This is a genomic window from Arthrobacter sp. R3-55 (genome assembly GCF_054161505.1).
In genome coordinates this window covers 1,421,201-1,478,871 of sequence record NZ_CP096423.1, presented here as the reverse complement: position 1 = coordinate 1,478,871, position 57,671 = coordinate 1,421,201, and the positions used below count along the sequence as shown (strand labels likewise).

The following is a 57,671-nucleotide window of genomic DNA, read 5'->3' as shown; positions in this document are numbered from 1 at the left end:
CACCTTGGAAGGCATGGCCTTGGGCGGAATCCCCGCCATTGCCATCGCCTACCTCAACGAGGAAGTGACCAAAGTCCACACAGCCTTGGCGGCCGGCACTTACGTTGCAGGAACCACCTTGGGCGGGCTGGCCGGGCGTCTGGTGGCCGGACCTGTTGGAGAACTCTGGGGCTGGCGCGCCGCAACGCTGGCTGTCTCCCTGCTGGCCACCGTCGCTGCAGTCTTGTTCCTGGTGCTCGTGCCCAGGCAGCGGCGCTTCAGTCCTGCCCCGACCCCCGGATTCCGCGGCGCACTCCGGACCCTGACGGGGCATACGGGCAACCCCAAGTTGTTGTCGCTGTACTTGCAGGCTTTCCTGCTGATGGGCGGCTTCGTTGCGGTCTACAACTACCTGGGCTTTCGCTTGCACGCGGAACCGTTCGGGCTTCCCGCTACTGCGGTGAGCCTGATCTTCCTCGCCTACCTGTCCGGCACCGTCAGTTCACGCTGGGCCGCGGGGCTCACCACCCGGTTCGGCCGACGAAACGTCCTGGTGGCCGGCATCGCCGTCATGTCAGCAGGTTTGGCGCTGACGTTGGTGGAGAACCTCGCAGCCACCTTGGCCGGGCTGGTCATTTTTACCGGCGGCTTCTTCGCTGCCCACAGCGTTGGTTCAGGATGGACCGGCGCCATAGCAACTACGGGCCGGGCGCAGGCAGCGTCCCTGTACAACCTCTCCTATTACCTCGGTTCCAGCGTCATCGGATGGGCCGGCGGTTTGGCTTTCCAGGCCTTTGGCTGGCCGGCCCTGGCGTTGAGCGTGATCGCACTTTCATGCACGACGGCGGCAGTCACCTTGGTGGTCCACCGCAGCCAAGGGCACAGCCGCTGATTTCCGCGCCGCTGAATTCGGCATCGCTGCCCCTACAATCGGAGGCATGACACAGGTCTCCAAAAGCCGGGAGTTGTCGTCGCCGGAGCGGTTGCAAGCGTTTACGGATGCCGTGGTGGCGATTGCTTTGACGCTGCTGATCCTGCCCCTCATGGAGAGCGTGGGCGAACTTTCCGACCACCATGGCACAACTGCTGAGTGGTTGGCGGAGGAACAGTATGCCCTGCTCGGCTTCGTCCTGAGCTTTGCCCTTATCGCGGTTTTCTGGGCACACCACCATAAACTTTTCCGGAGCGTCAAGCATGTTGACCCGGGCTTGTTGTGGTTGACGGTGGCCTGGATGTTCACCATCGTGGTGATGCCGGTGGCTACCTCATTGTCCACACAGCTGCAGTCCGACTGGGCGCAGCCGCTTGTCTACATTGGAACCCTGTTCGCCACCAGCCTCCTGCTTCTTTTGGCCCGCGTCTATTTGCGGTCCCACCCCTACCTCCACACCATGGACGAGACCGATGCCCTGGCAGGAATTCGAGCGAGCGGCATCGTTTCCGGCCTCTTCCTCGTCTCGCTTCTCCTGTCCCTAGCCATTCCCGGTGCCGGAAATTGGCCGCTGATGCTGATGCTGCTCAGCGAACCCCTCCAACGACTGGATCGGCGGCGCGCCCGACGAGCCCCTGCTCGACGATAGTCACCTGAACATTTCACCGCTTAGGATGAATGCAAGGCAATTTCAGGAGGATCCGTGAGCAACCCCACGAAGAATGTTCGGTCAAGCACGGGCAACGCTGAGCCGCTGGACGCGATCGATGAACGAATCCTCGCAGCGTTGGTTGATGACGCCCGGATCTCCAACAAGCAACTGGCTGAGCTGGTGGGGATCGCACCATCCACTGCCCTCATGCGCACAAGGGCGCTGTCCGAACGCGGGATCATTGAGGGTTTTGAAGCCGTTTTGAGCCTGCCTGCCATTGGGCGTTCGGTACAGGCCCTGATTGCTGTCCGCCTCCGCGCCCACGATCGCGACCAGATTGATCGCTTCACTGCGCGGGTTCCCAAGCTTCCGGCGGTCATCTCCACGTTCCACACCACCGGTTCCGTGGACTATCTGCTGCACATCGCCGTCGCCAACACGGACGATCTCCGCAACTGGCTTTTGGACAACCTGGCCACGGATCCCGTGGTGGGCCACACGGAAACCACCATGGTCTTCCAGCACATTCCGGGTAACCGCGGACCGCTGCCGGAGTAATACCCCCACCGCAGGTCAGGAAGCAACGGGTACCTCAGGACCGCAAAACGCTTCGAAGGGACACGATCGCCAGCGCCAGGGCAGCTACGCCGCACAGAACGGTGAAACCTGCGACGGCGGCCTGCAGGCCGATCGCCGAGACAGCGATTCCCAGCCCAATCACCGGAACGGCACTGCCCAAATACGTGATGACGTAGACGGTGCTGATGACCTGTGCGTGGCGGGCAGCCTCCACTTTTCCGGCAACCTCATTGAAGACCTGGCGGAAGGCAAGGCCCTGGCCCACGCCTGCACCGATGCTGGCAGCCACCAGAAGCCAAGGACTGGACCATGCTGCCGCGGCTCCCACCAAAACCACCGAGACGCCCAGCACGGTCAGTGCCACAGGAACAACAAAGCGTCCGCGGGCACCCAGCAACTGGCTCAAGGCGGAAGCGCCCAAAGTCACACCGGCAAGAAGGCCTATCAAGGGCCTGGAATCGGCGTGGACCACGCTGGCGAAATAACCGGGCGCCAGGGAAAGGCAGAAGCCGAACACAGCAAAGCTCAGGAACCCTGTGGCCGCAGCCATCCAGAATGCTCCGCGGGCGTCATGGGAAATCGAAGGCTTCCGTGGAGCAAGGACCTTCAGCGGCCTTGGCCCTTCTGCCGGGGCGATAGCGGGCCTGGCTTTCACCAGCCAGAGGGGAACGAGGGCAGCCAGCAGCACCGCCGAGTGCACATAGTACGGAGTCCGTGTGGGGTCCGGCAAAAGTGACAGGAGGCCGCCGATTGCAGGACCAGCGGCCACGCCTCCAGCTGAGGAAAGCAGGGTGAAGCGGGACGCCCAATCAGGCCGCTGGGGAAGCAGTTCGCGCAATGCAGCCGAACTGGCTCCCGTGGCAAGTCCAACGGCCACGCCTTGGAGCGCCCGGCCGAGGGACAACGTGAGGAGACTGTCAGCATTGGCAAAAATGACCCCTCCCACCAAACCGACGAGGACGGCGAGCACCAATGATGCCCTCCGCCCAATGTGATCGGACCAGTGGCCTGCCACCATAAGGACCGCTACCAACGCCAGGACGTAGCTTGAGAAGGCAACCGTTACTCCCAGCGAAGACATGCCAATCCGGGCCTGCAGCAAGGGGTACAACGGTGTGGCGAGGTTGGCGCCAACCAGGAGTGTAAAGATAACAACCCCGGCCAGGACCAGCCTGGCCGTGGTGGAGGCATCCCATCCCGAGCGTTCGGCGGTGGCCGGACGCATGCGGAGTTCGCTCAAGACAGTCATTTCCATGCCTTCGGACTCGGTGGCCGGATGGTGGTATTCCTTGTGGGAATCACAGTCCGGCTAAGTATTGATGGCAATAGAATGCAATACTGATGAGCTTTGAGAGATATAAGGATGCGAAGATTGAGCAAAATACTCAAAGTAGTACTGCCCAAGTGAGCTGGAGTGACCATTTGAACACCCTTGACCCCATGGACTTGAAGATCCTCTTGGAACTGATCAAGGATCCCCGTATCCAGATCGCCGAACTCAGCGACGAACTGGGCATAGCCCGCAACACGGCCCAGAGCAGGGTCAAGCGCCTTCTCCGCTCCGGCGTACTGCAAGCCGCGGGCCGGGAAGTGGACCTCGAAAAGGTGGGCTACGACGTCGTCGCGTTCGTCACCATTGAAGTCACCCACCGGGAACTCGACGGAGTGATTGGCGCCCTGCGCCTCATCCCCCAGGTGCTGGAGGTCCATGAAATCTCCGGCCGCGGCGATCTGTGGTGCCGGGTAGTGGCAACGGATACCCATAACCTGCAGTCAGCGCTGCGCTCGGTACTCCGCACCAAGGGAGTCATCAGGACCGAGACGGTCCTTGCCCTGCACACCCATATCCCGTACCGCACCGAGCCACTTATCGGGAGGATGGCGGCAACACCAACACGGTCCCGGCACGAGGGCCGCAGCGCCGGGGCGGAGTCCTGAACGCACTAGGCTTTTAGGCATGGATTGGCTCTCTCACATCTCGCAGATCAACTGGCTCGCCGTACTTCTGGCCTTCGTTTCAAGCATGGTGATCGGCTTCGTCTGGTACATGCCGGCAGTCCTTGGCCGCAGGTGGATGCAGGCAATCGGCAAAACCGAAGACGACCTCAAGAACATTGAGGGTGGCGCCGGTATCTGGGTTCCCATGATGGTTGCAGCTGCCGTGACCAGCCTTCTCCTCGCTGTCCTCATCAGCGCCCTGGATCTCAACACCTTCCTGGGCGGCGGCTTCCTGGCACTGCTCATTGCCGTGGTTTTCCGTGCCGGCGGCCACGTCATCCACAACGGCTTCGCGGGACGTCCGTTTGCAGTGACCCTGATCGACTCGGGCCACGACATTGTGGCCATGACCCTTGCCGGCGCCATCATCGGAGCCATGCAGTAGCGTTCAACCAGTGACCATCATCGATAACGCCGTATATGTAGACGGCGTACGCACAGCCACCCCGCATAGCCTCGAGCAGACGTTTGAGACCCTCGCGGAACATGGCGGCATGGCCTGGATCGGCTTGTACCGCCCCACCAAAGAAGAAATGGCAGCCGTCGCCGAAGAGTTCGGACTTCACGAACTCGCTGTGGAGGACGCCGTTTCGGCACACCAGCGGCCAAAGCTTGAGCGCTACGACCACAACTTGTTCACGGTCCTCCGACCCGCCCGGTACCTGGACGACACCGAAACGGTGGAATTCGGCGAGCTCCACGTCTTCACGGGACCGAACTTTGTGGTGACCATCCGGCATGCCGAAACCGGTGGCGTGGCCCGGGTGCGCAAGCGGCTTGAGGAGCGTCCGGACCTCCTGCGCCACGGCCCGGAGGCGGTGCTCTACGCCCTCCTGGACCAGGTGGTGGACGATTACGCTCCGGTGGTTGCAGGCCTGGAGAACGACATCGATGAGATCGAAGACCAACTCTTCAGCGGTGACAGCGCCGTTTCACGTCGTATTTATGAGCTGGCCCGCGAGGTCATCCAGTTCCAGCGCGCCATCCATCCCCTGCCGGACATGATGGTGCTCCTGGAAAAGGGCTTCGAAAAGTACGGTGTGGACATTGAACTCCAGCGTTCCCTTCGCGACGTCGAGGACCACGTCCAGCGGGTAATCTCCCGGGCCAACTCGTTCCGGGACCTCCTCCAGAACGCGCTCACGCTCGATGGCACACTTACGGCCAACCGCCAGAACGAAGCGAGCGCCGCGCAGAACGAGCAAGTCAAGAAGATCTCCTCCTGGGCCGCCATTCTCTTTGCACCGTCCTTTGTGGCAGGTGTGTATGGAATGAACTTCGACCATATGCCTGAGCTGCATTGGGACTTCGGCTATCCCCTGGCGGTGGGCCTCATGTTTGGCGCCGCTTTGCTCATGTACGTCATTTTCAAGCGCAAAGGCTGGCTGTGACGCCTCTGTTGAGGCCAGTTCCGGGTTCGACCCGGGACACCGTGCGCACCTTGCTTGAGGGCATGGAGCACGACGCCGGACGGGCAGGTTTCGTGCTTGAGCCCAGTCAGCGGCAGGCAGCAGCGCGGCTGGCGGCCTTCGGCGCCCAACTGACGGGCCGTCGTCGGGCCCTATCCCGTAAGGTGCCGCGCAGCCTCTACTTCCACGGACCGGTGGGCCGCGGCAAGACCTGGCTGATGGACAGCTTCTACGGAAGGCTGGATGCGCGGAAACGGCGTGTCCACTTCCACGACTTCTTCCGCATGCTGCACGCTGGAACGCGCGGCTTTGAGGCCGGCAATGGAACAGCGATCCAGCAATCCGTTGATGCGCTCCTTGACGGGATCGAGGTGCTGTTCTTCGATGAATTCCACGTCCAGGATGTTGGCGACGGAATGTTCATCGCCCGGTTGTTGCGGTCAGCTGCGCAACGCCGCATCCCCCTGGTAGTGACCTCGAACTACGCTCCGGAGAACCTACTGCCCAATCCCCTGTGGCACGACCATTTCCTGCCCACCATCGAGGCCATCAAAGAGATGATGGACATCGTGGAGATCAGCGGGGCCTCGGATTTCCGGCGCTTCCCGGCTGAAGGAACCGTCCCGGCCGCCGGGCCGGACGCCTTCCGCTCAGGCCACATCATCTCCCCCGGCACGCCCAGGCAACTGGGGCGCCTGGGCCTCTTCAGGCCCACACCAGCTCAGAGCCGCGTGCTGAGCCCCACCACCCAACCCCTTGTGGTGAGGAATTCAGATCCAGACCTCCTGTGGATCGGCTTTGCGGAGCTGTGCGCCGGGCTGACCTCGACATCGGACTTCCTGGTGTTGGCGGAAACCTATAAAACGTGGGTGATCGACGACGTCCCTTCACCGGCAGACAGCGATTCGACGTTGGCTCCTGCCTGGCAACGGTTCGGCAACGTGGTGGACGTTCTGCACGATCAGGACATCACGCTGTTTTTGATCGGCGAGGGACCCTTGGACTGGGACATCGAGGCATCCGGTGCTGATTCACGTGTTTTGCCAGTGGACCTCGCCCGCATTGCCAGCCGCTTATCCCTGCTGAACCGCTCCCAACCCGACGATGCGCGGGAAAACGAAGAGGCCGCCGGAAGCTAAGCATCCAGCGGCCCCTTGGAGTATTCTCCCGAGGTGGGAGTTAGATGACGCCTCCGGCGGCGGAGGGGGCACTGGTATCGTTTCCGCCATCGCCGACGGTTTCGCGGGCAACATAGTTCTCGATGTCGAAAAGGTTCTCGGCGCGTTCGGTGATGTTCAGCAGCGTGGTCATGGAAGCAACTTCCTCAACCTGCTCCTTGAGGAACCACAGCATGAACTGCTCACCCAGGGCATCACCCTCTGCACGGGCAACACGGAACATCTCCTCAATGTTGCGGGTGACTTCCTTTTCCTGTTCCAAGGCGAGCGCAATGGGCTCCTTGGCGTTGGTGAAGTTGTTGCGCACCGGGGCAATGCCCGGGATTTCCACGTGCACGTTGCGGTCCAGCATGTACTGGACCATCATCATGGCGTGGTTGCGCTCTTCCAGGGACTGGCGATAGAAGTGACGGGCCAGCTGCGGCAAGTCTTCGCCGTCAAAATACACGGCTACTGCGATGTATTGCTGGGAGGCTGCAAACTCATTGGCAACCTGGGCGGACAACAGCTCATTGAAAGTCTTCTTAGCCATGGCTCGATCCTACAGGCGGACAATGACACTTTCGGTGGTGAGGTTCACCACTCCTCAGGGCAGCATCAAGCTGACCCACACGCCCGCGGCGGCGGCCATGACGCTCACTGCCATGGTCCCCAGCCCGTTGATGACAGCCAAGGTTGTACGACCACTTTGCACCAGCCGTATCGTCTCCAGGCTGGCGGTGCTGAAAGTGGTGTAGCCGCCCAAAAATCCGGTGCCTAGGATCAGGAGAAGCGACTCCGACGCCTGGCCGCGCATGAGGAGTCCCGCCAAAAAGCCCAACAGCAGCGAGCCCGAAACATTGATGGCCACAGTCCCCCAAGGGAAGGCAGTCTTGAGGCGTGACCGGACAAGTCCATCGACGACGAACCGCGCCGCTGCGCCCACACCACCGGCCAGGGCAAGAAGGATGACGGTCACGTTCGATGCCCCCTTGCGCGCCTGTGGTGCCACGCTCCTAACCAGATTCCTGCCGTGGTGGCGGCTGCCCCACCCAGCAAACTCGCTGCCAGGTATCCCGCGGCGGCGGTAGCCGCCCCAGCGCTGAAGAGGTGTACCGCGTCCAGGGCAAAGGTGCTGTAGGTGGTGTAGGCGCCCAGGAAGCCAGTGCCCAAGGCGAGCCGCAGGACCCGGCGATTGCCGACGTCGGGTCCTCTGCGTGAAAGGCCCTCCAACAATGCGCCTAACGCGAGGGCGCCCGAGAGATTGATCACCAAGGTGGGAAGCGGCCACGCTCCGGGTGCAGGAATGGCCAGCCCCAGCCCATACCTGGCCAGGGCTCCGAACACTCCGCCTGCCGCAACCAAGGCGATGAATTTTCCCTGGAGATGGAGGGGGTTATGTTCCTTAATCGTCGTCATCGCCGGTGGGGACCCGGGGGTTGACGGGAACAACAAGCACCGGCCGGCCCTGGCGGTGGAAAAGGTGGCGGGCCACCGATCCTGCCGTCAGTTCCTTCAATGCGGCCGTCAGCTTATGCTCCCGGGTGCCCACCACGATCATGGAGGCACCTATGTCCTCCGCTTCACGGGCCAAGGCCCGGGCAGGCTCACCCGCCAGATGGACCAGGGACCATTCCACGCCCTTGCCATCCAACTGGTCACGGAGGGTTTGCATCAGTGATTCCGGAATCCGATGAAGGTCCTCTTCCATGGCGTCCGGGTCGATAGGCGCAGCCGGACCTCCAGTAGTGCCGTCCACCGGATACATAGTGACGTCCGCATACGCGCACACCAGGGGTAGTCCGGCACCGGCAGCCACGGCTGCCGCGTGGTGGAGAACCACCGGATGCTGTCCCGGCATGACGCCTGCCAGGATGGGGCCGGCCGCATGGGTAACGGCCTCGGAACGCGGAGCGGGAGTCTCTGTCACAGGGAAAGTCTACGGCGCAGATGCGGCGGAGCTACTGAGGTGAAGGCAGCATGCCGGAGCCTCAAAGCTGGCGGCGGCCTGACCACAGGCCAAATACCAAGGGGATCACGGAGCCGATCATCAGCACATTGCCCAGTCCAGGATCACCGGCTCGCAGGACAGCTCCGGCGATCAGGAGTGCGCCGAAAATCAACGCCGCGACTGCCCGCCGTGCCGTCAGGAGCAGCCGTGCCATTTGCTGCTCCAAGCGCCGGTTGCCCACTTGAAGGGAACCTTCTTCGACCCGCGTCACCAGCCCGTCCAGCCGCTTGGGCAGGCGCAGGGCGATGGCGGCGGCTTCGACGGTCTGGGACGCGACATCGTTGATCAGGTTGCCACGCTCATCCCGCAGGAGCTGCGCCGCGTACGGCTCCACCGAGTCCCACAGGTTGAAGCGCGCATCCAGGGAGCTGCACACCCCGGACGTCAAGGACATGGCCCGGACGATCAGCAGGAAGTTCTCCGGCAGCTGGAAGGGCAGTGACCGAATCACGCTGCCGAACTCGGTACCGAATTCACGGAACTCCCGTGGGTCAACATCGCGAAGCTCGGCGAAACCCATTCCGCCAAAACGGGCGAAAAGCTGTGTCATAGCCCGCTCAAGCTCAGCGGTATCGGCCGACTGCATCAGCACTCCCACATCACTAATGGCGGTCACCAACCCCCTGCCGTCCCTTGACGCGGCTGCGATCAGGAGCTTCCTCAGACCGCTGCGTGTGGTGAGGGGAACCTCTCCCATCATGCCGAAATCAATAAACGTCAGCTTCCACGGATGTTCACCGGTGGGATCCTGGGATGGTGTCACAAAAATATTGCCGGGATGCGGATCCGCGTGGAAGAAACCATTGGTGAACAACTGATCAAACATCACCGAGGCAAACACCGGCGCAACCTCGGCCGGGTCTATCCCGGCCATCCGAAGCGACTCCGCGTCCGTGATTTTGATGGCAGTGACATCTTCAAGGGTCAGCACGCGGCGGGTGGTTCGTTCCCAAACCACCGCCGGGACAGTCACCCGGGCGTCCTCGGCAAAGTCAGCCGCAAAGCGCTCCGAGTTGGCAGCTTCATTCAGGTAGTCGATTTCCTCGAGGCTGGTCTGTGCGAATTCCTTGATCAGGGCGGGCACATCTGCACGACGTGAGACAAGGCGGATACGGCTAAGCCAGCCTCCCACTTTGCGTAAAGCAGCTAGGTCGACGTCCACAATCCCGGCTATGCCAGGCCGCTGCACCTTGAACACCACGCTGCTCAGCCCGGTGTCCTCCGCATTGCCGGCGAGCAGCTTGGCCCGGTGTGCCTGCCCCAGTGAAGCTGCCGCTATGGGCGTCTCTTCCACCGAGGCAAACACCGATTCCAAGGGCGCGCCGAGTTCGGCTTCCGCCAAGGCCCGTATGGCTGGAAACGGCACAGGCGGAACTTCGTCCTGCAGCCCCTCCAACTCCGCCGTGATTTCCGGTGGGAGCACATCAAGCCTGGAGGACATGAATTGGCCAACTTTGATCATCAGCCCGCCAAGCTCCACCGCGAGGCCGTGAAAACGCCGGGCGAAACGCCGCATTCTGGTGGGTCGGCTCCGTTCCGTCAGCCCCCGCAGGCCCACCCTGGGCAGGAAAAGCTCAAACCACCAAGTCACCGCCAAGTGCCAAGCGGCGAATCGAAGGATTCGACGATAGCGGGCACGGGGGTCCCCGACTCCCCTGCTGGAACCAGCCCGTTCGCGCCGAACCGACGTCACCCCGTCAGTCCTGGGCGAGGATCGAGTACAGGCGGCGGCGAGCCTCCTCCAGCACCGTCACAGCCTCCTGCACTTGCTTTGGTGTCCCAGTACGGCCAACCTGCGCTGCGGCTTGCGCCAGGTCCACACCTGCCTTGGGCAGTGCGGCGAAGCCCGGGCTGGACTGGGTTCCCAGGGAGTCCCAAGGGGCGGAGGTCTCTGAACCCGCCACATCTTCCCGGCCTGCTTCGGTCAGCGAGTAGATTTTGCGTCCGCTGGATTCCTCTGCGCTGACGAAACCCTCGTCTGCCAACAGTTGCAGGGTGGGATAGACCGAGCCCGCGCTTGGCTTCCAGCTGCCGCCGCTGCGCTCCTCGATTTCATGGATGATCTGGTAGCCGTGCATGGGACGCTCCGCGAGCAGGGCAAGAATCGCCGTTCGCAGTTCGCCCCTGCCCGCGCGGGTGCCGGAACGCTTTTCGAACCGGGAGCGGAACTCCTCCACGGCCTGCCACATGCCGTCCAGGTTGTTGCCCATAAATCCGTTTGCAGGGAATGAATTGTGCATCAAGCTCACCTCAGTCAGTCGCGAACGATACTAAACGATAGTTAACGATATACCCCATTGAGGCTGCGAAACAACGAAAACGGCAACGCATGGGCATCGCCGTTGGAGCCGGCGCACAAGGGGCACAGGAGGAACCCGCGAATGATGTTGTTTAGGCGCAGGGCCGGACAGCACTTCTGGGCGATGCCGTCCGGCCCTCGCTGCGGAACCTTGGGGCAGCTCCGGCGAACGAGGGGGATCATTGGCCGTTGCATGGGATCCGCTGGGTTCAGTAAAGACGATCCCTGGTTCGGGCACACGAGTAATTGGTACTCGTCTTTCACCTGTGTAAGAGGGGGCCGCTACTTGCCGTGTGGTGGCAGCGGCGCCAAATGTGGAGCTAAGGAGATTCGAACTCCTGACCTCTTCGATGCGAACGAAGCGCTCTACCAACTGAGCTATAGCCCCTGGACCAGTCAATAACCGTCCGGCCGGTGTCCCTAGGCTACAAACTTTCCCGACGCTTTTCCAACCAGGACACGAACGTCTCCACGCCATCGTTCTGCCCGGGGATCAGGTTGTTGCCAGCCCTCAGGAAATCACCCATGCCTCCTGGCAGGGGAACCTCCACGATCCTGCCCCGGGCACCGGTAACAGCCTTCCAGGACACGGCCATCTGCCGCATGGTGAGCACTTGCGGGCCCACCACCGTGCGCAGGCGGTGACGCTCAGCGGCGGGTTCTTCCAGGGCAGCGTCGAGCAAGGCCTTGGCAACGTCCACGGGCGAGATTGTCTGGAAGCTCGCGCCCTTGAACACGGGAATAAGACGCACCTTGGAACCGGAGGCGAAAATCATCGCCACCAGGCCGTGGAATTGAGTTGCCCGGACCACCACGGTCTCCAGCGGCGACTCGGAGTACCTGCGCTCTTTACGGGCTTTCGAGACGTAATACGGGTACGTGCTCAGATCGCAGTTGATGATGGACAACGCCACCGCCCTGCCGACCCCCGCTCGGTGAGCCAAGGCAAGTAGCCGGGCACCGCCGTCGGCGAATTTTCGCTGCGCCTTGCCGAACTGACCTTCAAGGCAGTCAATGACGACGTCGGCACCTGCCAAGGCGGTCGCCAGGCCTTCTCCGGTGGTGACGTCTCCCGCAACGTAAGTGACGTCGTCGTGACGCTTTTCTGAGCCAAGAGGGGGCACACGTCGGGATAAAGAGGTCACCTTATGCCCCTCAGCTACTGCCCTACGGGCAACTTCGCGCCCCACCTGGCCTGTACCGCCCGCGACGCAGATGCTGGCCATGGGTGACTACGCGCGGCGGCGCTGCAGGACGTCGTCCAGGTTACTGAGCGCACTCTGTCCCTTGGCAGACGACGCGGCAGTTACCTCCGCTTGTTCAGCACCTTGCTTCAGGACGGGCTTACCCACCGGCTTGGGAGCCTCCGGGAGATCCAAGGGTTCAGGAGCGGGCCTCGGGGCCTTGGCGGCTTCAACATACGTGGGCTTGGGAACTGCCACAGGCTCCCAGCTGGAGCCCCTGGCCTCGGTTGCCTGCGCCGAGGTGTCCCCGGCGGCAACGGCGACAGCCAGCGCAGCCTGGCGAAGCTCAAGAGCGGACAAGCGTGCAGCTTCACGACTGGTGGCTTCGGCGTCGAAAACCGAGGTTTCCTTCGCTTCCACGGCCGGCTCCTTGGGCAAGTAGCGGGCAGGCGTCGGGATGGGCGCCGCCTGGGCCGCACGGCGTGCCCGGCGTTCGCGAAGATCCCTGAGAGCGAGCTTCCGCAGCGTTACGACGGCAAGCACGGCACCAATCAAGGACACCAGCGGCAACCAGAATGACGCGGCGCCAAAGACCAGGAGTATGCCTGAAACGATCGCCGTCACCAGCAAGGCCAAGCCCGCCAAGGCCAACGTGAGCCGGGCGTAGCGGATGGTGAAGGGAGTGGTGGGCGCTTTCCGCAGCGACGGCTCGGCCACGCGGGAATCCTGGGGCGACGCCGGTGCTTTGCTGTGCATGGTCTCCATCGGTTTCTCCTGCTGAGGTGCCAAAGTCAGTACCACCCCTGCCTGCGGTTCGTCTGGTTCGTCGATTGGCTCTGCTGAAACAGTGGCCGTTTGGACTTGTTGCCGCCTGTTCCGGAGAACATAAGGCGCCACCCAGACCATCCACAGCGCAACAGTGACCACGAGTATCACTGAGCTGCTGAGAGGGAAGTCCACATTCAAAACCGTAGAAGCAAATCACCGGGGGCGGCGGCATTGCGGCCGGTGTGTCGTCGGCGAGTCCGCAAATGACTGGATATACGGCCAAAATGCCCCGTGACCTGCCCGTTTATTGTCTAAGCCACCGGCGGAGCAGACCTTCAGGAACTTCATCCGCGGTCAGGGCAAAGGATCGGTGGTCAGCCCATTCGCCATTGATATGCAGGTACCGTTCCCGATACCCCTCATCCCGGAATCCGAGCTTCTCCACCACCCTAAGGCTGGGAGTGTTCTCCGGTCTGATATTGATCTCCATGCGGTGCAGGCCCAACACCTTGAAACAATGATCGGTAGCCATGGCAACCGCCGTGGGAGCAATACCGTGTCCTGCCCGCTCCTTATCCACCCAGTAACCCAGCGTGGCCATCATCGCCGATCCCCAAATGATGGAAGAAACAGTCAGCTGTCCCACGATGAGCGGCTCCCGGTATCCCGGGGTCCTCTCAACGATGAGGAAAGGCAATGCTGTGGACTGGCGCGCCTGATAGTTCAGGGAGGCCACCATCTGCCGATAGCTGGGCAGGCGCCCACCCGGAGCCGGGTTGGACGCCTCCCAGGGAGCGAGCCATTCACTGTTCCGCGAACGGACTTCAGACCACTCCCGCTTATCGCGGTATCGGATAGGGCGAAGAAGCAGGTCTCCGCTTTCCAGCGTCACCGGCCAGATCGCAGAGCCGTGCACCATGCGTTTGTTTACTTGGGGAGCGCGGCAGTGAAGGCCGGCAGCCACTCACGAAGTTCAGGACCGAGGTCTTCACGTTCGCAGGCAAGCTCAATGCAGGCCTTGAGGTAGCTGAGTTTGTCGCCGGTGTCGTAGCGGCGGCCGCGGAATACAACGCCGTACACGCCGTAGCCTTCGCCTTCGCCTGCCGCCAGAACCTCCAGGGCATCGGTCAGCTGGATCTCGCCACCACGGCCCGGTTCGGTCTTTTCAAGGACATCGAACACGGCCGGGTGCAGCACGTAGCGCCCGATCACGGCGAGATTGGACGGGGCCTCTTCCGGAGAAGGCTTTTCCACGAGCTGCTTGATACGGACGTAGCCGTCCTCGCCGATCTCTTCGACGTCGGCGCAGCCGTAGGCGCTGATCTTGGAGGGTTCCACCTCGATCAGGGCAACCACGGAACCGCCGGTCTTCTGCTGGACGGCGATCATGTCGCTCAGGAGGTTATCGCGAGCATCAATCAGGTCATCACCGAGGAGTACGGCGAAAGGCTCGTGGCCAACGTGCTGCTTTGCACGAAGCACCGCGTGGCCCAGGCCGTTGGGATCACCTTGGCGGACGTAGTGGATGTCACCGAGGTTGGTGGCGGATTGGATGGCCTCAAGCTTGGCGGTATCGCCCTTCTCGGCCAGCGTCGCTTCCAGCGCCGGCACGCGGTCGAAATGATCTTCCAGGGCGCGTTTGCTGCGCCCGGTGATCATCAGGACGTCGTGCAGGCCAACTTTGACCGCTTCTTCGACGACGTACTGGATGGCTGGCTTGTCAACCACGGGCAGCATTTCCTTCGGCATCGCCTTTGTTGCAGGCAGGAACCGGGTACCAAGACCCGCTGCGGGGATGACGGCCTTACGGACAGCATTGTTATCGAGAGTCACCGGACTAATGTAACGGAAGGAATACATCATCGGCTAAACCCTCGCCGCGCCGGGACAACATTTCTGCCGACCGGATGGCAGCTTTGTTGCCGCACTTGCATCAGGCGAACCTCACGATCGGACACCCATGGCATCAAAGGAAGACCTCCGCAGCAGCCATCGCCTCCAAAGGCGGACCCTTTCCCCCGAGCAGATCGCAGCCGCCGGCAGGTCGATCGCGCAGCATGGAACGGCGTGGGCGGCTGCAGCCTCCTCCTCCACGGAGGCCACTTTTGCCGTCTACCTCGGCGTCGCCTTTGAACCCCCCACCATGCCGCTTATCCAGGCACTGCATGAGGCCGGGCACAGGGTCCTCCTTCCCGTTTGCGAGCCCGGCAGGCAGTTGAGCTGGGTCTACTGGACCCCGTCAACAGTTTTTGTGCGCTCGTCCTATGCTCCTATCGACGAACCGGAGGGCGAACGGCTTGAAAGCCAAGTGGTGGCCGGGGCTGCCGGAATCTTCATGCCTGCCACAGCAGTGGACAGGGACGGCAACCGGATCGGCCAAGGCGGCGGTTATTACGATCGGCTCCTCCAAGGACTCGACGCTTCCGGCGGGCGGCCACCCACCATTGCGGTAATTTACGACGACGACCTGTTGCCTTCGGGTTCGATTGCCGCCGAACCATTTGACCGCCCCGTTGAGGAAGTGCTGACTCCCTCCGGCGTAATCCGGCTCCACGACCCGGCAGATCCCGACGGCCCGGCGGGTAAAGCCTGAGGCGTACAGCGCGGCCGCATTGGATGCCCGTGAGGTCCGGCACATGCGCTGGCGCATGCGCGGTGGACGGATGATAGAATTGGCACTCAGGCCCTGCGACTGCTAATGGGAAGAGAAATCTTCACCATCGCCGCACAGGACCTGACCTTTGTCCTGAAGGAGGAACTCAGTGCCCACATACGCATACGCCTGCAAAGACTGTGACCATGCCTTTGACATCGTCCAGTCCTTCTCTGACAGCTCCCTGACGGAGTGCCCCGAATGCAAGGGCGCCCTTCGCAAGAAGTTCAACAGCGTCGGCGTCGTCTTCAAGGGCTCGGGTTTCTACCGGACTGATTCCCGCGATGCCAAGGGCAGTACTGTTTCAGCTGCGCCGGCTGCACCTGCCTCCGCGTCGACTGCTCCTGCTGCCGCCCCGGCGCCGGCGGCTGCAGCCAGCTGACTCCTGCGGCGCGGTTTTCCACATAGCCCTCCGGGCCGCTGTTTGAGGTGCCGATCGGCTGGCTAACGTGGCGGCATGCCACAACAGTCTCGAAGCGCCCTCCTTGCCCGTGCCCGGCGTTCAGCGTCCACTAATGGTCCCCGACGCCCGGCTACCTCCGCCGCTACCGGGCGGGCATCTCTCCGCTCTGGTGCTTCAACGTTCCCCCGGTCTCTGAATCGTTCGTCCCCCCAGCGCGGAAGGCGAAGGATTGGCTCGTGGATTGCCCGGAACCGCCGGCTCACCGTTGCCCTCCTGCTGTGCTTGGCCGCCGGCATTGCCGTCCAGCAACTGACCCCGGTATCTGAGCAGCGGGTCACCGTCCTGGTGGCCGCGCGTGACCTTCCAACGGGAACCACTCTGACAGAAGCGGACTTCGCGAGGGTGGAAGTGCCCCCGGACCTCGCCATTTCCGGAGTGCCCTCAGACGCTGGAGCCCTCGTCGGACGCCAACTGGCTGCAGCTCTAAGCCGGGGGCAGATCCCCACGGAGTCCAGCCTCCTGGGGCCTGGGCTTCTCACCGGATCACCCGTGGGTACGGCCGCCGTACCCGTGCGAATGGCCGATCCGTCCTCCATCCAGCTCCTCTCCCCCGGCCAGTTGGTCACTGTGGTCCTCACCGCAGCTGGATCCTATGACGAGTCGAGGCAAACCCAGGTACTCGCCGGTCCCGTCCCTGTTCTCTGGACCTCAGCCCATGGAGGAAAAGGGGGCGAATGGCTGGGCACCAGCGATACCGAAGGATTAGTGGTGGTTGCCGCGGATCCACAACAAGCAGAAAAGCTTGCCGGCGCGTCAACGCAAGGCAAGCTTTTCTTTGTTTTGGTCAGCCCATGACGGGCGGTTCCGGCGCTGGCCTTCGGTCAGCCCCAGTGCGGCGGCTTTTGTTCCTTCAGCCACTGCTCATGATCGTAACCGGACTCATCGCCCCAGCGCCGGGGGTCGTCTTCGGCGGCCTTCGTGGGAAGAATGCCACTGACGCCGGGTTTGACTGTAGCGGCCTGGGCGTCGGAAGCCTCTTCAGCGGTATCGTCGCCGGACGCTGCAGATTCCGCCTCTGTCCCGTCTTCCGGAGAGGTTGTTTGTTCCATCAGTGGTACTTCTTTCCCGGTTTCTGTTTCGCTGTCTGCGCCACCTGTAGCTTCATCGAGCCGGGCGGATGTCTTTTGCACCGGACTCGGAGCAAACGTTGGCTGCCCCTTATCCACACTCAATTGTTCAACGTCCATGTCAAGGAAGCCATGTTGCGACGAGGACCGCGGAATATGATTCTCCAGCCCCAGGTAGGAACCGATGCGATCAGCGCACGACGAAGGATCGGTGAAGACCTCAATGGTCCACAGGGACATGTAACGCCATCCCATGCGCTCCAGCAGTTGAGGCCGCAGCCTGCTGCGCTCCCGGACACTCATCCGGCGGTAACGCTCGGTGCCATCTGACTCAATGGCAACCGGGGTGGGAATTTCTGCTCCCTCCCGGCCAATCGTGTGAACGGGATCAGCGGCAGCAGCAATATCCAGCACGCCATCATAGAGATGCCAGACACGGGCTCCGCGTGCCCGCAGGCGTTCTCCGAGATCAGCAACCAAGGGATCCTCACCGAGGGCCTGTTCACTGGCAACAGCACGGGACGCGGGCGTACCCAGATTGCTGTTTCCGGAGAGTTCCCGGTCCAGCAGTTCGTAGAAGTCCACCGCGCCGTGAGCCAGCCGATCAAGGTCAAGGTCCTCGGGACGGAAGCAGCTCAGGACATGCATGGAACGCCTCGCTCGGGTCATGGCCAAAGCGAACCGGTTCCGGCCACCCTCAGCGGACAGCGGACCGAACGTGTGCAGTGCGCGGCCATGCGGCGTGCGACCGTAGCCGAGCGAGAAAATCACGTGGTCACGCACCAAGCCCTGCGCGCGCTCCAAATCCACTACACGGAAGGACTCCGGGCCGGCTCCGAAGAAGGTGGACAGCAAAGGGTGGTTGGGCAGTTGAAGCCTGATGGCCTCGCCGATGCGGGCGGCGTGGCGAAGGCTGGCCGTCACTACAGCCAAAGAGGTGCGGGGCCGGAGCCTGGCGTGTTCGAACACCAGGTCAACGACGCGGTTGACCTCGGCGGTCACGGATTCAACGCCCTCATGGTCCGCGCCGGGAAGCCCGGTGCCATCGGGAATGTACTCCACCAGGATGGAACGGTCCAAGCCCGTGACCGAGTTGCCGTCAGGCAAGCGGCGCAGGCCGCCGTCGTAGTAATTTTTGCTCAGCTGAAGGATCAGGTCCTCGTCCACTGCCCGGTAGACCCAGTTCAGTTGCCACGTGGGAAGGACCCTTGCCAGTGCTTTGAAGGCGCTGTCGACATTTTCGTGGCTGGCGACACCGGCTACCGGCGGCTCCACGGCAACGCTGAAGGTACGTGCATGGGCGATCTTCGCGTCGCCGAAGGCCACCACCTGCTTCGCCCGCGCGATGGCAGGAAGGACGGCCTGCAGGGAGGTGGACTCGGCGTCTATCACCACCACGGCGTCGAACTTTTGCTCGGCCGGGAGAACTCCCGTCAGGAGATAAGGGCTGACCGACCACACGGGCACCAACAGCGGGACAAGATCCGGCGCTTGGGCACTCAGGGCGGGCAAGGTGACCCTGCCATCCTTCAGGAGGGCGCGCAGCAATTCCGCCTGCCTGGGGTGGTCAAGCAGCCCCTGGCGCCACTTCTGCGCCAACTGCCAGCGGAGACGGGCTGCGCCACTGGCGATGTGCGCCTGATCTGCAAGCCTGTATTCAGCTTCAAGGCGGCGCAGCGAATCGCCGTCGGACATGGCCAGGTAGTCGTCACCGCTGATCATGGCTTCCAAAGCGGACTGCCACCACGCCAGATCCAATTCAGCGGCCACGGAGGCGGCGGGAACTTCCCGGGCAGCGAGGTCGGATAGAAGCTCACCCAGGCCGTGCTCACGCATTTCTTCAATCAGGAGGGTGCGCTCAGGGAGGGTCTCCAACGTGGCGGTGTCGGCAACGAGCCGTTCCAACCGCTCCATCAGCTCCAAGTAGGGGGTTCCGTGCAGGGAGCCACCGTCCCTGGTGTGCTTGAGGGCTGCACCGAGACGGTGCAGTTCTCCATCCAGTTCCCGGTAGAGCGAACCAAGATCGGCAAGTCCCGACGGCACTGCCGGGTGACGCTGGGTAGTGGCGTAACCGGCCCACAGGGCCCGCTGCTCCTGAACCAGGACCAGGGAACTGTGGAGGTCGGCAATGTGCACTCCGGGCCGAACGTATTCCTTGGCTACCCGGCGCAGGCGGGAACGCTGCATGGAGGGCATCTCCAAGTTGCGCTCACGACGCCAGGCCGAGCTGGCGGTGGCGGAAATGAGGTCGTGCACCGGCCGGTCGAAAATGTCCGGAGTGAACTTGTCCAGGCTCTCCCGGACAGCAATGAGCAGCTCGAGCTGCGCACCCCATTCGGTGAAGGTATCCCCCAGCCGGATTTCAGCGTGATCGGACACCTGCTTCATCCGATCCCGCAGGATGGGGAGCTTCTCCTCCGCCAAGCGGGCGAGCTGCTGGGCTTCCTCGGTTTCTTTGCGGGTGACCAACCGCGCCCCGTACCAGGGACTGGAGGTGGATGCCCGGCTGAAGCTGCCAAGCTCAGCTGCCCGGCGCAGGCGCCCGGCCAGTTCCTCCCGGTCCTTGATATTGTCCAGCACGCTGCGCTTCAGGCGGACCGTGGTGGAAGGTGCGGGATGGATGGATGTCAGTTCTGCAAGGGATTGCATGGCCTGGTACGGCGAGCAACCCCAGCGATCACGGACATTATGCAGCGAGGCTACGTGGTCCATCAGGGCGTGCCGGTGTCCGGTCAGCGTCTGGTGCAAGTTACCCAGTTGAGGTTCAAGGGCTTTTTCATTGCGCATGATCGCGCGAACCAGCTGGCCCTTGAGTTGCTGAGGCGTAGTCCCGTTACCGGGGCGGAACAGCATGGAATCAAGGCCCAGCGATTCAAGGTGCGCGGAAAGTCCCGCCAGGCTGGACTGCCTGTCACCTACCACCAGGACGGATTTTCCTTCGCTGACCAGCGCGCCGATCGCGTTGATGGCCGTCTGGGTCTGTCCACTTCCGGGCGGGGTGCTGACAACCAGGGAATCCCCTGCACGGACGGCATCCACCACGTACTGCTGGTCTGTGTCGGCATCGAGCAGGAGGAGCTCATCTGCCGGGTCACGCAAGTCAAGGCTCGGGAACCGGCCCGCCTTGATGGGCTCAGGCTCAATATCACCACCGTTTGCCGCAACAGCAAGGGCCGCTACGGTGGGGTTGTTCATGTTGATCCAAGGATCATCGAGGTTACCGGAAAGGTCAGCCAGGGTGGTGACCAGCAAGTTGAACTCAACCTCGGCCCCATGAATGGGCTGGACCAGTGTGGCCAGGCGGTCCAGCACTGGCTGGGGATCGAACCGGGCAGTGTTGTAGGCCATTCGGGCTACGGCATTGACGTCAAAGACGATGCCGTGCACTGATTTGAGGTGGCGCACCAGGGCAGGATTCATGCGCGCCTGCTCGGTGAGCTGGAGCTCAAAGTCATCTTCGCCCGGCCGAATGGTCAGGATGATGGAAGCGAGCATCACCGGCGCCGAGACCCGCTGCGGCTTTCCGCCCACGGCGGAGGTCCACACAACGGTGCCTGCGGACAAATAACCGGCTTCAATGCCGCGGTCATTGCTCAGCTCAAAGATCTTTGACCTGATGTTGCGGGCGGCGCGGGCCGCTACGAGGTACTGCTGCCTGTCCCGGATCAGTGTGGACAGGCGTGTTCTGCGACCTGCCAGCAACTGCGCCAACCCCGACGGGTGCGCGTTGCTCAGATCGATGGCGCCTTCGGGCGTCTTGACGAAACGCAGCATCGTGTCCGCCCCGGTGACGGGTTTAAGACCAGACAGCCATTTGCGGAGCTCTTCGGAGCCCTCTTCCTGGCCTTGACCTAATGACACAACTTCTGCCTTCTTTTCTGTACTAGCTTTAGACGCCTTGGACCATACCGGCATACCTTCGAGGGTAGCGGGAATACCTTGGCACTCCGCTCCGCAACGCTGTTCAGACGCGAAATTCGCCGTCATTTCACAGGTGCCTGCCGAATTGGCAGAGACACCGTGAGGGTTAAGCACAGTGGCCGGCCTCCCAGAGGAAGCCGGCCACTTTAGAATGCTATTCCCACTCGATGGTTCCCGGTGGCTTGCTGGTGACATCCAGCACCACACGGTTCACACCATCAACCTCATTGGTAATGCGGTTGGAGATGCGGGCCAGGAGGTCGTAGGGCAACCGCGACCAGTCAGCCGTCATTGCGTCCTCGGAGGACACCGGACGCAGCACGATCGGGTGGCCGTAAGTTCGGCCGTCACCCTGAACGCCAACGCTGCGGACGTCGGCCAAAAGGACTACCGGCATCTGCCAGACATCGTTATCCAGCCCTGCGGCCGTAAGCTCCGCACGGGCAATGGCGTCAGCCTTGCGCAGGAGGTCCAACCGTTCTTTGGTCACTTCGCCAACAATGCGGATTCCCAGGCCGGGGCCCGGGAAGGGCTGGCGGCCCACGATTTCCTGCGGCAAGCCAAGCTGGGCACCCACGGCACGGACTTCGTCCTTGAACAAGGCCCGCAGTGGCTCAACGAGCTCGAACTGCAGGTCCTCGGGAAGCCCACCCACGTTGTGGTGGCTCTTGATGTTCGCAGCACCTTCGCCGCCGCCTGATTCGACGACGTCCGGGTACAGGGTTCCCTGAACCAGGAACTTGATCTTCTCGCCTTCGGCAGCAGCCTGGGCGATAATCGCCCGCTCCGCTTCTTCAAAGGCGCGAATGAATTCGCGGCCAATGATCTTGCGCTTGGTTTCGGGATCGCTGACGCCGGCCAAAGCCGACTGGAAACGCTCCTGCTCATTGGCGACGTAGAGGTTGACTCCCGTGGCCGCCACGAAGTCGCGCTCAACTTGCTCGGCTTCGCCTTCACGCAGGAGTCCGTGGTCAACGAAGACACAGGTCAGCTGGTCGCCAACGGCGCGCTGGACCAAAGCCGCAGCTACAGCGGAGTCCACGCCACCGGAGAGGCCACAGATTACTTTGGAGTCCCCGATCTGCTCGCGGATCCGGTCCACCTGCTCTTCGAGAATGTTGCCTGTGGTCCAGTTGGGGCTCAGGCCCGCACCCTTGAACAGGAAGTTCTCCAGGACGTGCTGTCCAAGGACGGAGTGCTTCACTTCCGGGTGCCACTGCACACCGTAAAGGCGCTTCTCATCATTGGCGAAGGCAGCTACCGGAGCTCCGGCCGTGGTGGCCAGGACCTCGAAGCCCTCAGGGGCTTCGTGGACAGAGTCGCCGTGGCTCATCCAGGTGTTCTGGGACGCCGGGACGCCATCGAGGATGGAGCGCGCGTCACCTACCAGGAGGGCTTCGGTGGCACCGTACTCCCGCAAACCGGTCTGGGCTACCTTGCCACCCAGGGCATTGGCCATGGCCTGGAATCCGTAGCAGATGCCGAACACGGGAACACCGGCCTCGAAGAGGTCAGCACCCACGAACGGGGCACCCTCTGCGTACACGCTGGAGGGCCCTCCGGAAAGGATGATGGCTGCCGGGTTCTTGGCCAGAAGCTGCTCGGTGGTGAAGGTATGCGGAACAATTTCCGAATACACATTCGCTTCGCGGACGCGGCGGGCAATCAGCTGCGCGTACTGGGCACCGTAGTCAACAACCAGCACCGGCTTCTGGGAAGTTTGGGGTGCGGTGGGAGTAGTCACCAGACAAGACTACTTTGCCGAGCCGTCCCGGTGCACCTTGGCGGAGGCGGCCAGGGGCCAAAAAGCCCCTGCCGTAAGGCATCTCACAATGCACCCCTCCGCACATCCCGCAATGGGATGCCGTGCGCTCCTAGTATCGCTTGGAGGCCCGCGGGTTGGCGGCAAGCTCGGCTTCGACCTGCGCGTGGAACTTCTTCTCCACGATGAAGGACAGCAAGGGGATGACGCCGCCCAAAGCCAACAGGATCATCTTTGAGAACGGCCAGCGCATGAGCGACCACAGCCGGAAGTTGGACACCAGGTACACCACATACATCCAGCCGTGCACGATCAGTACCGACGTGGAGATGTTGAACCCGCCGATCACGCCTTTGGGCTCGGATTCCGCGAAACCGAAGCCGAAAGGCTGGCCCGTGACGGCGTTCGTGCCGCCGGCGAAGAGTGAGACTCCAAATCCGTAGCGGGCGATCAATTCCGCACACAGCAGGAGCAGCATGGCACCGGTCAGGTACGCCATGACTTTGTAGAACTTCAAGGCCGAACGGATCTGGGCTTCCGTTCCGCCAAACCGCCGCTTCTTGGGCTTGGGTCCGGATTGCTCGGGCTGGATGGCCGGTTTTGGCTCAATCATTGCTGCACCTTTTGTTCTGGCTCTGGGCTTGTAGGTTCTGTGGTGGTCCCGGAAGGAGCGGACGGGTAGGCGTCGTCCTCAACGTCGTCGTCGTAGTCTTCGTCTTCTTCGAGGTCGCGACGGTAGTCGTCCTTGACCAGGCGCCACCAGATGAAGAGTGAGAACCCGGCGAAGACAACCCATTCCACGGCGTAGAAGAGGTTCAGCCAGTTGACCTGCTCCGCGGGCGGCTGGGGCGGGATGTTCAGTGCTTTGACGTCATCATCAAGGGGAAGGACCGCACCCCCGGACTCTTCAGACGTCGCAGCGATGAACCCCGGGTAGCTGGAGACTTCCCACTTGTTGATGAGTTCCGCGGCTGAAACCGCGGACGCACGGCCTGGACCAGCGTCGACGTTGGGAACGGGCGCTTCAGAGGGAATAAGGCGACCAGTCAACGTGATGGTGCCCGACGGCGGAGGGCCGGCTTGGGCGGCATCGGCCACCCAGCCGCGCGCCACAGGGATCCAGGTTTGGGCAGAGGCAGCAACACCGCTCAGAGTCGGAGCGTTGTTGACGGCAAAGGCCGAGACGATCCAGAAACCCTTTTGGTTGTTGTAAAGGCGGCCCTCTACAAGAACCTGCTTGGCGGGATCGTAGGTTCCGGTGGCGGTGACCATCTGGTCCGAGACGGATCCGGGGAAGAACTGGCCGGGTTTGAGGACGTCCACCAGCGGTTTGACTTCTTCAATGCTGGACGGCGCCGGAGGCTCGTGCTGGGCGGACCGGCTGAGCTGCCACTGGCTGAGCAGCACAAACACCCCGGATAACAGAAGCGCAAAGACCAGTCCTGCGATCCAGCGGGGTTTCAACGCGGTTTTCAACACCCCTTAACCGTACTTCGTCCGGCTGTAGAACAACGAACCGGCTAAGGGCGGGGCTGCTGCCCCAAGAGTGGGGCAGCAGGGTCCCTACGTGGCGACGAAGTCGACACGAAAGGGCCTGCCCCTGGAGTGGGGCAGCAGGGTCCCTGCGTGGCGACGAAGTCGACACGAAAGGGCCTGCCCCTGGAGTGGGGCAGCAGGGTCCCTACGTGGCGACGAAGTCGACACGAAAGGGCCTGCCCCTGGAGTGGGGCAGCAGGGTCCCTGCGTGGCGACGAAGTCGACACGAAAGGGCCTGGCCCAATCTTTAGTGGTCGAAGAACACCAAGCTGGAGTTGATCAGTTCGGAGATGACCTCGGGATCGTGGGCCCGCCGGAGGGACTCACGGAAAGACTCCTTGGACAAGGAACGCGCCAGGGTGGCCAGGACCTCGAGGTGGTCGGAGAAGGAACTGGCAGGGGTGGCGATGAGGAGGATCAAGGTTGCCGGGCCGTCGGTTGCCCCGAAGTCCAGGGCGTGGCCGAACTTGGTCACCCCCACGGCGATCGAGATCCTGTCCACGAACTCGCTGCGGGCATGCGGAAGGCCGATGCCGCCGGGGAGTCCTGTGGCCAGTTGGTGCTCCCGTGAGTGCACCTGCTCCAGGAAGCCTTCAAGGTTGGTGATCCGGCCGGCAGCATGGAGCTTGTGGGCCAGCTGGGCAGCGGCGTCGATCTTGTCCTCGGCGACAAGTTCAAGGATGACGGTGTCCGGGGTGGTCAGTTCTGCGTCATACCGGTCAAGTGGTTCAGCCAAGTGTGTTCCCTCCAGTGTGGCCTTCCGGCCGCATTTTCCTGAGCTGGTCAGCGAAGGGGAACGATGTCATCCACTCCCATGCGCGCGGCATCGGCCGATTCGTCGTCGGGTTGCTGCTGGCTGAGCCGTTCAGCGTCCACGCGTGCCAGGTAGTGCTTGATCTCGCTTTCGCGCTGATTCTCGCTCCAGCCAAGGATTTCTCCCATCAGCTTAGCTACTACCGGGACGGCTGCCACACCCCGGTCCCACGATTCGATCGAGATCCGGGTCCGACGCGTCAAAACATCGTGGACATGGCGGGCTCCCTCGTGCGTTGTTGCGTAGACAACCTCAGCGGCGAGGTAGTCATCGGCACCAGGTAGGGGCTCCCCCAGTTCCGGTCGCCGGGAGATCAATTCCAGGACTTCCTGCGTCATGGAGCCGTAGCGGTTCAACAGATGCTCAACCCTGGCGACGTGGACGCCTGCTTCCTCGGCAGAACGCCCCCGCCGGTTCCAGGCTGCCTTGAAACCCTCCGCTCCCAGCAAGGGGATGGTCTCGGTGCAACTGGAGGGAACCCGCTCGTCCATGGCCCGGGTGGCCTCGTCCACGGCGTCCTTGGCCATGACGCGGTACGTGGTGTATTTGCCGCCGGCTACCACCACCAGCCCTGGAACAGGATGCGCAACCACATGTTCCCGGGAGAGTTTGGCCGTGGAGTCGTTCTCGCCGGCCAGCAAAGGCCGTAAGCCGGCGTAGACCCCTTCCACATCCTCACGGGTCAGTGGACGCTTGAGGACTTTGTTGACGTGTTCCAGGACGTAGTCGATGTCCTTGCTGGATGCAGCGGGATGGGCCTTGTCCAGTTTCCAATCGGTGTCCGTGGTGCCGATGATCCAGTGGCGGCCCCAGGGGATGACAAACAACACCGACTTTTCAGTGCGAAGGATCAATCCCACCGTGGATTGGAAGCGATCGCGCGGCACCACCAGGTGAATGCCCTTGGAGGCGCGGACCTTGAGTTGGCCGCGGTCGGTGACCATGGCTTGTGTTTCGTCCGTCCAGACTCCGGTGGCGTTGACCACCTGCTTTGCCCGGACTTCAAAGGTGCTGCCGTCCTCTTGGTTTTCCAGCTTGGCTCCGACCACGCGTTCGCCCTCGCGGAGGAAGTCCACCACGCGCAGCCTGTTGGCCGCATGGGCACCGTAGTGGGCCGCCGTCCGGACCACGTTGACCACCAGGCGGGCGTCGTCCACCTGTGCGTCGTAGTAGCGGATCGATCCCACGAAGGCATCGTCCTTCAGGCTGGGAGCAGCGCGCAGGGTTCCACGCTTGAAGAGGTGCTTGTGCATGGGAACGCCGCGGCTGTGGCCGGAGGTCAACCCCAACGTGTCGTAGAGCATGATGCCTGCACCGACGTAGGGACGCTCCCAGAGCCTTCGCGTCAGCGGGTACAGGAAGGGCACGGGCCGCACCAGGTGGGGTGCTATCTGCTGGATCAGCAGTCCCCGTTCCTGGAGCGCTTCCTGGACCAGGCCGAAATCAAGCATCTCCAGGTATCGGAGGCCTCCGTGGATGAGCTTTGAGGACCGGGAGGAGGTACCTGAAGCCCAGTCCCGTGCTTCCACGATGCCCACTGTGAGGCCCCGCGTGACGGCATCCAGGGCAGCTCCGGCTCCCACCACGCCGCCACCTACAATCAGGATGTCGAGCTCCTTGCCGGCCTCGGCAGTGGCTTTCAGGACTTCGATTGATGCGGCACGGGATTCCGGGCTTAGCGCTCCCGGGGAACTCACCTGCGGACCGCCTGCGACATTGCTCATCGGACCCCTCCTCAAACGCAACAGCTGGTAATCCCCTACCCTACTTGTTGCCTGCCGCCTTGGGCAGGGCAATGCAGGCCAGCGGTGAAGGCAGAATCCCTGACAACGAGGAAAGCCCCTGTTGGCTCCGATCGGAATCGGCAGTCAGCAGGGGCTTTCAGCGCGTAATTATCAGTTGCCCGCGTAAGGCGAAACCACGACGTCGACGCGCTGGAACTCTTTGAGGTCCGAGTAGCCCGTGGTCGCCATGGAACGGCGCAGCGCACCGATCAGGTTGGACGTGCCGTTGGTGTGGTGGCCGGGTCCGAAGAGGACTTCCTCCAAGGGGCCTACGGTTCCAACGTTAACGCGGTCGCCACGGGGTGATTCGAGGTGGTGCGCTTCCGGACCCCAGTGCCATCCGCGGCCGGGTGCCTCTTCAGCTCGGGCCAATGCGCTGCCAAGCATGACGGCGTCTGCGCCCATGGCGATGGCCTTGACGATGTCACCGGAACTGCCCATGCCGCCGTCGGCAATGACGTGAACGTAGCGGCCGCCGGACTCATCCATGTAATCGCGGCGGGCGGCAGCGACGTCGGAGATGGCGGAGGCCATGGGCGAATGGATACCCAGCGCACGGCGGGTGGTGGTGGTGGCGCCGCCGCCGAAGCCCACCAGGACACCGGCCGCGCCGGTGCGCATGAGGTGCAGGGCGGGCGTGTAGCCGGCAGCACCGCCAACGATCACCGGGACATCAAGTTCGTAGATGAACTGCTTGAGGTTCAGGGGTTCGTGGTTTTTGGAGACGTGTTCAGCCGAAACCGTGGTTCCCCTGATAACAAAGATGTCGACGCCGGCAGCCACCACGGTCTTGTAGTGTTCCTGGGTGCGCTGCGGGGTCAGGGAGCCTGCCACAGTGACGCCTGCTGCGCGGATTTCGGCCAGGCGGGAACTGATGAGTTCCGGCTGGATGGGTGCCTTGTAAAGGTCCTGCATGCGACGGGTAACAGCCGGGCTGTTGGGCTCGTCGGCGAGGCCGGCGATCTCGTCGAGAACCTTCTGAGGGTCCTCGTAGCGGGTCCAGAGACCTTCGAGGTCCAGCACGCCAAGCCCACCGAGACGTCCGAACGCAATTGCTGTGTCCGGGGACATCACGGAGTCCATGGGAGCGGCGATCACCGGGGTCTCGAACTTGTAGGCGTCAATCTGCCAGGAGACAGAGACGTCCTTCGGGTCACGCGTCCGGCGGTTCGGGACGATCGCAATGTCATCCAGGGAGTAGGCACGACGCCCACGCTTGCCTCGGCCAATCTCAATCTCATAAGTCACGGCTCTTACTTTACTGGACCCCTCTCAGAACCCCGATTCGACCAATAGAGTGGAGACTTCACAAAGTGTGCGCAACATTATCGAGGGGGATTCATGGCGCCCGAATTCTACGGAGCCTTCCACGTTGGACAGTTGAGGTTGTTGTCCAGACAGGCCCGTGCAGGCCGGGAGCAATGCCCCGCGTGAGTTATCAGACAGGACCCGCTCCACTTCCCAACGCCCACCCCTTGGACTACTGGTTGTCCACGGAGCTCTCCGCCATTTCTCCCAGCAGTGCCCGATCCCGCCTGCGCGAAATCGCCGACGCGCGGGGTTCCTATATGGGCGCCTGGGCTGCAGGAATCGGGATGGGCGCAGTCCTCGTCCTTTTAGGTGTCCTCCTCGCCGTTCGGTTCGACACACTGGTCCCCCTTCCCTCCCTCAGCCTTCCCGGAGCGGCCCTATCCGTGCTCTGCTGTGTCTTCTACGGACGGGTGCGGGACCGGTTGCCAAATACAGACAGGGTGCTCATCAATCGTGGACCCGGCAGCTTGCGGGGGGCGCTGTCATTCGTGGCGTTCATCCTGATCACCTTTCTGGGACTGATCGCGCTCACGGCTAAACCCTCGACGTGGCAGGATCCTGCGACGCTGCTGATGCTGGGCGCGGTTCTTGCGTTCCTCATCTGCCTCTTGGTGGCCGCCATCATCGTCCCGGCCACCATCATGGGCCGTTCCCGTGAATTATTGCGCAACAAAGCCGCGAACGATCCCCGCTTCCGTTCGCTGCTGGAGCAGGACCTGGCCATCTGGCGCGATCCCCATGGCAACGCCGGATACGGCCCGCTCTAAGTCTCAGGGGGTGTTCTGGCTGCTCTCATCGACCGAGAGCTGGGATTCGAACATCCGGAAGTAGCGCCCCCTCAACGCCACCAACTCCTTGTGCGTCCCTTGCTCCGCAATCCGGCCGTCCTCCAGCATGTAGACGATGTCAGCTTTCTCGATGGTGGCAAGACGGTGGCTGATGGCAATGATGGTGCTGCTCCTGTCAGCGAAGAGCCGGGTGAAAATCCGGTGCTCAGCCAAGGCGTCAATGGCCGAGGTGGGCTCATCCATCACCATGAACGAGGCATCGCGGTAGAAATTGCGTGCCATGGCCAGCCGCTGCCATTGCCCGCCGGACAGGCCGCTGCCCTTCCGGCCGCGGGGGTCCTCCATCCAGTTGCTGACATGGTTTTCCAAGCCGTTGGGCAGCTTATTGATGAACTCCATGGCTTCGGCATCCGATGCCGCCCGCCGGATCCGGTCATCGTCCCGGGGCTGGTCAACATCACCGAGGTAGATGTTCTCCGCGGCGGTGGCGAACTCATATTTGAGGAATTCCTGGCTCAGCACGGCCAGGTGCCGGTGCCAGCTGGTGACATCAATCCCGGCGAGGTCAACGCCGTCGAGCAGGACCTGGCCTGAATCGGGCCGGTACAGCCCTGCCAGGATACGGATCAGCGTTGACTTACCGGCGCCGTTCTCTCCCACGATGGCGATGTGCTGCCCCGCCCTGATGGTCATGGAAATGCCCTTGATGACCTCAATGTCGCTGCCCGTGTAACTGAAGCGGATGTCCCGCAGCTCCACGACGGCGGGCGATGAAGCCAGGGGTTGTTCGCTGCCGCTGGGAACAGGCAGGGCCATGAAAAGCTCGTAATCCTTGAGGTTGGCAAGGTCCTCGTCAATGGAGCTCAAGGAGGATACGAGGTTGTTGGCCGTAGACAGGGCACGGCTGACGATTTGCTGAACGTAGAGGAACTGGCCTACCGGCTGGGCCCTGGCGATGATCTGCCCCACCACCCAGATCAAGGACACTACCTCGGCGCCGTATTGGAGCGAATCCGCAGCCAGCTGCTTGGGAATGTAGCGTTTCTGGAAGTCCAGGCGCCGCCGTTCGTCTGCATCCCGGAGCCGGGACCGGAGATCCATGAGATACCCCACGATTCCGTACAGCCGCATTTCGGCGATGTGCTGGGGCCGCAGCAGGTTCTGCTCAATCATCCGGCGTTGGCGCCGTGAATCCACTTGGGTGTTCCAGTGGGCGATCTGCTCGCGCGACAGTTTGAACTGCAGGTATACGCTGGGCACGATCGCTACCAGGACAATGACGGCGATCCACCAGCTCACCAGGACCAAGGCACCGATGGCAAGGATCACGGACACCAGCTGGGTGAAGATTGCGGCGATCCTGTCCAGCACCCGCGCGTAGGAATCGGAGAACCTCTTGGCGCGGTCGTAAAGATCCACCGTTTCCTTGTCGTCATAGCGCCAGAACTCGAGGGCCAGGAACCGCTGGTACATCATGTCGCCCACGATCGCGCCCACTTTGAAGCTCATGAGCTGCTGGATGTAGCGGTCCACGCTGCTGAAGGCACCCCAGAACAAGCCCAGCGCAGCGGTGATGATGACGTACAGGATGGCCTGCGGACCGGCGTCGGGATCCCCTGCGTAGCCGGCCGCCAGGGCGGTGGTGGTGAGCGCGGCGAAATAGGTGGTGACCAGCGGCAGCGTGGCAGAGATCAGTGAACCGAGTACCTTCATGATCACCGCGACGGGTGAGGCTTTGAAGCTCACCTTCAGGACTTGCCCGACGGCGCGCGCGTACGGACGCAGCGCCAGCTTGCGGGGCGGCGTCTTGCCCGGATTCAGGCGGACCGACTCCGGATGCCGCGGTTGCGCGGGCCTTTCAGACATGTGCCCAGCCTATTCTTAGGGACCGACAAAATATGCCGGTCCGGTTAAACAACGGTTCCCCGCGGAGATGACTCCACGGGGAACAGTCGGGGATAAATCAGCGGGAGCCGTAGTTGGGCGCTTCCACCGTCATCTGGATGTCGTGGGGGTGCGACTCCTTCAGCCCGGCAGGAGTGATACGGACGAACTTGCCGCGTGCTTTCAGCTCCGGGATGGTGGGTGCCCCGGTGTAGAACATGGTCTGGCGGAGGCCGCCCACCAGCTGGTAAGCCACCGAAGCCAGCGGTCCGCGGAAGGCCACACGGCCTTCGATGCCCTCGGGGATGAGCTTGTCATCGCCGGAGACATCGGCCTGGAAGTAACGGTCCTTGGAGTAGGACGTGTTCTTTCCACGGGACTGCATGGCGCCCAGGGAGCCCATGCCGCGGTAGCTCTTGAACTGCTTGCCGTTGACGAAGATGAGTTCGCCCGGGGACTCCTCACAGCCGGCAAGGAGGGATCCAAGCATTACGGTATCTGCGCCGGCAACCAATGCCTTGCCGATGTCGCCCGAGTACTGCAGGCCGCCGTCGGCGATCAGCGGAACGCCGGCCGGGATCGCAGCCTTGGCGGACTCGTAAATTGCGGTGATCTGCGGGACACCGACGCCGGCAACCACGCGGGTGGTGCAGATGGAGCCCGGGCCAACGCCAACCTTGATGCCATCGGCACCGGCGTCGATCAGCGCCTGTGCACCTTCGCGGGTGGCAGCCTGACCGCCGATGATGTCCACGTGCGCGGCAATGGGATCAGACTTCAGCCGGCGGATCATGTCCAGCACACCTTGGGAGTGGCCGTTGGCGGTGTCCACGAACAGCGCGTCAACGCCGGCGTCGATCAGCTTCATGGCACGCTCCCAACCGTCGCCGAAGAAGCCTATGGCGGCACCTACGCGCAGGCGGCCTTCGTCGTCCTTGGTGGCCAGCGGGTACTGCTCTGCCTTGGTGAAGTCCTTGGTGGTGATGAGGCCCTTGAGGCGGCCCTGCTCATCGACCAGCGGGAGCTTCTCGATCTTGTTGGTAGCAAGCTTGTGCGAGGCTTCCTCGCGGCTGATGCCCACGTGCCCGGTGATGAGTGGCATCTTGGTCATGGCATCGCTGACACTGCGCAGCGGGAATTCCGATTCCGGAATGAAGCGGGTGTCGCGGTTGGTGACGATGCCCAGCAAGCGTCCGTCATTGTCCACCACGGGGAGGCCGGATACGCGGTACCGGGAACACAGCTCATCGAGTTCCTGCAGGGTGGCCTGCGGGCCGATGGTCAACGGGTTGGTGATCATTCCCGATTCGCTGCGCTTGACGCGGTCCACGTGTTCGGCCTGGTCATCGATGGACAGGTTACGGTGAACAACGCCCAGACCACCCTGGCGGGCCATGGCGATGGCCATGCGGGACTCTGTCACCGTGTCCATGGCCGCAGACAGCAGCGGGGTCTGGACCGAAATGCGCTTGGAGATGCGGGAGGATGTGTCGGCGTCGGACGGGATGACGTCGGTGTGGCCCGGGAGCAACAGGACGTCGTCGTACGTCAGGCCAACAAAGCCAAAGGGATCGTGTTCGGGCTGGGTCATGAGTGTGCGCCTCTTACCTGGGTTCCGGGGGCTTAACTGGTAGGGGTTGCAACTGATGACCAGCCCGTCATTACGGGACTGGCCTGTGCATAAGGTACCTGTGCAGAAATTACCTGCGCAGAAGGTATTGCATAAATACTAGAACCTCGGCGCCAATCACCATATTCCGCGGAGCCCGAGTGTGAGCAACGGCACTGGACTTAGCTGCCGGACCAGCCGGTAGCAGCCAGGAGCCGCTCCTCGAACATGGGGATCATGCTCTGCACGTAAGTCTTGGTGAGATGGTTGTCGTCCTTGTACACGTACACGTTGCCCACCACCGCCGGACACGTACCCTGTTCGCAGATGAAGTCGCTCATATCCATCAGGTAGAGCCGTTCCACCTTGCCCACGTAGTCGTCCAAAGGCGACGACGCCGCCAGGGACTCCTCAAGCGGGGCATTGCAGTCCGGCGAATCCGGGCCCTTCTTCTGCACACACTCGGGCATGTTGATGCTAAAGCGGGGGTTGTCTCGGACGCCCACAACGTCGATTCCGGCATCGGTGAAGGGCTGGATACCTTCGAGGTAGCCAGGGACTTCAGTCTCGAAAGGTGCTGTGGCATGGGTCAGCGAGGCCACAGTGAACACCGCATCCGGCTGGCGTTCCATGACATAGGCGGCGCTAGCCTTGTTGAACTCGTTGCATTCCTCTGTCCGTTCAGGGGACTCTGCGCCAAAGCGGCAACTACCCTTCAACAGCGTCACCACTTCCCACCCGTGCTGTTTGGCGATGGGGCCCAGCGCAGCCATGTATTGCTGGGCATGCGAATCCCCAAGCACCACAATCTCCTTGGTGACTTGCTCGGGCTCATCGTTCTGCAGGCACCCCTCCAGCAACGGATCCGTGGGCACGTTGTCACCGGTGCACAGCCCGTCAATGTCTGCCCATTCGTCCTTCATTGCGGCCGGCGCCGGAATAATCATCGCTTCCTGGGTGGGTTCTCCAACGAACTCCGGCGAGAGGGCGGCCGCGCCGGGGGTCAGCTCCTTGGGTTGCCCGGCGATCGCTGCGCTTTCGGATGCGATGGCACCCTGCCATACGGTGACGGGCAGCGCCAGCAGCGCACCGCAGGAAGCAATCACGACGGCGGCACGCCAGGACCGGACGTTGGGCCAATGCCAGCGCCGCAGGGGAACTTCCACGTACTTGGTGGTGGCTACAGCCAGCAGCATGGATGCGGCCATGATCGCCAGCCCTTGGAGGAGATTGGGTGTGCTCGCCCCGGAAACCAGCAGGAAGAACACCAGGACCGGCCAGTGCCACAGGTAAAGGGCGTAGGAGTTGTCCCCCACCAGGACCAGCGGACGTGAGCTGAGGATCCGGTCCACACCGAAACGGCTGTGGCTCTGACCGGCGATGATGACGGCCGCGGCGGCCAAGGTTGGCCAGAGCGCAATGAAGCCTGGGAATGAGCGGTCCACTGTGAGGACCAGTCCGCAGGCCAGCATCGCGGTGATGCCTGCCCAGCCCAGGAAAACGCGGAGTCGTCGTCCGGGCTTGAGGTAGGGAAGGGCAAGGGCAAGCATGGAACCCAGGGCGAATTCCCACAGGCGTGCCCGGGTGTCAAAATACGCTACGGCCTGGTTACTGGCGGTCTCTTCAATGGAAAACGCCAGGGATGCCACGAAAACGGCCCCGAACACCATGAAGAGGAGCCTCCGGTGGGCCACAGCCTTCCGGCCAGGGAAGAGCCTGGCCAACTGCGGTTGCAACAACGCGACGGCGGCGAAGACCAGCGGCCACAGGATGAACACCTGGCCCTGCACCGAGAGGGACCAGAAGTGCTGGAGCGGGCTCGCACCCGCATGGTCCTGGGCATAGTAATCAACGGCCGTCTCCGCCAGTTGCCAGTTCTGCCGGTACAGCAGCGACGCCCACGCCTCTGCGAGGACATCGGGCCAGCGGCTCTGCGGAATGAAGGCCCACGTGGCTGTGAGGACGCCCAACAAAACCACGACGACGGCCGGCAACAGCCGCTTGAAGACGTGAAGCCAGTGCTGCAGCAACCTCAGCGGTTTCCCGCTTTCAAGTTTGCGGGTGAAGGACAGTGTCAGCAGGAAAGCCGAGATGAGCAGGAAAACATCCACTCCGCCGGAAACCCTGCCAAGCCAAATATGATAGGCCGCCACCATCACCACAGCCAGGGCACGCAGGCCCTGGACCTCCGGACGGAAGCCGGGTTTCGTCGTCGTGCGCTGCTCCTGGGCAGGTGCCGCCACGGCAGTAGGTGCGTCCATCATCGCTGCCACCCCGTCGCGGCAAACCACCTTTCCTCAAACATCTCAGCCATGCTGGTCACGTACGTCCTGGACAAGTGGTTATCGTCCAAATACACGAACACGTTTCCCACCACACTGGGGCAAGTAATGCCGTCGCAGAGGAGGTCCGTCAGGTCCAGGAAGGCTGCGTTGCCGAACGTTCCCTGGACGGCTGCGAAGGGGCTCTCTGCGGCAAGGACCTCGGGAAGGTCGGACTTGCAGTCGGCGCTGTCCACCCCCTTGGACAACGCACATTCGGTGACGTTGTAGTCATAGCGCGGGTTGTCACGAATGGCCACCACCTCAATGCCGAGGTCATTGAAGTTGGTCACCGTCTGCTCAAAGCCGTACACCAACTGCTCATCCGGTGACGAGGGAGAAGCCATGGTACCCACCATGAAAACGGTGTCCGGAGCCTTCTCCGCGGCGTACCTGAAAGCGGCGGCGTTGAAGTCGTTGCAACCAGGGTCAGCATCCGGGTTCTCCGGCATGAAGTGGCATCCGCCCAGCAAGAGGGCAGTCACTTTCCAGTTCCCAGCCTCGGCCAAGGGGCCAAGGGCGGCAAGCCATTGCTGGGAATGGGAGTCGCCCAACACCAGGATTTCCCGCTCGGCGTCCTCCCCCACGCCATTCTGCTGGCACTTGTCCTGCAGTTGCTTGTCCTCCGGCTTGGCATCGCCCTCGCAGGGGCCGGCCAGCTTTGCCCAGTCTTCCGGAAGTTGCTCAGCAGTGGGCAGCGTCTTGGCGCCGTCGCTGACCAGATCCACGTAGCCAGGGACCAGCGCGTGGGCACCGGGGTTGTCGTTGAACGCCTGGGCCTGCGCTGCTTTGAGGTCCAGGTCCTGCTTGTATTGGAACCCCAACAACGGCGCGCACGCCACGGCAAGGCAGGCTGCGATGGCGATGGCCGAACGGCGGCGCTTGACCTCGGGCCACTTCCATTCCCGGAACGGCTTCTCCACGTACTTGGTGGTCAGGAATGCGAGCACCAGCGACAAAGCGATGATGACCGTTCCAGACAGCCAGCCTGCGTGATCCTTGCCGCTCCATGCCAGGGCGATCACCAGGATGGGCCAGTGCCACAGGTAAAGGGCGTAGGAGTTGTCACCGAGCCGGACCAGGAATTTTGAACTCAGGATCCTGTCCACGCCCAAACGGCTCCCGGTCTGGCCTGCGGCAATCACGGCAACTGCAGCCAAAGTGGGCCACAGGGCAACAAAACCGGGGAAGGCCGTCTGCACCTGCAGCAGAACGCCGCAGCTGAGCATGGCTGCCACGCCGACCCATCCCATGATGATGCGCACAGGCTTGGCGAAGTTCAGCCCCGGAAGAATCAGCGCCAGCAACGTGCCCAAGGCGAACTCCCACAGCCGCGCAAACGTATCGAAGTACGCCACAGCCTGGTTGGTCGCCGTGAAAATGACGGAGTAGGTGAGGGAGAGGACAAAAATTATCGCAAAAACGTAAGCGAGGGTGGCCCGGTACCTCAGGCTGAACCGGCGGCAAAGAACCGCGACGGTAGCGAAAATGACCGGCCACAAGATGAACACCTGGCCCTGGATGGAGAGGGACCAGAAGTGCTGGAGCGGACTGGCGAGGCTGTGGTCGGTTGCGTAGTAGTTCACGGCCAGGCCCTGCAGGAGCCAGTTTTCGAAGTAGAACAGTGAAGCCCACGCCTGGTGGACCACCTCCACCCACCGTGTGGGCGGAAGGAAGGTAAATGTCGCCGCGAGCGTGGCCAGGAGAACCACCACGACGGCGGGCAGCAGCCGCCGGAACAGGTGCAGCCAGTGCCGCACAAGATCCATGGGACGGCCCTGTTTGTAGCGGCCGGTGAACTGCAGCGTCATAAGGAACGCCGAGATCAGGAGGAAGACATCCACGCCACCGGAAACCCTGCCGATCCAGATGTGGTAGCTCACCACCATCAGGACGGCAAGGGACCTCAAGCCTTGGATCTCGGGGCGGAACTTCGACTTTGCAACGGGTCCGGAAGACCGCCTGCCGGCGCGGGCAGGGGCTGGGATCGTTGGCATAGTCACGTTAGGCAGTTCCTCAAAAGCTGTGGCACAAAGCATCCATCATACGCCGGTCAGGGGCTCCAACCCAGTCGGCGCCGTCCCATGGACCGGTCCTTCAGGGTCAATCAGCTCATGTCCGGCTATGAATTTTGCCAGTCCTGCCTGTGCGTGGCCTGTGCCTGAATCATCAAAAAGGGATACACACGGAACTACGCTGGAGCCGGGTCAACGGAAGGAAAGCAATGATCGTACAGCTGCGCATCTGCGTGCCGGCGGAGTTGTCCGAAGCCGTCCTGGAATGCTGCTCCGGACAGACAGGGACTGCCGGGGTGGCCGTCTTCAAGGGTGCTTCCGTGGTCCCTGCCGGCGATCTGATAACTGTCCAGATTGCGCGGGAATCCGCGGAAGAACTGATCGAACGGCTGCATGCCCTCAAAGTTCCAGACCACGGGTCAATCTCGATCTCGACACCGGACCTCGTTCTGTCCGAGCGCGCCGACCAAGCGGAGAAAGAGGCTCCCGGCGAATCGGCCGACTCGGTTATTTGGGACGAGGTTTCCACGCAGACGGGCGAGGACTCCAAACTGACATGGAGCTTCCTGGCGTTCCTGGTGATTGCGACGCAGCTGGCCGCGATCGGGATTGTGACCGATTCAACCATCGCAATTGTTGGCGCCATGGTGGTGGGCCCGGAGTTTGGGCCCCTCGCCGCATTGGCGGGAGCAGCGGGCATGTTGTCCATGATCAGCCACAGGTCCTCGGCCCTGGTGGGCGTCTTCATCTCAGTCACCACTGTGCCCGCCGCAGGGTACGTTGCCGTCGCCTTGGTCTTGGGCGAATACAGCCAAGCGGCCGGATCGGCGCTGCAGCTTGCCCTGAACCTGGTGGGCATCGTCTCAGCAGCCGCGGCTGTGTTGCTGTTTTACCGACTCATTGGCAAGCGGGTTTCCTTGCCACGGCGACCATCCCGCTCCGGACGGCGTTCCATTGCCAGCCTGCGCGCCAGGTAGCGGGCGTCCCGGCACACTCCGGGCAGCGTTGCCGAGGCTGCCGCGAACAGGAACTCCTGGCCAATGAAGTAGACGCCGGGAACGTCGTTGGCCACTCCCCTGGTCTGCAGGGGCTCACCACGCTCGTCGAAGACCGGCAGCTTCACCCATGAGTAGTCCTCGTGATAGCCGGTGCACCAGATGACGTTCTCGGCCTCCATGCGGGTCCCGTCCTCCAAAATCGGGACGCCAAAAGAAATCCCTGCCAGCCTCGGGCGCAATTGAACCCCGGCCGCAGCCAGATCCTTGGTCTTTGTCCGGATCAGCGGGGCAGCCATGGACTTGAACCCCGGGGCAGCCTTTCGCCCGATCGGCGTGTTGAGTGTCAGGACGTGGACGCCAAGGAACCTGACCACAGGCAGGGCAAAACGGGCTGCTGCGCGGCCGTGCTTCATTGGCATTTCGCCGCTGGGCCTGCCGGACAGCACCGTGTGATGAGAAGGGGCAACGTCAAGGGCAATCTCCGCTCCGGAATTTCCGAGCCCCACCACCAGTACAGTTCCGTCCCGCAGTTGCCCGGGGTTCTTGTAGTCCTGTGAATGAAGTTGTAGTACTTCAGGATCAAGCTCTTCTGCAAACGCAGGCCGTTGAGGAAGACGGTGTCCGCCGGTGGCAATCACCACATTGCGCGAGCGCCACGTATGATCGGCCGCCCGGACAACGAAACCCTCGCCCTCGGCCCTGATTTCCTCCACGGGAACGCCGGCCACGAACGGGAGGTCAAAGCGGCGGACATAGTCTTCCAGGTAGTCGGCCAGTTGGTCTTTTGTGGGGAAAGCAAGGCGGTCTCCGGGGAAGGGCCGGCCGGGAAGTCCGTCATATTTGGCGGGTGTGAACAGCTTGAGGGAGTCCCAGCGCTGACGCCAGGCATCCCCTGGCCTTTCGTGCTGATCCAGAATGAGGAAATTGCGGCCTTCCTTGGCCAACCAGTACGCGAGCGCGAGTCCGGCCTGGCCACCGCCCACTATCAAGGTGTCCACGTCGGTGTGCTGCTGGTCTATGTACCTCTGGTCCGGGTACTGCTGCGAATCCATGGCCGGTCTTCCTTCCGTTCTCGGATCTTAGGGGTCCTGATACAGCCAAGCTACGGTCCCGGCCCCTGCCGTCGCTTCGGCAGAATGACGCATTTGCTTTCCTACGGCATGGGTATTTCTGCGCAGTAGGTGATAGAGGGACCGGCCGAAAGGTGCGAGAGGTGATAGCGCGTCAGCGGATGAGGCCGTGCTCGAAAGCGTGGCTGGTTGCAGCTGCCCTGGACGGTACCGCGAGTTTGGAAAGGATGTTGCTGACGTGCCTGGCTACGGTCTTTTCGCTCAGGTACAGCTCTCGGGCGATGATCCGGTTTGAGTGCCCGCCCGCCACCAGCCGAAGGACTTCCATTTCCCTTGCCGTGAGGGAGCAGGAGTCCTTGGGCTTTTCACCGGTGAGCTCCAGTACTTCGGCAACGGCCGGTGTTCCTCCGAGATCGGAAAACTCCGCTTTGGCCGCTTCGAACTCCATGGCAGCAGTATCCGGATCGCCGAGCAGTGCATAAGCGCGGCCCGCAAGCACACGGCAACCGGCCGCATAGTAGGGGGCTTCGAGGCTATACCAGATCCGCCAGGCACTCCTCGCGTCACGGAGGGCGGCGGTGGCATCGCCCTCGGCCAGCGAAACCTGGGCACCTGCTTGCGAAGCGAGCGCCAGTTCAAGGGGCTTGCTTCCGCTGTGCTGTGGTTCCCTTAATTCGTTCAAGGCGGCCCTGGCAGCGGCCACATCTCCCAGGGCAAGTTCGACCTCGACGGCGGCAGGGAGCAGGCGGCGACGATTGGCGATGTCCGCTCCCTCCAGTGCACGGCGCATGGTGGCTTGGGCCTGGATCGCCTTACCCTGCGCAAGCTGCAGGAGCGCGATGCCCGGAACGGGCTCGAAACCCGTTCCGGCCGCTGTGCCATAGGCTTTCGCAGCTTCAGCCAGGAATCCTTGCAGCCGCAGGACTTCGCCTTGCTGGTACCAGGATCCGAATGTTGCGTCGGGGTCGCCCTTACGGACCCGGCCTTCTGCGGCACGTGCCACCGCGAGAGCTTCGTCCCAAGCGCCGTGCAAGATCAGGAGCTCGGCCCGGTAGGCCTGGCATTGTCCGCTGAACATGACCATGTCCGGACGTTCACCACACCAGCGTTCCAAGGCTGAGGTCCACTCGTGGGCACGCCTGACGTCATGCGAGAGGCGGCAGCTTCCCAGGACCGCACAGTAGATGATGCCCGCTGGTATGGGCGAAACCTCCCCCGAGGTGACCGACACCATGACTTCGTCCAGGAGTTGGAGTCCTTCCTCCACGTTTCCCAGCGATACGTGTGAGGTACCTACTCCGAGTTGTCCCAGTGCCTGAAGGTCTTTGTCGTGGAAGGACCGGCCCAGTTCCAAGGCCCGGCCGAACATCTCATGGCCCGTACCAGGGTTGCCGGAGCGAAGCGCGCCCAGGGCAGCGGGAATGAGGAGGTAGCCTTCGGCGGCGCATGGTCCTGCCATGCCCTCCAGCAAGTGCCTGGCGCGGGACAACCAGCCATTGCCCTGGGCATGCTCGCCCATGTCCATCAGGAACATGACCAGCCACGCGGCACAGCGGGCGGCACTGTCTATATCCCCTATGGTCAGGAATTCGTCGTGGGCTCGCGCGAGGTACTCCACGCTCTGGGCGTTCAAGCCAAGCAGCATCGCCACGGAGGCGGCCAACTCAATGTCCTGGGGAGGCAGTCCGCCCTCGGAATCGGCGCGGACGAGGCAATCCAGGGCATCGTTCCAGCGGCGCTCGTGAAATGCTGAGCGTCCCAGGTCCAAGTCTGTGTCCGGGGCTGTCATGGCTCACCTGCGGGTGGGTGGCGGCCCGGTTGATGCCCGAGCCGCAGCTTTTAGCGTCAGGTTACTGCCGTCGTCGAACGCTCACAATAGCTTGGGCAGGCGTACCTGCGGGCGTCCGGAGACGCACGAAGCCCCGGCCACGCGAACGTGACCGGGGCTTCAATGAAACAGGCTGCTAGTGGCTGTGGCCTGCGTGTGCGTCTTCTTCCTCAGCCGGCTTCTCGGCAACCAGGGTCTCGGTGGTGAGAACCAGGGCAGCAATGGAAGCGGCGTTACGGAGAGCGGAGCGGGTGACCTTGACGGGGTCGATCACGCCGGCGGCGATCAGGTCCTCGTACTCGCCGGACTTGGCGTTGAAACCGTGGTTGGCTTCCAGCTCGGAAACCTTGGCAACAACAACGAAGCCGTCGAAGCCGGCGTTCTGGGCGATCCACCGCAGCGGCTGGACCAAGGCACGGCGGACGATGCCCACAGCAGCTGCCGCGTCACCTTCCAGCGCCTGGACGGCCGGGGACTCATCCAGTGCCTTGAGGGCGTGGATGAGTGCGGAACCGCCACCGGAAACGATGCCTTCTTCAAGGGCTGCACGCGTGGAGGAAACAGCGTCCTCGATGCGGTGCTTCTTTTCCTTCAGCTCAACCTCAGTGGCTGCGCCGACCTTGATGACACCGATGCCGCCGGCCAGCTTGGCCAGGCGTTCCTGCAGCTTTTCCTTGTCCCAGTCAGAGTCCGTCCGGGTGAGCTCAGCACGAAGCTGGGCAACACGGTCCGACACGTCCTGGGCCGAGCCGGCGCCGTCAACAATGGTGGTGTTGTCCTTGGTCACCGTGATGCGGCGTGCGGTACCGAGTACCTCGAGGCCAACGGTGTCCAGGGTCAGGCCGAGGTCCGGGGACACAACCTGTGCGCCCGTGAGCGTGGCGATGTCCTGGAGCATGGCCTTGCGGCGGTCGCCGAAGCCCGGAGCCTTGACGGCTACAACGTTGAGCGTGCCGCGGATGCGGTTGACGATCAGCGTGGACAGGGCTTCGCCTTCGATGTCTTCAGCAATGATGAAGAGCGGCTTGTTGGCCTGCAAGGCCTTCTCCAGCAGCGGCAGGAAGTCCTGCAGCGAGGAGATCTTGCCCTGGTTGATCAGGATGAGGGCGTCTTCGAGGACGGCTTCCTGGCGCTCTGCGTCGGTGACGAAGTACGGGGAAAGGTAGCCCTTGTCGAACTGCATGCCCTCAGTGAGGACCAGTTCGGTCTGGGTGGTGGAGGATTCTTCAATGGTGATGACACCATCCTTGCCCACCTTGCCGAACGCTTCAGCGAGCAGTTCGCCAACTTCGTCGCTCTGTGCGGAGATGGCTGCGACGCTGGCAACCTGGGTGCCTTCTACTTCGCGGGCGTTCTCCAGGAGGCGGGCTGCAACGGCTTCAACGGAAACCTCGATGCCGCGCTTGATCTCACCCGGAGCGGCGCCGGCAGCAACGTTGCGCAGGCCTTCCTTGACCAGGGCCTGTGCCAGCACGGTAGCCGTGGTGGTGCCGTCGCCGGCGACGTCGTTGGTCTTGGTGGCTACTTCCTTGGCCAGCTGTGCGCCAAGGTTTTCGTAGGGGTCGTCAAGCTCAACTTCGCGGGCGATGGTCACGCCGTCGTTGGTGATCGTGGGAGCGCCCCACTTCTTGTCCAGCACGACGTTGCGGCCGCGCGGGCCAAGCGTCACCTTGACAGTGTTGGCGAGCTTGTCGATACCGGCCTCAAGAGACCGGCGGGCAGCATCGTTAAAAGCAAGCTGCTTTGCCATGGTTGTGTCCTTTCAAGACAGAAAACCCGCACCGCTGACGGCTGGAATGATTCCAACGCGACGGCGGTGCGGGGCTCCGGGAAGTTACTTTACGACGATCGCAAGGACGTCGCGGGCGGACAGAACGAGGTACTCGTTGCCGCCGGTCTTGACTTCGGTTCCACCGTACTTGGAGTAGATGACGACGTCGCCAACAGCTACGTCAACCGGTACGCGGTTGCCGTTGTCATCGAAGCGGCCGGGGCCGATTGCAACAACTTCGCCTTCCTGCGGCTTCTCCTGTGCGGAGTCCGGAATGACCAGGCCGGAAGCCGTGGTCTGCTCTGCTTCGAGCGGGCGAACAACAATACGATCCTCAAGAGGCTTAATCGAGACCGACACTCGGACTCTCCTTTTCATGAGCTGATTCATGGACTAAGAACTAGGGTGCCGGAGCGTACAACCGTCGTCGCGGTGCCGGAAGACGCTTGGCGTGATTAGCACCCTCCGGGGGAGAGTGCTAACAAGACTCTATGTAAGCGTTAGCACTCGGTCAAGGCGAGTGCCAGCATTTCGTCATGGGTGAACGTCCGTCAGCGGCCCGTCAGGTCCTCCAGGTCGTAGTCCTGGCCATCGTCATCCTCGTCCAGTGGGGCGTTCCCGCGGTTCATGTACAGGAGCACGGCGGCGGCAACAGCAACGACGACGGAAATCACCAGGGTGATAATCCCGCCGGTGCGGGCGCCGCTGTAGAGATCCCGGATGTCACGTGCTTCATCGGTGGCGTCACTGACGCTCTTCCCGGCGACGGAATAGGTAGCGGCATTGAAGGAATCCAAGGCGAAGATAATGATCAGCAGGCCGATGCAGACCACGGCGATCACGGCTCCCGCGATGAGGGCGGGTCGCGCAAACTTTGTGATGGTGGAGGGGTGCTGGGCTGCGGTGTCTTCCATGCAAACAACCCTATCGGGCTGCTTCGCCGGTCATGTTCCCAAGTGCCGCGCCGTTAGGCTTAATCCCATGCCTCACGCACCGCAGGAACAGATCGCACCCTTGCTGACCACCGAAGGATGGGAACTTCTTGCCTCCTTGGGGCCTTACCGCGAAGCGGACTCTTTCAGCCTCAACGCCGACCTCAGGAAGGCCGGTCACTCCCCTGAACTGGTGGCCGCCGTCCTCACGCAATCCAGGTTGCGGACACGTGCGGAGGCAAAGTTCGGTGAGTTTGCCCGGCAGATGCTGTTCACCCAGGCAGGGTTGGAACAGGCCACGCGCCTGAACGTCGCTGCCCGGCATGCCGAACGCTTCATCAAGGCCGGGATTTCCCATGTGGCCGATCTCGGCTGTGGCCTCGGCGCCGACTCCATGGCCATGGCGTCCATGGACATCTCGGTAACTGCCGTTGAAATGGATGAAACCACTGCCGCCTGCGCCACCATCAACCTCATGCCGTTTCCGCATGCCACCGTGGTGCACTCCGATGCCACGTCCGTGGAACTGGACGGGATCGACGGCGTATGGCTGGACCCCGCACGACGCACCACCTCTACGTCGGGAACCAAGCGGATCTGGGACCCGGAGGCTTTCTCTCCTCCGCTGTCCTTCGTGGAGAAACTGGCAGCAACCGGACGTGCCATCGGCGTCAAAATGGGGCCGGGCATCCCCCACGAATCAGTCCCCTCCGGCTGTGAGGCCCAATGGGTTTCGGTAGGCGGTGACGTCACCGAGGTGACCTTGTGGTTCAACGCCGTGGCCCGCCCCGGAGTGCGCCGTGCGGCTTTGGTCATCGGCAGCCAGGGCGCGGCTGAAATCACCAGCGGCGAGGACTTCGACGGCGGCCCGGCAGCCGACGTCGGGCCTGTGGAGGGTTTCCTCTACGAACCCGACGGCGCAGTGATCCGCGCCGGACTGGTGGCTGACATCGCAGAACAATTGGGCGGGCATCTGGTGGACGAACACATCGCCTACATCTGCGCTCCCGGGCTGCACGACACACCTTTTGCCCGCGCTTACAAGGTGCTGGAAGTAATGCCCTACAACGTCAAGGCCCTCAAAGCCTGGGTGAAAAGCAACGGCATCACCGTTCTGGACATTAAGAAGCGTGGCACGGCCGTGACTCCTGAGGAACTGCGCAAGCAACTTCTTCCCGCCAAACCCGTCAAGGGCAAAGACGCGAAAACAGCCACCCTCGTCCTCACCAGGATCGGCGAGGAAAGAGTGGCTGTTGTGGTGGAGCCGGTAACGGGCTAGGGCGTCAGCGGCGGGAGAACTCCGAGGCTTCGCGGACCTGCTCGGCGGTGGGGCGCACGCCCGTGTAGAGGACAAACTGTTCCTCGGCTTGGATGGCAATGACCTCCGCGCCCGTGATTACCTTCTTGCCCGCCTTCCGGGCAGCGCTGATCAACGGGGTCTCGGACGGCAAGGCCACGACGTCAAAGACCACCTGTGCCGCGCCGATTGTGGCGTCATCGAAGGACTGGGCCGCCTCGTCCGCGCCCGCCATCCCCAGCGGGGTGACGTTGATGATGAGGTCCGCTGTTGAGCCATTGACGTCGTCCTGCCAGCTGAATCCGTAAAGGTCCGCGAGGGCCCTGCCGGTGGTTTCATTCCGGGCCACGATAGTGACGGCAGTGAACCCGGCGTCCCGGAGGGCGGCGGCGACTGCCTTGGCCATGCCGCCGGCACCGCGGAGCAGAACGGTGTGGCTGTTGGGGACCTGATGGTCCTTCAGGAGCCGTGCAATGGCGATGTAGTCGGTGTTGTAGGCGGTGAGGACGCCGTCGTTATTGACGATGGTGTTCACCGAATCGATGGCTTTGGCTGAGGGGTCCATCACGTCAACCAACGGGATGACGGCTTCCTTGTAGGGCATGGACACCGCGGCGCCCCGGATGGGGAGGCCGCGGATGCCAGCCACTGCGAGCGTGATGTCCGCCGGGGCGAATGCCTTGTAGACAAAGTTCAGGCCGAGCAGATCGTACAGATAATTGTGGAACCTGGTCCCGATGTTGCTGGGCCGGGCCGCAAGCGAAATGCACAGGGACATGTCTTTGTTCAGGATTGGCATTCCCCCATTAAACAACGCACCCCTGACACTGCCGTTCCAGCGCTGCCGTGCGACTAACCCTGGCGCGCCTTCATCCTCGGGTTGTTCTTGTTGATGACGAAGGTACGCCCGCGCCGGCGCACGATCTGCGCGCCGGGGATCTTCTTGAGGGCACGCAGCGAATTCCTGACCTTCATGGTGTTTCTCCTTCTGTTGGGTGTTGCGGCTTAGAGGGCGTCGCTGAGTTCCAAAGGGTCGTCCCAGACGCCGAAGTCCAGTTCCATTTCGGCTTCCGTCAATTGGCATCCGTCCAAGAGTTCGCGGATTTCGGCGGGATCAATGTCCTCCGAACGTCCGGTAACGGCCAGGACAGTGCCGCGGTCGCCGTGGTGCGGATGCCAGTCAAGAAAGGCATCGACATCGGAGCCGGCCTTTCCTACAGCCCCCTTGCCAAGGCCCGCTTCGGCGGAGTCGGCCACCCAGTTCCCGGTACTTTCGAGCCATACCCTGGGCCCTATGCCCTGGACGGCGATCCTCCGCGTGGGCGCCGACGCGATCCAGAGACGGCCGCGCAGCCAATGGGTCCCGATCGCCAGTTGCGGCAGGGCATCCCGGAACCGTCCGGGGTGGAGCGGACGGCCGGTTCTGTGAAGTACGGTCCGAAAGGGGCCCGGCGCCTGGTTCAGGGGAACACGCACGACGCCGGGCCGGTTGCGTGCCGCTGCTTCGGCATCGTCAAAGCATCCCGGCCGGAATTCGTCAGCCGCTCCGACGGCGTGGGCATGGGGTGCCAACTGGCCCAGCAGTTCCAGGCCAAGGAGCCATGGCTCCGCCCCCTCGCGGGGGTCCCCGGTCAGCACTGCCCCCAGGCCCGGGTGGACCATTACGGTGTCCACCTGGCCGAACTCACCGATCAGGAATTCGCCACTGGTGCGCTCGTCCTGGGGCATTGAGGTGAAGCCGGATTCGTAGAGTGTGTGGCGATCCCAGATGTGGTCATCCAGATCCGCAGGGTCGATGGCGAGCACGGCGTTGTCGATCTCAGCCGGCCGGCTGAGGCCACGGCGAAGCTCTGCCACGGCCATTCCGGCGGCAACGCCCGGCGGCAGGCCAAGCACCACATGGTCAAAGCCGCACGCTGCGAGCCGTTCCGCCGTTGGAACAACGTCGAGCCGGACAGTGCAGCTGAGGCAACCGTGCTCCAGGACCGTGGTCTCGCGTTCGAAGAGCTGCCCGCCGCGGTAGACGCGACGAAGGACCAGTGAACCGTCCAGGAGATCGTGGAGGACCACCACGGAGTTCTCATGGGTGCGGCCGAGCCTCGTGGTGGCGGCCTCCCGGCATTGGCTGTCCAGGGAACTGACGACTGTGAGGTGCATGGGTTGATTCTAATGCGAACAGTTCTCATTAGCAAACAGGGGAAGATTACGGGGCGCCTGACCGCCGATATTACGGGTGTTCCCGCTGCATTAGACTTGATCCGACCGCTGGCGGCCCCACAGCGGGGAACCGTGCCCGGCTGATACCACCACAATGAGGGGACTACGTGCAGATTGATTTTGCGCCATCCAGGCAATCGACACTGGGTGTGGAATGGGAGTTGGCGCTCGTCAATGCACGCACCGGGGAACTTGTATCGGTAGCGAACGATGTCCTGAAGGGCGTCGCCGCCAACCACCCGGACCTCAATGAGGACGACGAACACCCCCATATCAAGCGCGAACTGCTTCTCAATACTGTGGAACTGGTCACCGGCATCTGCGAGACCGTCAAGGACGCCAAAGAGGACCTTGGCCGTTCACTCGCTGCGGTCCGCGAAGTTACGGACCCCATGGGCGTCGAAGTCTTCTGCGCAGGCAGCCACCCCTTCAGCCCTCCCCTGCTCCAACCCGTCACGGACAAAGAGCGCTACGCCAAACTCATCGAGCGGACCCAATGGTGGGGCCGCCAGATGGTCATTTACGGCGTGCACGTCCATGTGGGCATTGACCGCCGCGACAAAGTCCTCCCCATCTTGGACGGCTTGGTCAACTACTTCCCGCACTTCCAGGTACTGTCCGCCTCCAGCCCCTACTGGGCGGGTGAGGAAACAGGGTATGCATCCCAACGCGCCTTGATGTTCCAGCAACTCCCTACCGCCGGGCTGCCCTTCCAGTTCGAAACCTGGGAGGCGTACGAGTCCTACGTCCAGGACATGTTCACCACAGGAGTCATCGACTCCACGTCCGAAATCCGGTGGGACATCCGCCCCGTTTCAAACCTGGGCACCATCGAAATGCGCATCTGCGACGGCTTGGCCACGCTTGAAGAAGTAGGCGCCATTGCTGCACTGACCCAGTGCCTGGTGGACGAATTCTCCTCAACCCTGGACGCCGGCGGCAGCATTCCCACCATGCCGCCATGGCATGTCCAGGAGAACAAATGGCGTGCCGCACGGTACGGCATGGAGGCCATCATCATCCTTGACGCCCAGGGCAATGAGCAGTTGGTCACCGAACACCTCGCCGAGACAGTCGCCCGGCTGGAACCAGTGGCAGCTAAGCTCGGTTGCTCCGAAGAGCTGGCCGACGTCTTGAAGATCATCGAACGCGGAGCAAGCTACCAGCGCCAACGGCGTGTTGCTGCCGAGCACGACGGAGACCTGCAGGCAGTTGTCATGGACCTCGTACAGCAGATGCGCAAGGGTCCGGACGCTTAACTCCCCACGCTAGGCCGGTACTGACACCGTCGTGACCGGCATGGAGGAATCGGGGGCAAAGCCAATTCCGCTCGGCCCAACACCTGCCATGATCAACTGCGCACCGAGGGCCGCCACCATGGCACCGTTGTCAGTGCACAGGTTTAGGGGCGGGACGTGGAGCCTGATCCCTGCCGAAGCACAGCGTTGCCCGGTCAGTTCCCTTAACCGCGAGTTCGCTGCCACTCCTCCACCGAGAAGGACATCGGTAATGCCATGTTCCTTGCAGGCCAGGACTGCCTTGGAACTGATCACGTCCACCACGGCTTCCTGGAAAGCCGCCGCAATGTCTGCCACGGGCACTTCCTCACCCCTGGCCTCAAACTGTTCAACGCACCGGGCCACGGCTGTCTTCAAGCCGCTGAAAGACCAGTCATAACGGTGCGGGCCCTTCTCTTCGGCCGTTCCCATGTACTTCGGCTGGGAGAGGCCCCGGGGGAAACGGATTGACTTGGGATTGCCTTGGCGTGCCAGTTTGTCAATGGCAGGTCCACCCGGGTACCCGAGGCCGAGGATGCGGGCCACCTTGTCGTAGGCTTCGCCTGCGGCGTCATCGATGGTTGAACCCAGCAACTCCACGTCGTCAGTGATGCTCCTGATGCGCAGGATCTCCGTGTGCCCACCCGAGACCAACAGGGCGCCGAGATTTTCCGGCAACGTGCCGGCACCCGGGCCGGCGGCAGCACCGGCGTCGGGCTTGCCATCCTGCGCCGACGTGCGATCAAGGAGCCCCACCCCAACGTGCGCCACCAAATGGTTGATGGCGTAGAGCGGCTTGCCGGTAGCGACGGCCAAGGCCTTGGCAGCACAAACACCTACCATCAGTGCGCCTGCGAGCCCCGGACCCGAAGTGACGGCGATGGCATCAATTTCATCCAACGTGACGCCGGCCTCCTGCAGCGACTCCTGCAAGGTAGGCACAAAAGCGTCCAAGTGGGCGCGGGAAGCGATCTCCGGGATGACCCCGCCAAAACGTACGTGCTCCTCCATGGACGAGGACACCGTGTTGGTGAGCAGCGTGGTGCCACGCACAATTCCTACTCCGGTCTCGTCGCACGAGGACTCGATGCCAAGCACCAAAGGCTGCTTGGGGTGTTCCGGATAAGCGCCGCTCACGCTGTAGCTCCTTCGTGGGGTTTGTTCAGTTCAAGCCGCATGATCAGGGCATCCGTGCCGTCCCGGTAATAGCGGGGACGGACGTGGATCTGTTCGAAGCCGAAGCGCAGGTACAACTGCTGGGCTCGGGGATTGTCCGCCCGCACCTCCAGGAGGACATCGGCCGCGCGGCGGCGCCGTGCTTCATCGATGAGTTCGGTCAGGACGGCGGAGCCGATGCCCTTTCCTTCGAATTCAGGCACGACGGCGATCGTCTGGACATCCGCGATCGGCTCAATGCACATCAACCCGGCATACGCCACGATCTCCCCGGCGACCTCGGCCACTACATAGCGGCGGGTTTCAGGCTGGGCCAGTTCATCGAAGAACATCTGCAAGGGCCACGCATCCACCGGAAACAACCGGCGCTCCAGGGTCTCCACCGCAGGGATGTCGGCCTCGGTCATGTCGCGGAGGCGAACCCCTGCAAGTTCAGGCTTGGGTGGGAATTTCACAGTTTCCGCTCCCTCACAGCGCGCGCTTACGTGGCCCGGGAACCTGGGCGTCGGACTCCCTCAGGTACAGCGGGGTGGAGTCCAACAAGGCCTGCCCCGCAGTGAGTCTGGCCAAAGCGAACTGGCCCAGTGCGGCCGCGTCAGGCTGGGTGGCGGCAAAGTCCTCATTCGCCTTAAGGACACCGGCATACAAGCCTGCGCCTGCACCAAACACCGGCAAGTCCGGAAGTTCGGAGGCGAAACCAACATGGGGGCCGTCCACGAGCTCGGGAAGCTGATCCTGTGCCAGCGTGTAGCGGGCCCAGTAAACCTCTTTGCGCCGCGCATCCGTGGCCACCAGGAATTCAGGAGTGGCAGCAGTGGACTCCGCCACCTCCAAGGCGATGGCATCCAGGCTCATGAGTCCGTACAACGGTTTGTTCCAGACGAAGGCCAGGGTTCGCGCGGTCGCAATGCCGGAGCGCAGGCCCGTAAAAGGGCCCGGTCCAACCCCGGCCACAATCGCATCGATATCCGCACCCGTAACTCCTGCTCCGTCCAGGAGTTTTTCGATCCCGGGCGCCAGGACTTCAGCATGGCTGCGGGTGTCCTCGGTGGCGAAGGAATCCACCACGCCCTCCATGGCGTCATTGGAAATCAGTGCGGCGCTTGCCACGGCCGAGGTGTCTATTGCCAGGATCAGCATTAGTTGCCTTTCTCTGGTGATGGGGCTTCCAGGACCCGCGGAACCTCGGCCCAGCGGGGACCGTAGCCACGGAAAACAAGGGTGCGGGGTTCGTCGTCGTCATCGGTGTCGAAGTCCAGGACGTCGCCGTCAGTTGGGGTTGCCGGGGCTGCCGTGGCCGCTCCGCCGACCGACCGGTGCAGGTCAATCTCCAAACGGCTGTCCGAGAGGTGCTCTACCCGGTCCCGGCCCCACTCCACTACGGTAACGGCAGTGTCCATGGTGTTCTCCAGATCGATGTCATCGATCTCCGCTGACGAATCCAGCCGGTAGGCATCCACATGGACCAGATCCGGGCCTCCGGGTCGCGGGCCATCGGCAAGATTGGGATGGATCCGTACCAACACGAACGTGGGTGAAATGATGCCCGCACGCACCCCAAGGCCTTCGCCCAGGCCTTGGGTGAACGTCGTCTTGCCCGCACCCAGCTCGCCGGTCAGGACCAGGAGATCCCCGGCTTCAAGTACCCCACCCAATGCTGCTGCGAGCGCATGCGTCTGCTCCGCCGTCGTGACCTTGAGCGTCCGCTCCCACTGGGCTTCGCTCATAGCGCTGCCGTCCTTGCTGCGCTGTGGGCATCGGCCGGGGCGGGCAGCTCGTTGACGTAGCTGCGTGGCACCCGGGGGCTGATGCGGGTGACGATTTCGTAGTTGTTGGTGCCCGCGGCCGCGGCCCAGTCGTCAGCCGTAGGGCCTCCGTCTGCACCGTTGCCGAACATGACGGCTTCGGCACCCTTGAGGCCTGCCGCCTTTTCAGGGGACACCGGTCCCAGGTCGATCACCATCTGGTCCATGGCAATTCTGCCTACCACCGGGTAATTGGTTCCGTCCACCCTCACAGGACCTCCGGTGGCAATGCGGGGGACACCGTCCGCGTAACCCAACGGCACCAGGCCCAGTGTGCTTTCCTGGCTGGTCCGGTAGTTGAGTCCGTAGGAAACGCCCTGGCCTTCGGGGACCTTCTTGCAGTTGGACAGCAGGGTCCGGACCGTCATGGCCGGATGCAGCCCAAGTTCCGCGGACGTTGCCCCTTCGAACGGCGACAATCCGTAGATACCAAGGCCTACGCGGACAAGGTCGAAGTGGGAGTCCGGGCGGGACAGCGTGGCCGGGGTGTTGGCGATGTGACGGACTTCAGTGTCCACACCGGCGTCCTCAGCCATGGCAATTGCCTCACGGAAGACTGCCAGCTGTTCATCGGTTTCGGGACGGTGCGGCTCATCTGCCACGGCGAGGTGCGAGAAGATGCCCACCACGCGCAGCAGGCCTTGGTCCTGGTAGTCCATGGCTTGACCCACCAGCTGGTCCCAGTCGGCAATGGTGCAGCCGTTACGACCCAGCCCGGTGTCCACCTTCAAATGAACGCGCGCAGGCCGTTCCTGTTCGCGGGCTGCCGCTACCACGGCGTCCAGCTCCCAGCCGGAAATTCCGACGTCGACACCGGCGGCGACTGCTGCCTGGAAGTTACTCTCACGGGTGTGCAGCCAAGCCAGCAAGGGCGCATCCACACCGGCGGCGCGCAAGGCGAGCGCCTCGGAAATGTGCGCAACACCCAACCAGGCCGCCCCGGCGTCGAGCGCTGCACGGGCCACTTGGACGGCCCCGTGGCCATAAGCGTCAGCCTTGACCACGGCCATGACAGCTGCCGGGGAGGCGATGCCGACGAATTGACGAACGTTGTGCCGCACGGCTTCGAGGTCAATGATGGCGGAGCGTTCCAGCACCGCCGATTTTGCTATGGAGGCTTTCGACCCGATACCGATATCTGCAGCTGCTTCGTAAGTCACCCTAGAGATTCTAGTAGGGCCGGTGAATTCGGGTTAACTGCCGGCCCTTCCTGTGCTTCGCCACTGCGCGTCGCTACTGTGCGTCCGACAAATGCGCGATCGTGGCCCGGGCACGTCGCTGGGCTTCGGCCGGGATGTCCTTGACAATCGGTTCCAGGAACGCGAAGCGCCGCAGCCACTGGCTGGACTGCCGTTCCTTCCGCGCATTGGCCCGCTGCCACCAGTCTGCGATGTCACCCCATCCCGGAGCCGCCAGTGAGCCACCCACTTCCTGGACTGCCAGTGAGGCGCACAGGTTGGCGAACCTGAGCCGGTCCCCCAACCTCCACCCCGCCAGGCAACCCACTATGAAGGCCGCCCCAAAGCAGTCGCCCGCGCCTGTGGGGTCGTAGGCGGAGACCGGGAGGGAGGGCACCCATTCTTCCTCGCCGGTCTCGGAGTCCACTGCAACCGCGCCCTGCGGTCCGAGCGTCACCACGGCCACGGGAACGCGGTCTGCCAGGGAGTACAGCGCAGCCCACGGGTCCGCTTTGCCGGTGAAGGCCATGGCTTCGGGCGCATTGGGCAGGAAGGCATGGAAATTTTCCAGTAAGTCCAGCCGGCGTTCGGACCACTCCCCCGTGGGGTCCCAACCCACCACACCGAAAAGTTTGGTGCCGCTTTCCTTTGCCGCGAGCATCCACGGCTCCAGTTCTTCGCCCAGGTCAGCGACGGCGGCGAGCGCCCTGGGCGGTTTGCCCATGAGCTCCGAAGAACTAATGGGCGCCGGATGTCCGTGGGTGACCATGGACCTGTCCTGGTTCACGCAGAGGGATACGGTCACGGGTGAGTGCCAGCCCGGAACCTTCCTCGAAAGTGAGAGGTCCACGTGTTCCTGGCTTTCGAGGATCTGCCAGTTGTAGTCTCCGTAGCCATCGTCCCCGAAGGTGGCGGCGAGGTTGGTGCGCAGGCCCAGCCGGGCAGCAGCGATGGCTTGGTTGGCCACCCCGCCGGGGCAGCTTCCCATGCCCTCGCTCCAGATCTCCGTGCCGGGTTCGGGCGAGTGGGGCAGGCCCGTGAAGATGATGTCCTGGAAAACCGTTCCTGTCAGGAGGAGGTCGCAGTGTTGCTCCCCGTCGGACCGTATGGAAGCAAGGGGATCAAAGCGTCGCTGGGGCATAGCGTCCATGCACCGCAGACTACGCTGCACCGTACCGGGCTGCATAGATGGGGAGGCGTGCATAGACTCGGGTCATGCGGCTCATGATCGCCGGTGGCGGCGGCTTCCGGGTACCCCTTGTCTACCGGGCTTTGTGCACGGGCCCCTTCGCCGGCCTGGTGGAGGAGTTGGTGCTCTTCGATGTGGACGCCGAGCGGCTGGCAGCTATTGAGGCCGTCATACGGGACATGCCCGCCGCGGACGGTTCCCCGCCCGTCGTCGTGGTGTCCACCGACCTGCCCGAGGCTCTCACCGGGACGGACATGGTGTTTGCGGCCATCCGGCCGGGCGGCACTGCGGGGAGGATCGCCGACGAACGCGTGGCATTGGACCTGGGCTTGCTCGGACAGGAAACCACGGGCGCCGGTGGGATCGCGTACGCGCTCCGTTCGATCCCCCGCATGCTGGAACTCGCCCAAGCGATGCGGCAGCATTGCCCCGAGGCATGGCTCATCAATTTCACCAACCCCGCCGGCATGGTCACGGAGGCGTTGGTACCAGTGTTGGGGCGGAAGGTCATCGGCATCTGCGATTCCGCAGGCGGCCTGGTCCAGCGGGCGGCGCGGGCTGCCGGCACGCCGCTGGCCGAAGGAACGCTCGACGGCGTGGGCTACTTCGGGCTGAACCACCTCGGCTGGCTTTATCGGCTGGCCCCCGGCGGGTGGGATCTGCTGCCCGGGCTGCTGGCGGACCACGCTGCGCTCGAGACCATCGAAGAAGGCAGGTTGTTCGGGCAGCACACCCTGCTGCAGCTTGGCTGCCTGCCCAACGAATACCTGTACTACTACTACCAAACAGCCCGGGCTACCGATGCGATCCGCCGGCAGCAGGAAACCCGGGGTGCATCAATCCACCACCAGCAGAGTTCCCTCTACCCTGCCCTGGTCCAGGACCCGCACGCCTTCGAGTTGTGGGACAGCGCCCGCAGGTCCCGTGAGGAAGGCTACCTGGCAGAGGCCCGCGCCCAAGGCGAGCAGCGGGACGAGGCCGATCTCGCAGGCGGGGGCTATGAGCGGGTGGCGTTGTCCGTAATGCGGGCGTTGTCCGGCGGTGGTCCTGCCCGGCTGATTCTGAACGTGCCCAACGCCCCGGTGTCGCTTGCCGGGCCTGTTGCCGAGGTGGCGGTGCCCGGGTTGCCGGCGGACGCCGTCGTCGAGGTTCCCTGCGAGGTGACGGACGACGGCGCGTGGCCGCTTGCACAAGAACGGCCCGGCGGGCAGTTCCTCACGCTGATGCAGCACGTCAAGGAGGTGGAGCGACTGACGATCAGAGCAGTGGTGCACGGCGAGCGCAGTGCGGCCGTCGGGGCGTTCGCGGCGCATCCGCTGATTGGGTCGGAGGCGCTGGGAGAGCAGCTGCTGGCCGGATACGAGGCCGCATTTCCCGAACTGCAAAGGTTGTGGGGAGCTACAGCTTCCGGTACATGACGTGCAGGCCGACGTACCCGATTTCCGGGTGATCGAACGCTTCAGGAACCGTGGCCAATATCCGGAAGCCCATGGACTGCCACAGCCACACCGCCCGGACGTTGCTTTCCACCACGGCGTTGTACTGCATGGCGTAGAAGCCTGCTGCCTTGGCTTCGCTCAATGAATAGGCACAAAGTGCGCGGGCAATTCCCTGCCCCGAGTTGTTGGCTCCCACCATGTACCCGGCGTTGGCCACGTGGCTGCCGCCTCCGGCCTGGTTGGCATGGAACTCCCCCGTTCCCAGGATGTCGCCTGAGTCCTTTCCCACAGCTACGAACGTTTGGCCGGGGGCTTCCTTGGTCCATTTGCTCCGGGCTGCCTCCTCTGAGGTGTCGCGGTCCCAGGTGAAGGTCTCACCGGCGCGGATCACCGGTTCCAGGATGGCCCAGATCCCGGGCCAGTCTTCAGGAGTGGCTTTGCGGATGTCGAAAGTCTGTTCTTGGCTCACACGCGCCACGGTAGCAGCCTTGTCCACATAGCCGGGTTGCCGTGGGATGGCTTGGATCAGCAGGAGTAGTGTTTTCTGCAGGGCAAAGGCGTGTTTGCTGTTTGCTGTTTGCTGGGAAGTGTCAGGAGGAATGCGGTGCCGTTGATCCGTCGGGTGGCGTTCCTGTCCTTGCACACCTCCCCCATGGAACAGCCAGGAGCCGGAGACGCCGGTGGGATGAACGTCTACGTGCGGGCATTGGCCATGGCACTCGCGGAATCCGGCGTGGAAGTCGAAATCTTCACCCGGTCCACCAAAGCCGGCCAGGCCGCCGTCGAACATCCCGGGCCGGGCGTCTGCGTCCATAACGTCATGGCGGGACCGCGCCATAAAGTGCCCAAGGAAGAGCTGCCCGCCCTCCTGCACCAGATGGTGGAACAAATCGACCGGATCCGTGGAAGCCAACTGCACGGCCGCTACGACGCCATCCATTCCCACTATTGGGTTTCCGGTGTGGCGGGACTTGAACTGTCCCAGCTCTGGGGTGTTCCCCTGGTGCACACCATGCACACCATGGCCAAGGTCAAAAACCTTGTCCTGGAATCCGGTGAGCGGCCCGAGCCCCGTCGGCGTGAAGAGGGTGAGCAGCGGATCGTCGATGGCGCGGCCCGGCTGGTGGCTAACACTCCTGCCGAAGCCGAAGAGTTGGTTTCCCATTACGGGGCCGATCTCGACAGGATCGACGTCGCCCCGCCCGGCGTGGACCTCAAAGTCTTTACGCCATCCTTCCGGCGGAAGTCACGTTCCCTGCGGGGTGTCAGGCCGGACAGCTTCCATATCCTCTTCGCCGGCAGGATCCAACGGCTCAAAGGACCGCAGGTTTTTGTCAAGGCCGCGGGAATCCTCCGCAAGCGCCGGCCGGACATCGATCTTGAAATGACAATTTTGGGTTCGCTCAGCGGGGCCAAGGACTTCAACCTCCAGCACATCATCGAAGACGCCGGGCTGGCCGACGTCGTCACGCACCGGCCGCCGGTTGTGGCTCCGGAGCTGGCCAGCTGGTTCCGCTCCGCAGACGTGGTGGTAATGCCCTCCTTCAGCGAATCATTCGGTTTGGTGGCCTTGGAAGCACAGGCGTGCGGTACACCCGTAGTGGCCACTAACGTCGGCGGCCTCTCCCGCGCCATTTCCGACGGCCGCACCGGCATGCTGGTGGACGGGCACGATCCCTCTGATTGGGCAGACGCGCTGGAGGACCTCTACGACGACGTCCAGACACGGGAAGACATGGGTCGGTTGGCTGCCACCCATGCCGAGTCCTTCGGATGGCAGCGGACGGCAGCCATCACCCTGGAAAGCTACCGCGAAGCAGTAGGCGGCCTGTTGGTCCCCCGGCGCTGAGTCTTCGCCGGATCACCAGCAGGGACTGGTAGATTGACGCGCACAGCGAACCAACGCCTGCAGCACCAAGCCCGCTGCGGGGACACCCAGCCGAAGGACAATGATGTCTGAAGACAAGGTCATGTCGGATCTTGAGATTGCCCGCAACGCCACCATCCTGCCCATTGTGGACATCGCCCAACAGGCGGGCATACCCGTGGACGCCCTTGAGTTGTACGGGCCCTACAAGGCCAAGATCAATCCGGCCAAGCTGGTCTTTCCTGCGGGCAAGTCCTCCGGCAAAGTGGTGCTGGTCTCGGCAATGTCCCCCACCCCGGCAGGTGAAGGCAAGTCAACCACCACCGTAGGCCTTGCGGACTCCCTGGCCCGGGCAGGACACAAGGTGATGATTGCCCTTCGCGAGCCCTCCCTCGGTCCCATCCTGGGCATGAAGGGAGGAGCCACCGGCGGCGGATACTCCCAAGTGCTGCCGATGGATGACATCAACCTGCATTTCACCGGCGACTTCCACGCGATCACGTCCGCCAACAACGCCCTCATGGCGCTGGTGGACAACCACATTTTCCAAGGCAACGAACTCGGCATCGATCCCCGGCGCATGACCTTCAAACGGGTGCTGGACATGAACGACCGCGCGCTGCGGGAAGTGGTCATCGGTCTCGGCGGACCTGTGCAGGGCGTGCCCAGACAGGACGGCTTTGACATCACTGTCGCGTCCGAAATCATGGCGGTGTTCTGCCTGGCCAAGGA

The 57,671-nt window shown here is 63.0% G+C and carries 54 protein-coding genes and 1 tRNA gene (2 of these 55 running past the window's edge); 17 read left to right on the top strand and 38 right to left on the bottom strand.

The genetic code is table 11. The annotated features are described in order from the left end of the window. The 3 genes in view from M1D51_RS06955 to M1D51_RS06945 are tightly spaced (at most 54 nt apart) and all read left to right on the top strand, a layout consistent with a single transcriptional unit that may run on beyond the window. Positions 1-871, top strand: the 3' portion of a protein-coding gene (locus M1D51_RS06955) for an MFS transporter (RefSeq protein WP_458109025.1). Its footprint begins 359 nt before the window's first position; 871 of the gene's 1,230 nt are visible here — the last part of the coding sequence; the start codon falls outside the window, past its left edge; the stop codon is at positions 869-871. 46 nt (positions 872-917) lie between these two features. Then, the gene (locus M1D51_RS06950; protein WP_458109024.1) at positions 918-1,559 is read left to right on the top strand and encodes a TMEM175 family protein; all 642 of its coding nucleotides are present in this window, start codon (positions 918-920) and stop codon (positions 1,557-1,559) included. 54 nt (positions 1,560-1,613) lie between these two features. Then, positions 1,614-2,120, top strand: a complete 507-nt coding sequence (locus M1D51_RS06945; protein ID WP_458109023.1) for an Lrp/AsnC family transcriptional regulator — start codon at positions 1,614-1,616, stop codon at positions 2,118-2,120. 34 nt (positions 2,121-2,154) lie between these two features. Here the strand turns inward: M1D51_RS06945 and M1D51_RS06940 are convergent, their stop codons facing one another. Further along, entirely contained in the window at positions 2,155-3,390 is a 1,236-nt protein-coding gene (locus tag M1D51_RS06940) for an MFS transporter (RefSeq protein WP_458109022.1), read from the bottom strand. Positions 3,391-3,563: 173 nt separating this feature from the next. Here M1D51_RS06940 and M1D51_RS06935 point away from each other — a divergent pair, with 173 nt between their 5' ends. Genes M1D51_RS06935 through zapE form a run of 4 tightly spaced genes read left to right on the top strand, consistent with a single transcriptional unit; the run spans position 3,564 to position 6,687 of the window. After that, positions 3,564-4,079 (top strand): Lrp/AsnC family transcriptional regulator, encoded by a 516-nt coding sequence (locus M1D51_RS06935; RefSeq protein WP_458109021.1) that lies wholly within the window; start codon positions 3,564-3,566, stop codon positions 4,077-4,079. 19 nt (positions 4,080-4,098) lie between these two features. Beyond that, a complete protein-coding gene (locus M1D51_RS06930) occupies positions 4,099-4,524 on the top strand; it encodes a DUF1761 domain-containing protein (protein WP_458109020.1) in 426 nt (141 codons plus the stop codon). A 10-nt stretch (positions 4,525-4,534) separates the two neighbouring features. Further along, a complete protein-coding gene (gene corA, locus M1D51_RS06925) occupies positions 4,535-5,530 on the top strand; it encodes a magnesium/cobalt transporter CorA (RefSeq protein ID WP_172325453.1) in 996 nt (331 codons plus the stop codon). Next, positions 5,527-6,687 carry a cell division protein ZapE gene (gene zapE, locus M1D51_RS06920; protein WP_458109019.1) on the top strand — a complete coding sequence of 387 codons (1,161 nt, stop codon included), beginning with the start codon at positions 5,527-5,529 and terminating at the stop codon, positions 6,685-6,687. The genes corA and zapE overlap by 4 nt, the downstream gene beginning before the upstream one ends. Positions 6,688-6,727: 40 nt before the next feature. On the opposite strand, the gene M1D51_RS06915 is transcribed toward zapE, so the two are convergent. The 11 genes from M1D51_RS06915 to galU form a co-directional block, all read right to left on the bottom strand. Further along, positions 6,728-7,258 (bottom strand): ferritin, encoded by a 531-nt coding sequence (locus M1D51_RS06915; RefSeq protein WP_141285964.1) that lies wholly within the window; start codon positions 7,256-7,258, stop codon positions 6,728-6,730. A 54-nt stretch (positions 7,259-7,312) separates the two neighbouring features. After that, the gene (gene crcB, locus M1D51_RS06910; RefSeq protein ID WP_458109018.1) at positions 7,313-7,684 is read right to left on the bottom strand and encodes a fluoride efflux transporter CrcB; all 372 of its coding nucleotides are present in this window, start codon (positions 7,682-7,684) and stop codon (positions 7,313-7,315) included. Next, on the bottom strand, positions 7,681-8,124 hold the full coding sequence (locus M1D51_RS06905) for a fluoride efflux transporter FluC (protein ID WP_458109017.1): 444 nt from the start codon (positions 8,122-8,124) through the stop codon (positions 7,681-7,683). The genes crcB and M1D51_RS06905 overlap by 4 nt, the downstream gene beginning before the upstream one ends. Further along, a complete protein-coding gene (locus M1D51_RS06900) occupies positions 8,111-8,635 on the bottom strand; it encodes a universal stress protein (protein ID WP_458109016.1) in 525 nt (174 codons plus the stop codon). The genes M1D51_RS06905 and M1D51_RS06900 overlap by 14 nt, the downstream gene beginning before the upstream one ends. A 61-nt stretch (positions 8,636-8,696) precedes the next feature. After that, positions 8,697-10,409 (bottom strand): ABC1 kinase family protein, encoded by a 1,713-nt coding sequence (locus tag M1D51_RS06895; protein ID WP_458109015.1) that lies wholly within the window; start codon positions 10,407-10,409, stop codon positions 8,697-8,699. A gap of 4 nt (positions 10,410-10,413) precedes the next feature. After that, positions 10,414-10,956 carry a PadR family transcriptional regulator gene (locus M1D51_RS06890; RefSeq protein ID WP_458109014.1) on the bottom strand — a complete coding sequence of 181 codons (543 nt, stop codon included), beginning with the start codon at positions 10,954-10,956 and terminating at the stop codon, positions 10,414-10,416. A 374-nt stretch (positions 10,957-11,330) separates the two neighbouring features. Then, positions 11,331-11,403 (bottom strand) — tRNA-Ala (locus M1D51_RS06885). Positions 11,404-11,440: 37 nt separating this feature from the next. Next, complete coding sequence (locus M1D51_RS06880; RefSeq protein ID WP_458109013.1) at positions 11,441-12,241, bottom strand: SDR family oxidoreductase; 801 nt, start codon at positions 12,239-12,241, stop codon at positions 11,441-11,443. A gap of 6 nt (positions 12,242-12,247) precedes the next feature. Next, a complete protein-coding gene (locus tag M1D51_RS06875) occupies positions 12,248-13,126 on the bottom strand; it encodes a hypothetical protein (protein WP_458109557.1) in 879 nt (292 codons plus the stop codon). Positions 13,127-13,271: 145 nt separating this feature from the next. After that, positions 13,272-13,886 carry a GNAT family N-acetyltransferase gene (locus M1D51_RS06870; protein WP_172325339.1) on the bottom strand — a complete coding sequence of 205 codons (615 nt, stop codon included), beginning with the start codon at positions 13,884-13,886 and terminating at the stop codon, positions 13,272-13,274. A gap of 8 nt (positions 13,887-13,894) precedes the next feature. Further along, complete coding sequence (galU, locus tag M1D51_RS06865) at positions 13,895-14,830, bottom strand: UTP--glucose-1-phosphate uridylyltransferase GalU (RefSeq protein WP_458109012.1); 936 nt, start codon at positions 14,828-14,830, stop codon at positions 13,895-13,897. A 97-nt stretch (positions 14,831-14,927) separates the two neighbouring features. On the opposite strand from galU, the gene M1D51_RS06860 reads away from it, so the two are divergent. From M1D51_RS06860 to cpaB, 3 genes are all read left to right on the top strand, one after another. Beyond that, entirely contained in the window at positions 14,928-15,560 is a 633-nt protein-coding gene (locus tag M1D51_RS06860; RefSeq protein WP_458109011.1) for a 5-formyltetrahydrofolate cyclo-ligase, read from the top strand. A 169-nt stretch (positions 15,561-15,729) separates the two neighbouring features. Further along, entirely contained in the window at positions 15,730-16,002 is a 273-nt protein-coding gene (locus M1D51_RS06855) for an FmdB family zinc ribbon protein (RefSeq protein ID WP_458109010.1), read from the top strand. Positions 16,003-16,077: 75 nt separating this feature from the next. Beyond that, positions 16,078-16,878 (top strand): Flp pilus assembly protein CpaB, encoded by an 801-nt coding sequence (cpaB, locus tag M1D51_RS06850; RefSeq protein WP_458109009.1) that lies wholly within the window; start codon positions 16,078-16,080, stop codon positions 16,876-16,878. 26 nt (positions 16,879-16,904) lie between these two features. Here cpaB and M1D51_RS06845 read toward each other — a convergent pair whose 3' ends face one another. From M1D51_RS06845 to M1D51_RS06815, 7 genes are all read right to left on the bottom strand, one after another. After that, positions 16,905-21,065, bottom strand: coding sequence for an AAA family ATPase (locus tag M1D51_RS06845; RefSeq protein ID WP_458109008.1), 4,161 nt, complete (start codon positions 21,063-21,065; stop codon positions 16,905-16,907). A 160-nt stretch (positions 21,066-21,225) separates the two neighbouring features. After that, the gene (gene guaA / locus M1D51_RS06840; RefSeq protein WP_026539875.1) at positions 21,226-22,815 is read right to left on the bottom strand and encodes a glutamine-hydrolyzing GMP synthase; all 1,590 of its coding nucleotides are present in this window, start codon (positions 22,813-22,815) and stop codon (positions 21,226-21,228) included. A 130-nt stretch (positions 22,816-22,945) separates the two neighbouring features. Then, on the bottom strand, positions 22,946-23,446 hold the full coding sequence (locus M1D51_RS06835; protein ID WP_458109007.1) for a DUF3817 domain-containing protein: 501 nt from the start codon (positions 23,444-23,446) through the stop codon (positions 22,946-22,948). Then, positions 23,443-24,312, bottom strand: a complete 870-nt coding sequence (locus tag M1D51_RS06830; protein ID WP_172324750.1) for an SURF1 family protein — start codon at positions 24,310-24,312, stop codon at positions 23,443-23,445. Before M1D51_RS06830 ends, M1D51_RS06835 begins: the two co-directional genes overlap by 4 nt. A gap of 304 nt (positions 24,313-24,616) precedes the next feature. Continuing rightward, positions 24,617-25,105 (bottom strand): PTS sugar transporter subunit IIA, encoded by a 489-nt coding sequence (locus M1D51_RS06825; RefSeq protein ID WP_026539873.1) that lies wholly within the window; start codon positions 25,103-25,105, stop codon positions 24,617-24,619. Positions 25,106-25,152: 47 nt separating this feature from the next. After that, positions 25,153-26,907 (bottom strand): glycerol-3-phosphate dehydrogenase/oxidase, encoded by a 1,755-nt coding sequence (locus tag M1D51_RS06820; RefSeq protein ID WP_172324752.1) that lies wholly within the window; start codon positions 26,905-26,907, stop codon positions 25,153-25,155. Positions 26,908-27,078: 171 nt separating this feature from the next. Then, positions 27,079-28,215, bottom strand: coding sequence for a GuaB3 family IMP dehydrogenase-related protein (locus M1D51_RS06815; RefSeq protein WP_172324754.1), 1,137 nt, complete (start codon positions 28,213-28,215; stop codon positions 27,079-27,081). A 182-nt stretch (positions 28,216-28,397) separates the two neighbouring features. On the opposite strand from M1D51_RS06815, the gene M1D51_RS06810 reads away from it, so the two are divergent. Continuing rightward, positions 28,398-29,045, top strand: coding sequence for a hypothetical protein (locus M1D51_RS06810; RefSeq protein ID WP_458109006.1), 648 nt, complete (start codon positions 28,398-28,400; stop codon positions 29,043-29,045). 3 nt (positions 29,046-29,048) lie between these two features. On the opposite strand, the gene M1D51_RS06805 is transcribed toward M1D51_RS06810, so the two are convergent. The 4 genes from M1D51_RS06805 to M1D51_RS06790 all read right to left on the bottom strand — a co-directional run bounded on the left by M1D51_RS06805 (position 29,049) and on the right by M1D51_RS06790 (position 36,877). Then, positions 29,049-30,932, bottom strand: a complete 1,884-nt coding sequence (locus M1D51_RS06805; RefSeq protein ID WP_458109005.1) for an ABC transporter ATP-binding protein — start codon at positions 30,930-30,932, stop codon at positions 29,049-29,051. A 97-nt stretch (positions 30,933-31,029) separates the two neighbouring features. Then, positions 31,030-32,541 (bottom strand): IMP dehydrogenase, encoded by a 1,512-nt coding sequence (gene guaB / locus M1D51_RS06800; RefSeq protein WP_458109004.1) that lies wholly within the window; start codon positions 32,539-32,541, stop codon positions 31,030-31,032. Positions 32,542-32,741: 200 nt separating this feature from the next. Continuing rightward, on the bottom strand, positions 32,742-34,820 hold the full coding sequence (locus tag M1D51_RS06795; protein WP_458109556.1) for an acyltransferase family protein: 2,079 nt from the start codon (positions 34,818-34,820) through the stop codon (positions 32,742-32,744). After that, on the bottom strand, positions 34,820-36,877 hold the full coding sequence (locus M1D51_RS06790) for an acyltransferase family protein (protein WP_458109555.1): 2,058 nt from the start codon (positions 36,875-36,877) through the stop codon (positions 34,820-34,822). The genes M1D51_RS06795 and M1D51_RS06790 overlap by 1 nt, the downstream gene beginning before the upstream one ends. Positions 36,878-37,104: 227 nt before the next feature. On the opposite strand from M1D51_RS06790, the gene M1D51_RS06785 reads away from it, so the two are divergent. Continuing rightward, positions 37,105-37,872, top strand: a complete 768-nt coding sequence (locus tag M1D51_RS06785; protein ID WP_458109003.1) for a DUF389 domain-containing protein — start codon at positions 37,105-37,107, stop codon at positions 37,870-37,872. Here the strand turns inward: M1D51_RS06785 and M1D51_RS06780 are convergent. The 5 genes from M1D51_RS06780 to M1D51_RS06760 form a co-directional block, all read right to left on the bottom strand. Beyond that, positions 37,785-38,945 carry a flavin-containing monooxygenase gene (locus M1D51_RS06780; protein ID WP_458109002.1) on the bottom strand — a complete coding sequence of 387 codons (1,161 nt, stop codon included), beginning with the start codon at positions 38,943-38,945 and terminating at the stop codon, positions 37,785-37,787. The two genes, M1D51_RS06785 and M1D51_RS06780, sit on opposite strands and share 88 nt — an antisense overlap. 172 nt (positions 38,946-39,117) lie before the next feature. Next, the gene (locus M1D51_RS06775; protein WP_458109001.1) at positions 39,118-40,752 is read right to left on the bottom strand and encodes a LuxR C-terminal-related transcriptional regulator; all 1,635 of its coding nucleotides are present in this window, start codon (positions 40,750-40,752) and stop codon (positions 39,118-39,120) included. Positions 40,753-40,927: 175 nt separating this feature from the next. After that, on the bottom strand, positions 40,928-42,541 hold the full coding sequence (gene groL, locus M1D51_RS06770) for a chaperonin GroEL (RefSeq protein ID WP_458109000.1): 1,614 nt from the start codon (positions 42,539-42,541) through the stop codon (positions 40,928-40,930). Between the two features lie 84 nt (positions 42,542-42,625). Beyond that, entirely contained in the window at positions 42,626-42,922 is a 297-nt protein-coding gene (groES, locus tag M1D51_RS06765; RefSeq protein WP_011775524.1) for a co-chaperone GroES, read from the bottom strand. Between the two features lie 191 nt (positions 42,923-43,113). Then, positions 43,114-43,476, bottom strand: coding sequence for a hypothetical protein (locus M1D51_RS06760; RefSeq protein WP_458108999.1), 363 nt, complete (start codon positions 43,474-43,476; stop codon positions 43,114-43,116). Positions 43,477-43,543: 67 nt separating this feature from the next. Between M1D51_RS06760 and M1D51_RS06755 the strand changes: the two genes are divergently transcribed. Next, positions 43,544-44,773, top strand: a complete 1,230-nt coding sequence (locus M1D51_RS06755) for a THUMP-like domain-containing protein (RefSeq protein ID WP_458108997.1) — start codon at positions 43,544-43,546, stop codon at positions 44,771-44,773. 4 nt (positions 44,774-44,777) lie between these two features. Here M1D51_RS06755 and M1D51_RS06750 read toward each other — a convergent pair whose 3' ends face one another. The 3 genes from M1D51_RS06750 to M1D51_RS06740 are packed head-to-tail and all read right to left on the bottom strand — an operon-like array spanning position 44,778 to position 46,948. Continuing rightward, positions 44,778-45,590, bottom strand: a complete 813-nt coding sequence (locus M1D51_RS06750; protein ID WP_458108996.1) for a shikimate 5-dehydrogenase — start codon at positions 45,588-45,590, stop codon at positions 44,778-44,780. Positions 45,591-45,643: 53 nt separating this feature from the next. Continuing rightward, entirely contained in the window at positions 45,644-45,766 is a 123-nt protein-coding gene (ykgO, locus tag M1D51_RS06745) for a type B 50S ribosomal protein L36 (RefSeq protein ID WP_011775528.1), read from the bottom strand. 30 nt (positions 45,767-45,796) lie between these two features. After that, on the bottom strand, positions 45,797-46,948 hold the full coding sequence (locus tag M1D51_RS06740; RefSeq protein WP_458108995.1) for a GTP-binding protein: 1,152 nt from the start codon (positions 46,946-46,948) through the stop codon (positions 45,797-45,799). A gap of 167 nt (positions 46,949-47,115) precedes the next feature. Here M1D51_RS06740 and M1D51_RS06735 point away from each other — a divergent pair, with 167 nt between their 5' ends. Beyond that, positions 47,116-48,267: a glutamate--cysteine ligase gene (locus tag M1D51_RS06735; protein ID WP_458108994.1), complete on the top strand. Its 1,152-nt coding sequence runs from the start codon at positions 47,116-47,118 to the stop codon at positions 48,265-48,267. Between the two features lie 9 nt (positions 48,268-48,276). Here M1D51_RS06735 and tsaD read toward each other — a convergent pair whose 3' ends face one another. The 6 genes from tsaD to M1D51_RS06705 all read right to left on the bottom strand — a co-directional run bounded on the left by tsaD (position 48,277) and on the right by M1D51_RS06705 (position 53,594). Beyond that, complete coding sequence (gene tsaD, locus M1D51_RS06730) at positions 48,277-49,422, bottom strand: tRNA (adenosine(37)-N6)-threonylcarbamoyltransferase complex transferase subunit TsaD (protein WP_458108993.1); 1,146 nt, start codon at positions 49,420-49,422, stop codon at positions 48,277-48,279. Next, positions 49,419-49,916, bottom strand: coding sequence for a ribosomal protein S18-alanine N-acetyltransferase (rimI, locus tag M1D51_RS06725; RefSeq protein WP_172322683.1), 498 nt, complete (start codon positions 49,914-49,916; stop codon positions 49,419-49,421). The genes tsaD and rimI overlap by 4 nt, the downstream gene beginning before the upstream one ends. Before the next feature lie 13 nt (positions 49,917-49,929). Further along, a complete protein-coding gene (tsaB, locus tag M1D51_RS06720) occupies positions 49,930-50,601 on the bottom strand; it encodes a tRNA (adenosine(37)-N6)-threonylcarbamoyltransferase complex dimerization subunit type 1 TsaB (protein WP_458108992.1) in 672 nt (223 codons plus the stop codon). Further along, positions 50,601-51,188 carry a tRNA (adenosine(37)-N6)-threonylcarbamoyltransferase complex ATPase subunit type 1 TsaE gene (gene tsaE / locus M1D51_RS06715; protein WP_458108991.1) on the bottom strand — a complete coding sequence of 196 codons (588 nt, stop codon included), beginning with the start codon at positions 51,186-51,188 and terminating at the stop codon, positions 50,601-50,603. The genes tsaB and tsaE overlap by 1 nt, the downstream gene beginning before the upstream one ends. After that, a complete protein-coding gene (gene alr / locus M1D51_RS06710; RefSeq protein ID WP_458108990.1) occupies positions 51,185-52,426 on the bottom strand; it encodes an alanine racemase in 1,242 nt (413 codons plus the stop codon). Before alr ends, tsaE begins: the two co-directional genes overlap by 4 nt. A 73-nt stretch (positions 52,427-52,499) precedes the next feature. Continuing rightward, on the bottom strand, positions 52,500-53,594 hold the full coding sequence (locus tag M1D51_RS06705) for a carbohydrate kinase family protein (RefSeq protein ID WP_253951392.1): 1,095 nt from the start codon (positions 53,592-53,594) through the stop codon (positions 52,500-52,502). A gap of 65 nt (positions 53,595-53,659) precedes the next feature. Here M1D51_RS06705 and M1D51_RS06700 point away from each other — a divergent pair, with 65 nt between their 5' ends. After that, on the top strand, positions 53,660-55,051 hold the full coding sequence (locus M1D51_RS06700; RefSeq protein ID WP_458108989.1) for a 6-phospho-beta-glucosidase: 1,392 nt from the start codon (positions 53,660-53,662) through the stop codon (positions 55,049-55,051). Here M1D51_RS06700 and M1D51_RS06695 read toward each other — a convergent pair. Continuing rightward, positions 55,032-55,550: an N-acetyltransferase family protein gene (locus M1D51_RS06695; RefSeq protein ID WP_458108988.1), complete on the bottom strand. Its 519-nt coding sequence runs from the start codon at positions 55,548-55,550 to the stop codon at positions 55,032-55,034. The genes M1D51_RS06700 and M1D51_RS06695 overlap by 20 nt on opposite strands. Before the next feature lie 126 nt (positions 55,551-55,676). Between M1D51_RS06695 and mshA the strand changes: the two genes are divergently transcribed. Together mshA and M1D51_RS06685 are read left to right on the top strand one after the other, a co-directional pair. Further along, a complete protein-coding gene (gene mshA, locus M1D51_RS06690) occupies positions 55,677-56,921 on the top strand; it encodes a D-inositol-3-phosphate glycosyltransferase (protein ID WP_172322676.1) in 1,245 nt (414 codons plus the stop codon). A 103-nt stretch (positions 56,922-57,024) separates the two neighbouring features. Further along, on the top strand, positions 57,025-57,671 hold the 5' end (the start) of the coding sequence (locus tag M1D51_RS06685) for a formate--tetrahydrofolate ligase (RefSeq protein WP_458108987.1). Its footprint extends 1,042 nt past the window's final position; only the first 647 of its 1,689 coding nucleotides appear in the window; its start codon is at positions 57,025-57,027; its stop codon lies beyond the right edge, outside the window.

Bases quoted from the DNA above. Each gene is read 5' to 3' on its own strand.
- M1D51_RS06950 (WP_458109024.1), top strand. From the start codon at position 918: ATGACACAGGTCTCCAAAAGCCGGGAGTTGTCGTCGCCGGAGCGGTTG.
- M1D51_RS06940 (WP_458109022.1), bottom strand. From the start codon at position 3,390: ATGACTGTCTTGAGCGAACTCCGCATGCGTCCGGCCACCGCCGAACGC.
- M1D51_RS06930 (WP_458109020.1), top strand. From the start codon at position 4,099: ATGGATTGGCTCTCTCACATCTCGCAGATCAACTGGCTCGCCGTACTT.
- M1D51_RS06915 (WP_141285964.1), bottom strand. From the start codon at position 7,258: ATGGCTAAGAAGACTTTCAATGAGCTGTTGTCCGCCCAGGTTGCCAAT.
- M1D51_RS06905 (WP_458109017.1), bottom strand. From the start codon at position 8,124: ATGACGACGATTAAGGAACATAACCCCCTCCATCTCCAGGGAAAATTC.
- M1D51_RS06890 (WP_458109014.1), bottom strand. From the start codon at position 10,956: ATGCACAATTCATTCCCTGCAAACGGATTTATGGGCAACAACCTGGAC.
- M1D51_RS06880 (WP_458109013.1), bottom strand. From the start codon at position 12,241: ATGGCCAGCATCTGCGTCGCGGGCGGTACAGGCCAGGTGGGGCGCGAA.
- M1D51_RS06870 (WP_172325339.1), bottom strand. From the start codon at position 13,886: ATGGTGCACGGCTCTGCGATCTGGCCGGTGACGCTGGAAAGCGGAGAC.
- galU (WP_458109012.1), bottom strand. From the start codon at position 14,830: ATGATGTATTCCTTCCGTTACATTAGTCCGGTGACTCTCGATAACAAT.
- M1D51_RS06860 (WP_458109011.1), top strand. From the start codon at position 14,928: ATGGCATCAAAGGAAGACCTCCGCAGCAGCCATCGCCTCCAAAGGCGG.
- cpaB (WP_458109009.1), top strand. From the start codon at position 16,078: ATGCCACAACAGTCTCGAAGCGCCCTCCTTGCCCGTGCCCGGCGTTCA.
- M1D51_RS06845 (WP_458109008.1), bottom strand. From the start codon at position 21,065: ATGCCGGTATGGTCCAAGGCGTCTAAAGCTAGTACAGAAAAGAAGGCA.
- M1D51_RS06835 (WP_458109007.1), bottom strand. From the start codon at position 23,446: ATGATTGAGCCAAAACCGGCCATCCAGCCCGAGCAATCCGGACCCAAG.
- M1D51_RS06820 (WP_172324752.1), bottom strand. From the start codon at position 26,907: ATGAGCAATGTCGCAGGCGGTCCGCAGGTGAGTTCCCCGGGAGCGCTA.
- M1D51_RS06805 (WP_458109005.1), bottom strand. From the start codon at position 30,932: ATGTCTGAAAGGCCCGCGCAACCGCGGCATCCGGAGTCGGTCCGCCTG.
- guaB (WP_458109004.1), bottom strand. From the start codon at position 32,541: ATGACCCAGCCCGAACACGATCCCTTTGGCTTTGTTGGCCTGACGTAC.
- M1D51_RS06795 (WP_458109556.1), bottom strand. From the start codon at position 34,820: ATGGACGCACCTACTGCCGTGGCGGCACCTGCCCAGGAGCAGCGCACG.
- M1D51_RS06790 (WP_458109555.1), bottom strand. From the start codon at position 36,877: ATGCCAACGATCCCAGCCCCTGCCCGCGCCGGCAGGCGGTCTTCCGGA.
- M1D51_RS06785 (WP_458109003.1), top strand. From the start codon at position 37,105: ATGATCGTACAGCTGCGCATCTGCGTGCCGGCGGAGTTGTCCGAAGCC.
- M1D51_RS06780 (WP_458109002.1), bottom strand. From the start codon at position 38,945: ATGGATTCGCAGCAGTACCCGGACCAGAGGTACATAGACCAGCAGCAC.
- M1D51_RS06775 (WP_458109001.1), bottom strand. From the start codon at position 40,752: ATGACAGCCCCGGACACAGACTTGGACCTGGGACGCTCAGCATTTCAC.
- groL (WP_458109000.1), bottom strand. From the start codon at position 42,541: ATGGCAAAGCAGCTTGCTTTTAACGATGCTGCCCGCCGGTCTCTTGAG.
- M1D51_RS06760 (WP_458108999.1), bottom strand. From the start codon at position 43,476: ATGGAAGACACCGCAGCCCAGCACCCCTCCACCATCACAAAGTTTGCG.
- M1D51_RS06755 (WP_458108997.1), top strand. From the start codon at position 43,544: ATGCCTCACGCACCGCAGGAACAGATCGCACCCTTGCTGACCACCGAA.
- M1D51_RS06750 (WP_458108996.1), bottom strand. From the start codon at position 45,590: ATGCCAATCCTGAACAAAGACATGTCCCTGTGCATTTCGCTTGCGGCC.
- ykgO (WP_011775528.1), bottom strand. From the start codon at position 45,766: ATGAAGGTCAGGAATTCGCTGCGTGCCCTCAAGAAGATCCCCGGCGCG.
- M1D51_RS06740 (WP_458108995.1), bottom strand. From the start codon at position 46,948: ATGCACCTCACAGTCGTCAGTTCCCTGGACAGCCAATGCCGGGAGGCC.
- tsaB (WP_458108992.1), bottom strand. From the start codon at position 50,601: ATGCTGATCCTGGCAATAGACACCTCGGCCGTGGCAAGCGCCGCACTG.
- tsaE (WP_458108991.1), bottom strand. From the start codon at position 51,188: ATGAGCGAAGCCCAGTGGGAGCGGACGCTCAAGGTCACGACGGCGGAG.
- M1D51_RS06705 (WP_253951392.1), bottom strand. From the start codon at position 53,594: ATGGACGCTATGCCCCAGCGACGCTTTGATCCCCTTGCTTCCATACGG.
- M1D51_RS06700 (WP_458108989.1), top strand. From the start codon at position 53,660: ATGCGGCTCATGATCGCCGGTGGCGGCGGCTTCCGGGTACCCCTTGTC.